Raw genomic sequence first — 53,185 nt, 5'->3', positions numbered from 1 at the left:
TTGATTTTGAAGCAATGTACTATGATAAAATTAACCAGTTAGGTCAGGTGGCCTAACTTAAATAAAAAGTCTCCGACAAACCCGGTACGGTTCACTTGACCGCTATACCGACCGTGCAATTCAAACCACACGTAAAGTGTTTGCTTTTCTAGGCAAGCCTGTGGGTATTACACAAGAGATGGTGGATTTAACAGCAACCACCGCGCTGGAACATTTTACTGCAACTATTGCCTCTCAGTTGTTGGTTAATAACCACATTCAAGAGCTGATGAGCGATGAAACCATGAAAACCATGTGGTTATGGCATGCTATTGAAGAAAATGAGCACAAAGCTGTGGCTTATGATGTATTTGAAGGAGTTTTTGGAAAGGGAATCAAATCCTATCTACTACGAACGGGATCACTGGTTGCAGCCATGGCCATTTTATTCTGCGTGCAGTCGTATTTTGTATTTCGTTTATTAAAGCAAGATAAACAACTGAACAGGGCTGCGCTGAAGGATATTTATACCTATGCATATAGTCCATCAAAAGGAATTATTACAGGGATGGCACGTGAAATGATCATGTACTTTAAACCAGGTTTTCATCCTAATCATCACGACACCGACGCTTTACTTGAGAAGTGGAAGCTAAAATTAGGTTTTTAAGCAGTTTTGGCTCTTTGAGCGATGTAAATCGCTCTTTTTTTTGTTCGGTTTTTAGCACAAATTTTTTATACTGTGACCTCCACATTTTAGAAAGATAAACGAAGATGATTCGTTTAATGCAAGCTGCGGACTTAAGCCAAGTTGCGCAGATTGAAAATTTAGTTCAAACCCATCCTTGGAGCCTACAACAGTTCCAAGAGTCCATGCAGTCTTATCACAATACCGTGATTGAACAGGCAGGTCAGGTGGTAGGCTTTTGTATCCTCCAACCCGTTCTTGATGAAGCCAATTTATTGTTGATGGCCATTCATCCAAGCCAGCAAGGCAAAGGGCTGGGGTATCAGTTATTAGATGCCTCACTGGCACAACTTAAAAACAACCCGCTACAGGTGTTTTTAGAAGTCCGTGAGAGCAATCAAGCCGCCATTGCCTTGTATGAAAAGTCAGGTTTTCATCAAATTGATTTGCGTAAAAACTATTATCCTAAACCAGATGGTGGTCGTGAGCATGCCATTATTATGGTGAAATCGTGTAGTGATGACTTTTCCGAGTTGTTTAAATGAGAGAACAGTTAAGCTTCTGTATGGCGCCATTATTTAATAATGGCGTTATTCCACCCCGAAGGTAGGGTGGTCATTAAGGAGTTTCCCAGTTGCTGCACTTCCTCGCTGCTCAGGCTATGATTGAGTCTGCGCCACTGACCATCAATCAGTAACTCTAGCGGTAAATACTGCGATTTGTAGTTCATTTTTTCTGAGTGTGGTACCCAATAGCCCAAATACACAAACTGCAAAGCGCGTGCTTTTGCTAGCTCGATTTGTTTTAAAATGGCGAAAGTGCCGAGTGAGCGTTTGTTTTCATCGGGATCAAAAAAAGTATAAACCGCAGATAAGCCATCATCTAAAGGGTCGCAGGTCGAAACACAGATGAGTTGGTCTTCTTTCCACAGCTCTAAGAAAAAGCTCTCGGTACAGCTATGCACGAGGAATTTATCAAACTGATCGCGGCTAGGTGGGAACATGTCGCCATCGGCATGGCGTTTAAAAATATAACGCTCATATAAGTCATAATGTTTTTTGGTGGCATCCGCAGTGCGGGTAATTTTTAAAGTCAGATCTTGATTGCGTTTCCATGCTTTTTTTTGACTGCTGTTCATTTTAAATTCGCGCACTGGTACGCGGCTAGATAGGCACTGTCGACACAGATGACACTCTGGACGGTAGACAAAATCGCCACTTCGGCGAAAACCTACACGTGAAAGTTCGGACAGTGTAACCACATCAATACGATGCGCTGGATCGAGAAATACCATCCGAGCTGACTTTTTTTCTAGATAGCTACAGTCATGCGGTGGCGTGATGTAATACTGTAAATCATTCAGTAGGGACTTCGGGTGATACGAATTCATGATAAATCCCTCTATTATTCTTTATTCAGTCAGTCGCGCATTTTGCGCTATTGTTTTACTTGAAAATACACCGTCCTGATACATTTTCCAATCGATAGCGGGTTGATTTACAACATCTTGTAACGATTTTAAGTAGGTTTGCCGAGAAAGTGTACAAGCACCAAGGCTTAAAAGATGATCATTGACCAATTGGCAGTCGATCCAAGGCAGCTTATTTTCACGTCCAATCAACATCAGCGTATAAAATGCCATTTTTGAGACATCAGTTTCGGTACTGAACATGGACTCCCCAAAACAGCCGTGTCCAATGCTAATACCGTATAGTCCGCCGACCAAGCGCGTTTGATCCCAAACTTCAATACTATAGCCATAACCAGCATCAAACATTGCGCAGTAGCCATCAATAATGTCTTCGCTGATCCACGTGTCATCAGCGTAGCTACGTGGTAGTGAGCAGGCACGGATCACTCGTTCAAAAGCCTGATTGATAGTGATGCGATAATCTTGCTTTTTCATGCTCCGAATGAGGGTTTTACTGGGCTGATAATCCTGCGGGCGTATGATGCAACGTGGCTCGGGGCACCACCAGCAAATGGGCTCGCCTGTTGAGAACCATGGAAATAAACCATGAGTGTAGGCTTCAAACAGGGTAGAAGGGGAGAGGTCTGCACCGATACAAATCAAGCCTTCACCCTCGGGGTCAACTTCAAGCGGATCGGGAAAGATATACTCAGAAGGCGGTAACTGCTGCATAGTGATGTGTATACATGATAAAAAATGACTTTAAGATCATACATAAAAAAACCGCCTATGGAAGGCGGTCTTTTTCAAGGCTTAGATTATTCGCCTAAAGCATCCAAATACTTTTCCGCATCTAGCGCAGCCATACAGCCAGAACCCGCTGAAGTGATCGCTTGACGATAAACGCTATCAGCAATGTCGCCTGCTGCGAATACACCAGCGACGGAAGCAGCTGTGGCATTACCAGATGTACCGCTTTGAACCTGGATATAGCCATCACGTAAGTTCAATTGACCATCAAACATTGCGCTGTTTGGTTTGTGGCCAATGGCAACAAACAAACCTTGAACATCAATATCTTGTGTAGATTCGTCTTGAGTCGATTTTAAGCGAACTGCGGTTACACCCGTGTTGTCACCTAAAACTTCATCCACTTGGTGATTCCAAATGATGCTGATTTTGCCTTCTTTTTCTTTCTCAAATAAATGATCTTGAAGAATTTTTTCAGAACGTAATGAGTCACGACGGTGAACCAAAGTCACATGCGATGCAATGTTAGACAAATATAGTGCTTCTTCAACGGCAGTATTACCGCCACCGACAACCATGACTTTTTGGTTTTTATAGAAGAAACCATCACAGGTTGCACATGCGCTCACGCCTTGGCCCATAAAAGCAGCTTCAGACTCAAGACCTAAGTACTGAGCGGTCGCACCTGTGGCAATAATCAGTGCATCACAAGTGAACTCATCCATGTCACCTTTGAGTACAAATGGACGTACAGAAAGATCGACTTCATTGATATGATCGTAGATGATTTCGGTACCAAAGCGTTCAGCATGCGCTTGCATACGTTCCATCAGTGCAGGACCTGTTAAGCCTTCAGGGTCACCTGGCCAGTTATCCACTTCAGTCGTTGTCGTTAGCTGACCACCGAGTTGGATACCCGCAATCAATGTCGGCTTTAAGTTGGCACGCGCAGCATATACCGCAGCGCTGTAACCCGCAGGGCCTGAACCGAGAATAATCAAACGTGAGTGACGAGCGCTCATACGTAGAATCCTTTTTTTATTTAGAAATTTGTGGAATTATACGTGAAACTCTATAACAGTTGTGTGAGTTCAATGTCGATATTATTGATCAATCAAATCGATTTGAGCTATATAGAAGAAATATGCGGTGTAGAGCGGGAAAAAGTGGAAAAATCATCTGCTCGCTATACATAAAGCATTTAAGAATAGTGCATCTTTTTATAAAGAAGAGGTGCATAATATGACGTTTATTGTGAAACTTTTGCTTTAGGTTTCGAACAAAAACATTAATGAAGAATTTGTTACAGGACAGTATATGACTGAGGTGTCGGGTGCTTATGCACAGCGCTTATTAATGACATTATTTTTAGTCTCGTTTGGCATTTATTTGTTCCTTGCTACCGTGACCTATACCCCATTTGATCCGGGCTGGATGCATATATCAAGTGATACTTTGCAAGTCTCGAATGCCAGTGGCGTTGCAGGGGCGTGGATTGCTGACTTACTGTTCGGTTTTTTAGGCTGGGCAAGTCTACTTATTCCTGTGTTTTTGTTCATTGAAGCCATTCAAGTCTGGTGGCCGCATAGTTTTTTAAACCGTCCATTTCGTTATGCTGCGCAATTCTTTATTTTGCTTGCAACCGCCAGCTTACTGTTCTTGTTTTGGAAAGTTCCAGCGGACACTTTAGACAATGCCTCTGGCGGCATTATTGGTTATGAACTGGGACAAAGTTTGTCGCAGATTTTAACCATTTACGGCGCAACCTTATTTTTGGTCGTGTTTACCGTGGTCTTATTGACCTTGGCTTTCGGTATCAAATGGAACCGTACTTTCGCGACCCTCAAAGCAACTCCTGCGTATTTACAAGATTTATTTTACCGTAACGTACCTGAAAGCGAGTCTGCCTTTGATCGTACGACGCCAAGCGTCAAAAAAGAAGTGATTGCAACGGCACCGAAAAAGGGTATTGAAGCAACGGAGTTGGTCGAGGCGCCAGTAGCCGTGCAAGAGGCATCAGTTAAAGCACCTCAGCGTGACTATTCAGCAGAGCATTTGTTTAATGACATGGTGGCCAAAGAGCAACGTGTTCAAGAACAACAGGTGGATGTGGATGATGAAGTAGAGCTTGAGCGGACGATAGAAAAAGCGCACCAATTAGAACAAGACAGTCAGCGCGTGGTAGCGACAGGGGAAGTGTGGCGTGCATTAAACTCAGGTGAAGATCAACGTCATAAAAATGATATTGATGCTTTACTTCGTGCTGCCGAAGAAGATCGCCCATTTAGCCCAGAACAACATTTTCAAGCAGTGGTTCAAGATCATACAACCCCAATTGCTGATCCTCATTATTTCCAAGACGATGCCCCTGCACAGAAGAAAAATGTCGATTGGGATGATGATGAAATCTTTGACGAGCTGCTTGCTGCCGTACCCAATGGCAAAACAGCAACGGATGTTCACAGCCCATTCAATACGCCTGAACCGGTGTCTCATTTACATGTGGTTGAAGATCCAATTGCGGTAGCCGAGGTTGCAACCTTGAGTGTTGCTGCAAGTCCCGTTGCGTTACAACCAGCGCCGAGTGGAATTGCAAAAGCACAGCTTGATGAGTTGGATGATTTAGACGAATTCCTTGCTGAAGATTGGTCGGAGCAGAAAGTAGCTGCTTCAGATGTACGCTCCAGCAGTAGCTATGCGCAGTCATCAGCTTTTGTACAAGCACCCATTCAGCATCATAATATCGTAAGCACAAGTGCTACAGCGGCTGTAGCCAAAGAAGTTTTGTCCAAAGAAGCGTTTATTGAAGCATGGCAGGACACTGCTGGAAAACCGCAAGATGAAGAAGAGTTTGACTTTGATGCGCCATTGACGGATGCATCAGGCCGTCCAATGTCTTTGTCCATGCAAGTAGCAGAGCGTCGTCGTGATTTATCACCGCTGCCAGGACTGGATTTACTGGATGAAGTTGACCTGAATAAAAAAGTCAATTTCACTGCTGAACAGTTGGCGCGTTTATCTGAATTGCTTGAAATTAAACTACAAGAGTTCAATGTCAAAGCCAAAGTGGTCGAAGCGCAGCCAGGGCCTGTAGTAACTCGTTTTGAGTTGGATTTAGCACCGGGCGTGAAAGCCTCTAAAGTGACCAATATTTCCCGTGACCTTGCGCGTTCAATGTCCATGGCATCTGTACGTGTGGTTGAAGTTATTCCGGGTAAACCGTATATCGGGATTGAAGTGCCGAACAGCACACGTGAAATGGTGCGTTTAATCGAGTTGTTGACCATTCCTGCTTTTACCGATCCGAATAGCATTCTTTCGATGGCAATGGGTAAAGATATTTCGGGTAATCCAGTGATTGCTGACTTAGGTAAGGCGCCGCATATGTTGGTTGCAGGCACCACAGGTTCAGGTAAATCGGTGGCAGTGAACTCGATGATTTTATCGATGTTGTTGAAATATACGCCGAATGAGTTACGTTTAATTTTGATTGACCCGAAACAGTTAGAACTTGCTAACTATAACGATATTCCACATTTGCTTACCCCTGTGGTCACGGACATGAAAGATGCAGTCAGTGCCTTGAACTGGTGTGTGAATGAAATGGAACGTCGCTATAAGCTGATGTCTTTCTTAAAAATTCGTAAGCTAGCGGACTATAACCGTAAAGTGGAAGAAGCGATTGCCAATGGCGAAGAGCTGATTGATCCGACCTGGAAAGCCAGTGATTCGGTTGTCGGTGAGCGTGCACCACGTTTGACCCCATTACCATCGATTGTGATTGTGGCGGATGAGTTTGCCGATATGATTATGCAGGTCGGTAAGAAAGCTGAAGAAATGATTACGCGTTTGGCACAAAAGTCACGTGCCGCAGGCATTCATTTGTTACTTGCAACGCAGCGTCCATCGGTCGATGTAATTACGGGTCTGATTAAAGCCAATATCCCAACACGTGTGGCTTTACGCGTGAACTCAAAAATTGACTCACGCACGATTTTAGATGCTGGTGGGGCGGAAGACTTACTGGGTCATGGTGATATGTTGTTCTTAGGGCCGGGTAAAATTGAACCTGAACGTGTACATGGTGCCTTTATTGCCGATGATGAAGTGAACCGCATCTGTGATGCGTGGCGTGAACGTGGCTCGCCAAATTATGTTGATGAAATCCTAACGCCATTTGATGAAGAGCCAAGTTCTCGTGGCTTTGAAGATGGTGATGGCGATCCAAACCGTGATGCACTTTATGACCAGTGCGTATCCTTTGTATTGGAAACACGCAAGGTTTCGGTGTCCTCGCTACAACGTAAGTTTAGTTTAGGCTATAACCGCGCCGCACGAATTGTCGACCAAATGGAAGAAAATGGGATCGTGAGTGCGCAAGGTGCGAACGGTAAGCGAGAAATTTTAGTTTAAAAAAGAAAGCCTGCGGATTGCAGGCTTTTTCTTAATCATTCAGTTTAGGCATCCAGTCATGCAAATTATTGATGCATTAATTCCATTGGTAGTACTCATTGCCATGGGGTATGTATTAAAGCGGTATCGCTTTTTAACGGTGGAATTTTGGCAAGGTGCTGAAAGACTGAATTATTGGATTTTATTTCCTGTTTTGCTGTTCAGTAGTCTAGCCACCGTTCATTTTAATGTCGGGCAAGTCCTGCCAGCGCTTGCTGTGGTCTTTACTGTGACCTTGCTGATGAGTGTGGTGCTGTGGGTATTAAAAGCGCTGTATAGTACGCCTGTGACGCAATTTGGCGTCTATTTACAGAGTCATATTCGTTTTAATACTTATATTGGTTTGACCAGTATGGCTTTGATTTTTGGCGCTGAGGGGATGCAAGTCTTTGCCATGATTATTGCCTTTGTCATTCCTTTGGTGAATGTACTGTCCGTACTTGGTTTTTCTCAAGGGCAGGGACTGTCTTATAAAAATATTGCGTGGTCGGTTGCGAAAAATCCGCTGATTCTGGCTTGTCTGGTCGGGATCATTTTTAATTTTTCAGGTATGCATTTGTCCGAGAGCATTAACCAATCTTTAAAGCTAGTAGCAGGGATGAGCCTCCCGCTTGGGCTCTTGTGTGTGGGCGCAGCACTCCAGTTTGATGCGTTAAAATATGCTGGCCGAGCGCTAATTTTAAACACTTTGGGACGTTTAATCTTGGTGCCTATTTTGGCCTATGTAGGCTGTCTTTTATTTGGTTTAGCAACATTTGAAACCATGATTGTGGTGGTTTTCTTCTCACTGCCGACGGCATCGGCTGCCTATGTCCTGACCAAATATTTTCAAGGGGACAGTCAACTCATGGCAGCAATCATTAGTTTGCAAACTTTGTGTTTCGGTTTGACTTTTCCACTTTGGATGTGGTTTTTACAGTCATAAAAAATGCCAGTCTCCTAGGAATGAACTGGCATCTGTAGATCATGCGCATTAAGCAGATCTAGGTTTAGGCGAATTTAGCCAAAACCTCTAAGAAGGGAGCTGCTTGACGTGGATAAGCGGCAATCACGTCATGGATACGCTGACCTTCTGGATTGGTGGCATTAATGTCGCGACCATCCGTTTTAAATTGGGTGAGCAGTCGCTCATAATCACTTGGGCGCATGTGTTTAAAGGCATGGTACAACACATGAAAATCGCCATTCACACCTTCAGGAGGAAGCTGAGTTAAGTAGGCAAATACACGCTCATCTGACCATTCTTCATTGAACGTTGCTGGCTGAGATAATGCCATAGCAATCTCCTTGCTGGTTTAATCATTAAAAAAGGCAAAATATGGGAGACAAAGAAAATACCTTCTTGTGTCTGCGCATATTCTGCCTTGATTCAATTTACTTGACTAATCAAAAATCAGATTAACGTTCTTCAGGCAAATTGATATTCATTTCAAGCATTTCAATATTCGCTTCAGAACGTACAGCCATTTGAATGTGCTGTTCATCTACACCGCGAACATAGCGATTCACCACTTGCATGATTTCTTTCTTCATTTGGTCGATTTTGTCTTGGCTAAGACGTTTACCTAAACCACTTTCAGACGCTACGATGACTTTCAAACGATCTTTTGCTGTTTGAGCACTAGACGGTTTTTCATCATTACTAAAAAGCTTACTCCAAAATCCTGCCATGTCTACGCTCCAAATAATCGTGCTAACCAGCCTTTAGGCTTCACCGTAATATGACGGTAAGGACGTTCTTCACCTAAGAAACGTGCCACAAGGTCATCATAGGCCTGGCCTGCTGATTCTTCAGTAAAGAGAATCACTGGTTTACCTTCGTTCGATGCTTGTAAAACGCTCTTACATTCAGGAATCACTCCCAAAGTTGGCACACGTAAAATATCTTTAGAAATGTCGTCAATGGTTAACATTTCTTGTTTATCGGCACGTTCAGGGTTGAAGCGTGTGATACACAAGTGTTTACGAATACGACCTTCATTCATTTCAACTTTTTTGGTTTTGCTGTCGAGCATACCAATAATACGGTCAGAGTCACGTACAGATGAAATTTCAGGGTTGGTCACAATAATCGCTTCATCGGCATGGTACATTGCTAAAATTGCACCGCGTTCGATACCTGCAGGTGAGTCACAAATAATGTAGTCAAACTCTTGTGACAACTCATCCATGACACGTGCTACGCCTTCATCAGTTAAGGCATCTTTATCACGGGTTTGCGACGCAGGTAAAATATATAAATTCTCGATATCTTTATCGCGGATAAGCGCTTGTTGTAATCGAGCTTCGTTATTTAATACATTGACAAAATCATACACAACGCGGCGTTCACAACCCATGATCAAATCAAGGTTACGTAAACCTACGTCAAAATCGATCACAACAGTTTTGTGACCACGTAGGGCTAAACCTGTTGCAAAAGATGCGCTTGTCGTAGTTTTGCCTACGCCACCTTTGCCTGATGTTACGACAACAATTTTCGCCACCGAATCCACTCCTGTTATGGTTTAAATCCCCTTATTTATCATTTGGGGCTTTTGGTGTTTATTTATACATTAAAATTCAAGCGCTTCAAATACAAGCTCTTGTCGATCATTTAAGTAAATATGTGTTGGGCGTTTTAAATGCTGCGCTGGAATATCATCTGCAACACAATAGGTCCCTGCAATTGAAACCAATTCGGCTTCTAAAGCATGGCAGAAGATGCGTGCAGCGCTGTTTCCGCCCGCGCCGGCAATGACTCTACCACGAGCACTGCCATAAATATGTATATTTCCTGAAGCAATCACTTCCGAACCACTGTTAATACCTGCGGTAATAATGATATCGCCTTGATTTTGAACCAAGCACTGACCAGTACGTAAAATTTCGTCATGGTATGAAGTTGCATGGCGAATGACAGGTGCTACCGCAACTGGTGCATTGGTAGAAGCTGTCGCAGCAGGAGCTGGGGCTTCAACCACTTGCTCTTTGGTTGCTTTCACTTCTTGAAGTTGCGAGCTAATACCATGTCCTTGCGCGGGAATCACAGGGAACTGAATGGCACGGGCTTGTTCAGCCAAAATTCCTTCTTGTACTGCCATCGGCTGTACATCCAGATCCAGCAATAATTGAATCAAGGAAATTAACTCTTGCTCAACGCTACTTTCTAGAACAACTAACGCCCCAGCAGTCGATGCATTTTGTAATGTTTTACTTAATTGCTGTCGGATTGCATCATGATCATTGGTGTCAAGGGTAATGCGAATCGCATTGACCATTCTGCCAGTTATCCGGATATCAGCCATAATTTTTCCTTAAGACTTCTCAGATTTATTTTTTACTAAAGAAGTGATGTTGTAAATAGAGCAAATCCTAGAACAAAATGAAGGATTGCACTAGCTGCGTTTGTAATATTTTTACCTTAATGCTTATTCTTTGGCTTGATCATCTTTTTCAAGCTCTTCTAACCACTGTTTCACCTTAACTTGCTTGCGAATGGCATCTAAGCTTTCATAGACAACAGACTCAACCAACTGTTCCAAAGACTGATTATCGATTTTTAAATCACTGACTTTTTCAGCTATCAAGCGATAGGTGGCATTGGGCTGTGCTGGATTTCCCACAACCATTGGTTCCAGTAAACCTTGTGTGATGTTTTCACCAAGTCTTTGTCCGATACTTTGAATTTGTTGCTCAATTCTTCCACCCACAATTGGAATCAAACGCAGTAATTGGGTCAGTTCAGGGGTATCTTCAATCGCACGATTCACAATCAGACCGACATTTTGGGCAATGAAATATTGACGTTGTTTCAGTTCGGTGGCGAGAGATTCTTGTAAAATTTCAGCCAATGCTTGTGCAAATAAAGTCCGATGATGATCGACGAGGTCATGAATAATTTTTTTATGGGTCGAGCTGGTATTTAATTCGTGCTTCACCCCATCCAATACAGTAATAACCACACGGTCAGACAGTTCTTCCATCACTACGCGATAGTAAAATTTGCCCTTCGCTTGTACCGATGGAGGAATGACGTTATAGCCTAATTCATGCAGTCGAAAAGCAATCACTCCCGCGCGGAATAATCTTAAAAAGCGTAAATGAGGGATAATTGCTAAAATTTCGTACCAATGAATAAAGGGAAAGAAAAACCAGCGACGATGGTGTCGATACACGATGGCAATGCCCCAACGCACCAATAATTCAGTAATCAAGAACAGAATAAACCAAGCTTCTGTGGTGATGACCCACGGATGCAAATGCTCACGATAGAAGCTTAAGACACTTTCTAGGTGAATGGCATGGAAAAACCATCCACCGATATTGCTCATGATAAAAAAATTAGCACACAAACAAAACAAGTTAAAAATGATGAGAAACACCATAAAAATGTCATAGATCAAAAACAGTTTGAAATACAAACTTTGTGGATCAACCTGATGATATTTAGACTTTTTGACTTGGTTATTCTGCATCATGCATAGACCCTTACTCGGTTAAATTGGAGGTTGAGTATTTGGCTTTCATTTTTTCAATCAACTGGTCTTTTTCAGTCCAAAGTTGATCGACCCACTGTTGGAATTGTTCACGAAAGTCTGCATCGTCTTCATAGTTTCCAGCGAGTACCCATGCAGGAATATCAATTTTACGTAAATTGACCGCAATCCGTGGGACTTCCCCGAGCCAAAATTCGCTATAGCCAGGTGCGCCGTCGGGATAGACAATGGTCATATCTACCAAGGCATCAATGTCATTACCTAAAATACTTAAGGCTAAGGCCAAGCCACCCGCTTTCGGTTTAAGTAAATTTTGGTAAGGCGACTGCTGCTGTGCATGTTTTTCTTGTGTAAAACGCGTGCCTTCCAAATAATTTAACAGGGTGAATGGTTGGCTAAGCAGTTGTTCACAAGACTTACGTGCCTCTTCCATATCGCGTGTTTTCAACGCAGGGTTTTTCGCAATTTGTTCTTTACTATGCCGCTTCATCATCGGGAAGCCTAGAATTTTAAAGGCTTGGCCGACAAATGGAATAAAAATAAGTTCCCACTTGGTAAAGAAGCGGGTAAGGGGCATACGGGTTAAACCAAAATATTGGTTAACCGTGGTGTCGACCCAACTTTGATGGTTGCAAGTCATCAGGTAACGACCCTGCATACTCAGCTCAAGATCATCATCGACAGAAATGTCCCATTTCGTGTTGGGTAGGACATGATCGATTAAATAATTGTTCACAGCAAGCCAGCTGTTGGTGATTTGAATATTGGTCTCATCCACTTTTTTTGATTTTTTAAACAGTTTGGTCAGGCCAAGCGCGAGCACTGGCGGGCCATGAAAAAAAGTACTGCCTGTAATGACTGAACCAACAGTTAGACCACGGGTGATTTTTTTTAATAAAGGTTGTTTTTGGTTTGGCGATGACATAAAAATAAATCCTAAAATATAATGCGTTTCGCAACTCGTTCTATTTTCTAAAGGTCAATATAGTACGGGATGATCAAATAGAAAAGCACCAAACATTAACTGTGTAGAAATTGTGACGAAGAAAGTCTTGAAAAGGAAATTTTTTATTACATATTGTAAATAAAGGCTTTATTATTAACAAAAAATCAATGGTCTAGATCATCGTTTTACGACAATATTCGTTCTATAAACAAAACACACAAAGAAGGAGGCATGCGATGCGTGCACTAGCAATTTCCGCAGTCGTTGGGGCAATGGTTCTTACAGGTTGTCAAAGCACTGGTAATAACATTGGTGGTGTAGAATACGATAAAGCTGCATTAGGAACCTTAATTGGTGCTGCTGCTGGTTATGGTATTTCTAAAGGAAACGCAAACACGAGCCGTCAAAACAACCGTGCTGCAGCGATTGGCGCAGTTGTCGGTGGTGCAACGGGTGTTTACCTTGACAACAAAGAGAAGAAACTTCGCCAACAAATGGCGGGTACTGGTGTAGAAGTTAACCGTAATCCAGATGGCTCTGTAGGTTTGGTTCTGCCGGGTAACATTACCTTTGATACCAATAAATCAAACATCAAGCCGAACTTTTATTCAACTTTAAACAAAGTTGCACAAACCTTAACTGAAGATAACAAGAGCGGTATTCTTGTAACAGGTTATACAGACAGCACAGGTAATGATTCAATCAACATTCCTCTGTCTCAAGCGCGTGCGCAATCTGTAGCAAGCTACTTGGCATCTCAAGGTGTTTCTACAACACGTATTAATGCACAAGGTCAAGGTTCAGCAAACCCAATCGCGTCTAACGCGACTGCTGAAGGCCGTGAGCAAAACCGTCGTGTAGAAATCAGCATCTACGCAATTCAATAATTTTTATTGAAGACTGAAAAACCACCTTCGGGTGGTTTTTTTTATGACTGTTAAAATATGAATTTGCATTATGCATCTGTAGCGGAGATGACTATAATCGAGCTCGGAATGAAATAGAGGAAAGACTATGTCACTGGCAAGTCAGTTAAACGACAAGCAACTTGAAGCCATGAAATATACTCAAGGACCCTTGTTAGTACTTGCAGGGGCTGGTTCAGGTAAAACTTCGGTGATTACCCGTAAGATTGCCTACTTGGTGAAACACTGCGGCATTCCTGCTTATCGTATTACCGCGATGACGTTTACCAACAAAGCAGCACGTGAAATGAAAGAACGTGTTACCAAGTTGCTGTCACGTGAAGAGGCAAAGGGGCTTTCAGTCTCGACCTTCCACACCTTTGGCCTAAACATGCTGCGTTTAGAACTGAAACACACACCATTAAAAAATAATTTTTCTATTTTAGATGCGGACGACTGTAAGCGTATTTTGATGGACTTGATGCACCGTGACAATTTATCCGGTGCGGAAAGTAAAGAGCTGATTGCCAAAGCCATGAAGATGATTTCAGATTGGAAAAATGATCTGATTCCGCCTGAGCAAGCACACACCACCTGTGAAACAGCAGAAGATGTTCAGTTTGCGCACTTGTATCAACTGTATGAGCGTAATTTACGTGCCTATAATGCGGTCGATTTTGATGATCTGATTGTGATGCCGACGCGTCTTTTACAAGAAAATGCTGAAGTACGTGAGCGCTGGCAAAACCGTATTCGCTATTTATTGGTCGATGAGTATCAAGACACTAACACCGCACAGTATATTTTGGTGAAATTGCTGGTGGGAGTGATGGGTCAGTTCACTGCGGTGGGTGATGATGACCAATCGATCTACGCATGGCGTGGTGCCAAGCCTGAAAACATGGCTTTGCTGAATGAAGATTTTCACAATTTAAAAGTGATTAAACTCGAACAGAACTATCGTTCGACCAGTCGTATTTTGAAAGCGGCCAATACCGTGATTGGTAACAATCCGCATATTTTTGATAAAAAACTGTGGTCAGATAAAGGCCATGGTGAAGTGATTCGAGTGATTACGTGCCGCAATGATGACGATGAGTCGGAACGCGTGGTGAAAGACTTAATTACCCATAAACTGATGAATGGTAAAAATTGGAAGGATTACGCCATTTTGTATCGGGGTAATTTCCAAGCACGTGCACTGGAAACACAACTGCGTCAAATGCAGATTCCGTATAAATTATCGGGTGGTCAGTCATTCTTCGGACGAGCTGAAATCAAAGACGTGATGAGCTATTTGCGCGTCATTATTAACCCTGAAGATGACAGTGCATTTTTACGGATTATCAATACACCTAAACGTGCCATTGGGCCTGTGACTTTAGAAAAGCTGGGTCTGTTTGCACAAGAAAATCATTTGTCGTTGCTCTCTGCAGCGGGTGATCAGCGTCTCACCATGGTGATTCCTAAAAAAGCCACCACGCAGTTGGCGGAGTTTGCAGACTTCATTACCACCTTTACCCGTGAGTTGCTTGAGGATGATGAACCTGTACCGATTATTCGCAAGATGATGGTTGAAGCGGGTTATATCGACTATGTCAAAGAGTCTGCGGCGACGCCTGCGCAAGAAAAAACCAAGCTGGATAATATTGAAGTGCTGTATAGCAGTATTCAAAGTTTGATTAACCGTGCTGAAGATGTTGATGAGAAAAACATTGAAAGCGTAATTCGTAAAATGGTGTTGCTGGATATGTTAGAGCAGCAGCAAGAAGAAGAAGACACTGACAAAGTAAACCTGCTCACGCTGCATGCATCCAAAGGGCTTGAGTTTCCATATGTCTATCTGATTGGTCTTGAGGAAGAGTTACTGCCGCATAAAAACTCGATTGCCGCAGATACAGTTGAGGAAGAGCGTCGCTTGATGTACGTGGGCATCACCCGTGCGCGTCAGGGTTTAACCATCACGCTTGCAGAACAACGTAAGGCGGGTGGTCAAATGAAGCAAATGACACCAAGTCGTTTCTTGGATGAGTTACCGCAAGACGAGTTGGAATGGCTGGGGCGTAAAAAGAAACTGGCGGGCAATGTCGATCCGAAATTACAAGCGCAGCATTATTTAGATAATTTACGTGCGTTGATTAAGCGCTAAATATTTTTTTGTTTTAGAAATTTATTGTACTAGGAAAAAGAGAATGAAAGTTCAGGTTAAAGTGTTGGATTCACGTTTAGGCAATGAATGGCCAATGCCAACCTATGCGACAACGGGTTCAGCAGGCTTAGACCTTCGTGCATGTGTCGATGCTGCGACCGTCATTGAACCAGGACAAACTGTTTTGGTCAAAACAGGTTTATCTATTTATATTGAAGACCCACACTTTGCTGGTTTAATTTTACCGCGTTCAGGCCTAGGTCATAAGCACGGCATTGTTTTGGGTAACTTGGTGGGTTTAATTGATTCGGACTATCAAGGTGAATTGATGGTGTCGGTTTGGAACCGTAGCCAAACAGCTTTCAGTTTAGAGCCAGGTGAACGTCTTGCGCAGTATGTACTCGTACCTGTGATTCAAGCACAGTTCGATATTGTGAATGAATTTGAAGCGACAGAACGTGGTGCAGGTGGTTTCGGACATACTGGTCAAAACTAATCTCTCAGTGATAAAGTAAAACAACAAAGCCTCTCCTTGAAAGAGGCTTTGTTGTTTTAATGCTGAATGATCATTTTTAGTTCATAAAAAGTTACAACTCTTTTTTGAATCCTTAGTAAAATTAAACCCAGCGTTAAGCATAACAACAAGGACAGCTGAAAGAGCTGTTGATCTGAATAAATTAGAAGTTAGACCTATGGATTTTCAGCCAAAATTTCCTGCACATATATTTCGTGCCTATGACATCCGTGGCAAATTGGATGTCATGAGTGCTGAGCTGATTCGTGCCATTGCACAAGCGCTTGCAACTCAATATTTAAAGACTGGGCAGACACGTTTAGCCATTGGTTATGATGCTAGACAAAGCAGTCCTGCTTTTGCAGAAATTATTTACAAAGAATGTCTTAAACAGGGCTTAGATGCGAAAATTATCGGATGCTGTGCTAGCCCTGTGTTGTATTACACGGCACGTCAGTTTGATGGCAACGGCATTATGGTGACAGCCAGCCACAATCCGAAGTCGGATAATGGGATCAAATGGATTATGCAGGGTGAGCCCCCTTTACCTGAGGCAATCCAACAGGTGGCACGCGATGCAAATGAATATTTTGACAGCCATGCAAAGATGAACTGGCAAACGTTGCCACATCAGATCTTGCCTGAATATTGTCTGGCATATCAGGCGGCATTGCTCAATGATATACAGCTTATGCCTCAACCGCGACCCTATAAAGTTGTGGTGGATGGTTTATACGGTTCAGCGGGGCGTTGTGCCGTTTTGGTCTTAAAGAAACTCGGCTGTGAGGTGCATGCTTTACGCTGTGAGGCCAATGGTGAATTTCCTGAACATGCCCCCGATCCCTCTCAAGCCAAACATTTAGATCTGTTGCGTAACGCCGTGCAACAGCAGCATGCCGATATCGGTATTGCCTTTGATGGTGATGGTGACCGTGTTGTATTGATTGATGAAAAGGGCGTAATCATTTCAGCAGACCGTTTATTGTCCTTGTTTGCGCACATGTGTTTGGCCGATCATCCAGCACATGAAGTGGTTTTTGATGTGAAATGTTCCACCATGGTTCGAAATACAGTACTGGCCCATCAGGGTATTCCAAAAATGATTCGTACAGGCAGTTCTTTTTTGCGGAAATATTTGGCGCAATCAGAAGGGCATGCAGTATTTGGCGGTGAATATGCAGGGCATTATGTGTTTAATGATGGTCGTGGTTTGGGTTATGACGATGGTTTATATGCCGCACTACGTGTGCTGGAATACTTAAGCTTGAAGCAATGCACTTTGTCGGAAGCACTGGCAGACTACCCAGAACGTGCCAGTACAGAGGATATTTATATCAGCACCCATCAGATTTCACCCGCGCTGGTTTTAGCGAATGTGGAAAAACAAAGTCAGCACTTTCAAGCGGAAATGAGTAAAATTGATGGCGTAAGACTTGATTTTGAGGATGGATTTGGCATTATTCGAGCATCGAATACAGGTGAGTATTTTACCGTACGTTTCGACGCGGACAGTGATCAGCGGCTCCATCAAATTCGCCATAACTTTGTGCACATGCTGACGGCAGATTATCCGCAGATTGCACAAGACCTATTAGACGCCCATTAAGGAGAGGCACATGCCACATCAACATACTGGCCTCGACAAAGCACAAGTCCTGACTGAAGCTTTGCCGTATATTCAACGTTTTGCTGGAAAAACGCTAGTAGTGAAATATGGTGGCAATGCAATGACCGATCCTGAGCTTGAGAGCTCGTTTGCACGTGACATCGTTTTGTTAAAAACCGTCGGTTTAAATCCAATCGTGGTGCATGGCGGCGGTCCACAAGTGGATTCGTTTTTAAAGCAATTGGGGCGTGAGTCTGACCGTATTGATGGCATGCGAGTGACCGATCCTGCGACCATGGAAGTGGTTGAAATGGTGTTGGGCGGTAGTGTGAATAAATCTATCGTGAATTTGATTAACCAACATGGTGGTCGTGCCATTGGTCTAACGGGTAAAGATGGTAACTTACTGCGTGCACAAAAGTTACTGATGGAAAAAACTGCGGAAGATGGCACGGTACAAAAAATTGATCTAGGCCTAGTGGGCGAAGTGACCAGTGTTAAAACCGATGTATTGGAAATGTTTACCAGTGGTGATTTTATTCCTGTGATTGCACCTTTAGGTGTGGATGAAGAGGGCAACACCTATAACATCAACGCGGATTTGGTGGCTGGAAAAGTGGCTGAAGCTTTAGGTGCTGAAAAGCTGATTTTGTTGACCAATATTTTAGGTGTTTTAGATGAAAATAAAAACCTGCTCACGGGTCTAACCACCCAAGAAGTTGACCGTCTCATTGAAACGGGCGTGATTTACGGCGGGATGATTCCGAAAGTGGGTTGTGCTCTAGATGCGGTGAAAGGTGGTGTGGTAAGCGCGCATATTGTGGATGGTCGTGTGCCACATGCAACGTTGTTGGAGATTTTCACCGATCATGGTGTCGGTACATTGATTACCAATCGCACTAATAAACACTAGGGCTTGTTGAGAATTAACAAAGGCTACTGATTAATTTATAATAGTACTATGGATAGATACATACTTACTGATGCCCAATGGGCAAAAATGGAACCTTTTTGCCTAGGTAAAGTGACCGATCGAGGTCGTAGTGGAAAAGATAATCGATTATTTTTAGAAGCAGTCCTATGGATTGCCCGTACAGGCAGTCCATGGCGTGATCTACCTCCTCATTTTGGTAAATGGAATACCGTCTTTAAAAGATACCGTGATTGGGTGAAAGCTGGTGTATTTGAAAATATTTTTGCATCTGTAAATGAAGATGTTGATTTGGAATACGCCATGATTGATGGAACGATTGTTAAAGTTCATCGACATGGGCAAGGTGCAAAAGGGGGACTTTCAAACAGTCTATAGGTAAATCTCGAGGTGGAATGACCTGTAAAATTCTTGCCTTAGTGGATAGTCTAGGCAACCTTATTAAGTTTCGATTAATGCCTGGTCAATATCACGATTTAGTAGAAACCAAACCTTTAATTGAAGATGTTGATTTTCAAGCATTACTGGCTGATAAAGCATTTGATGCAGATTGGCTCATCCAAGAACTCAATGAACGTAAAGTGAAAGTGGTGATCCCACCTAAATCTAATCGAAAAGTAATGAGAGGATTTGATACGATTATGTATAAATGGCGTCATCTCATTGAAAACTATTTCTGTAAGTTAAAAGAATTTAAACGTATAGCGATGCGTAGTTGTAAAACAGATACGAGTTTTGAAGCCATGATTCAACTGTGCGCGAGTTTAATTAACTCTCGGTAATTCTCAACAGACCCTAGTTGTTTAGTCCCAGATTTTAATGGTGCAATATTCTCAGATAAATGGAAGGAAGCACTATGGGACAAGTTCTACACAGCAGCGCCACAACGACACAGGCAGTGCGTCGAGCAATACAAAATAGTCAAGAGAGCTTAAGAACGCTAGCCAAGCGTTACGGCATCAATCAAAAGACCGTCGCAAAATGGAAGAAACGTACTTCAGTAGATGATCTTACAACCGGCCCAAAGAATTCTCGCTCAAGCGTGTTATCGCCTGAAGATGAGGCGGCAATTGTTGCTTTTCGAAAACGCACTTTGTTGCCGCTAGACGATTGCCTTTATGCATTGCAGCCGAGTATTCCTTATCTGACACGCTCGTCGTTACACCGCTGCTTACAGCGGCATGGTATTTCACGACTGCCTGAGGTACAAGGTGATCGCCCTGTCAGGAAGCGCTTCAAGAGCTACCCCATTGGTTACTTTCATATCGACATCGCTGAGATGCAAACAGCACAGGGTAAGCTTTATCTCTTCGTTGCCATTGATCGCACTTCCAAGTTTGCGTTCACTGAATTGCATACTAAAGCCAGTAAGATGGCAGCCGCGGAGTTCATGCGCAATCTGGTTAAGGCTGTGCCCTATAGAATCCATACGGTGCTAACAGATAACGGCATCCAGTTCACGAACCGCACCTGTGATCGCTACGCCTCTGAGCACATCTTTGATCGGGTTTGTACTGAATGTGGCATTGAACATCGTCTTACCAAGGTTAAGCATCCATGGACCAATGGACAGGTCGAGAGGATGAACCGAACGATTAAAGAAGCTACTGTCAAACGGTTCCATTACGACGATCACACTCAGCTATGCATTCACCTTGCTGATTTTATTGCTGCATACAACTTCGGCCGCAGACTCAAAACACTCAGGGGCCTGACTCCCTACGAATTCATCTGCAAACAGTGGACAGATGAACCTGAACTTTTTAAAATTGATCCGATCCATCAAATGCCGGGACTAAACACCTAGTATTTTAAAAAGCCTTCTCGGAGGCTTTTTTTAGGCCTATGCAATTTATAAAAATGGTTTTATGCGTGAATGTGTGTGGGTTTATGAAGCATTGTGAATTGCAAGCCAGTCAGGACTCATGCACAATAAAACCATCATAAATAAATATGTTTAAATAAGATCAAGATTATGTGCCAACTGCTCGGAATGAACTGTGCAACGCCGACTGATATTACCTTTTCATTTCGAGGCTTTTCACAGCGCGCGGGGATTACTTCAGACCACTGTGACGGTTTCGGGATAGCTTTTTTTGAGGATAAAGCCTGCCGTTTATTCGTTGACAATCAATCTGCAGTTGAGTCGCCGATTGCTGAATTAATTCGTAATTATCCAATCAAATCACGCAATGTGATTGCACATATCCGCAAAGCGACACAGGGAAAAATTAACTTAGAAAACTCACATCCATTTAGCCGTGAGTTATGGGGACGACAGTGGATTTTTGCCCATAATGGCGATTTGCATGACTTTGATCCTGTACTTTCAGGACGCTTTACCCCAGTGGGCAATACCGACAGTGAACGTGCATTTTGCTATTTACTGGACCAACTGGTGAATAAATTTGGCTATACCGAGCCAAGTCTAGATCAAGTTTTTGATTTATTAACGGATGTTTCTCCACGGATTGCGGAGCATGGCACGTTCAATTTCTGTTTATCAAATGGGCAGGCCCTGTTTAGTTATGCCATTACCAAACTGCATTGGTTGGTGCGTGAGTACCCATTTAAACCTGCGCAGCTGATCGACATTGATGTTGAAGTCGATTTTAGCCAAATCACTACTGTAGACGATCGCGTGGCCGTGATTACTACCGAACCGTTGACTCAAAATGAAGCGTGGACAGCCTTTGCACCCGGTGAAATGATTTTATTTCAATATGGTAAAGCGATCCGCCACCAAATGACCCATGTGGAACGTTTAATCCGAGAAGCCAAAGATCCGTCTTTAAAACGCGTTACTAAAGCAGATCAATATTAATTTATTTCAAAATGATTAGAATATAAAAGCATGTTGATAATAAAATAAAACATGCTTTTATTTTGGCACATACTTATAAAATAATAAAATCGATTAAATAATAACTGATTCTTTTGGTCGGGTTTAAATTTATTTACTTATTTAAAATAAATACTTAAGTTTAATTTTGTGAAAATAGTATAAAACCAACCAATTTGATTCACTTTTATTTTTAATTATAGTCGATATGATTAATTCATGTAATTAATCTATTAATTTTTATTGGGTGGTCGGAATGATAATGAAGTGGGTTCCAGAATATAATACTGGTATCGATGTGATTGACGATCAACACCGTCGTATTCTCGATTATATCAATGAAATTGATGCGATTGATGTCAATACTGACCGTGAACGCGTGAAACAGATTTTAGAAAATATTATTGATTACACACAGTCTCACTTCACTTTTGAAGAGTCTCTCCAAGAAGAGGCGGGTTATAAATATCGTGTACCCCACAAACGTGTACATGATTTATTTATTAAAAAAATTGAATCTTATCGTGACCGTTTTGAGCTGGGTCATTCAATCGAAGCTGAGCTGCATGAAGTGTTGTCGAAATGGCTGATTAATCATATCCAGCATGATGATGCAGATTATGTCGGTGCCGTAAAAGAAAACATGATGGGCATTATTAAAGAAAAAGAAAAGAAAAAAGGGAAAAACTGGTTTGCTCGTTTCTTTTCATAAGTGAGCCAAACGAGGGATAAAAACAATAAATTTTAATTATATTTAGCGCAGCAAATCATCAGTTTTGATGGTTTGCTTTTTGTTTTTGATTTTCATAAGCGAGCAAGGCAAAATAGCGCAAGACTTATTAAAGGAACGCATCATGCAAGACAATGCTCTGTCACGATGGTTATCGCCGCTGATGGCATTTTGTTTATCATTTATTATCATTGCCACACTTGCACCCTTGGTGGGAGTTCAGGTTGAACGTCAGCTCGACTTTTGGTTACTTTGGTTAGTGACCATGGTGATCTTGGCTTTACCTGTGTGTTACTTAGAGATTGCCTTAGCCAAGCGTTCAAAAACCACGGCATTAAATGCTTTGTCAAGTTTGACACGTGATGCCGATGCTTCACAGACGTGGCGTCTTGTGGGATGGCTTGCTGTCGTTTTTATTCCTTTTTTAGCGGGCGGCATGTTGTCTAATGCTGCGCAATTATTAAATCAATATGCACTGGCCGATATGACATCGTCCGTGATCTTTATTACTTTGGCCGTGATTGCCATCGTGTTGTCTTTTGCCCCACGTCTGTTGACCTTAGCGTTAACGGCGGTCGGTGTGCTGATCTCCTTAGTGCTTGCAAACCTTTTTGGTACAGGAACCGCTGAGTGGCAAGTGACACCTGTTGAATTTTCAGAATGGGGCAGTGCAACGGTATTGGCTTTGGTGGCAAGCGGTTTAGGACTCGGCCTGTACTGGCAGAACAGTTTGGCACAAGTTCAACAGCAAGATACTGCAACCAAGACTGTTTTACCGATTTGGATTGCACAAATTTTGGCGGTGGTTGCTTTTGCATTTTTTGCAGTCCAAGCGGCATTACCTGCGTATGCGATTGCCTTAACTGCGGTTGCAGCGGCGGCCGTGTTGTTACAGATGGCACGTGAGCAGTTGGCACAGCGCCAGTTGAATATTGTGGTTCAGTGGCTCGTGCTGCTGGTTGCAACGTTGGTGTGGTTAATTCCAGCCACTGGCCCGATTTTTAACATCTTACTGATGCTGTGGGGCTTAGTGATTTGTTTGATTTATGCCATTTTTGCTGGTTGGATTATGAAAATTAGCCATTTACGTAAGTCGATGAACTTTAGTAATGAAGCTTTTTATAATATTTGGCGCATCGCTGTGCGTGTGGTATTACCTGTTTCTATTGTATTGGCAATTGTAGCCGTACTTGGAAAATTGATTTAATGCGTATGCTTCAACAAGTCTGGGTTGCCTACGCAACAGCAGACCAGCAGTTTCATATCAGTGTGCCATTTTCTGAAGGAATGACGGCGCAGGATGCGATTCAGCTGAGTGGCATAGGTTCGCAGGTCGAATTGCCTGAGCCTTTACAATTGGGCATCTTTGGTGTCCGATTGAAAGACCTTCAACAGGTTTTACAGGCAGGGGATCGTGTTGAAATTTACCGAGCTTTGAGCATTAATCCTAAAGATATTCGAAGGATACGTGCACAAAATAATCCTGTGGGTCGCTTTGCAAAAGGCAATCGCTTAAAACAATCGAAATGATATGAAAAACCCCTCAGTTGAGGGGTTTCTTTTTTAGAATAAGGCTTTATAGTGGGGGCGCGTTTAGAATCGCTTCTTTCGATGCTGGTAAGCCCGGCTGAGATGCAGGAATGGTTTCTAAGCCTTCAATTTTTTGGACAATACCGTTTGGGTCGAAATAGACTTTCAGGTGTTGACCTTGTGCAGCAGGAATCTTGGCTTTTTTAGCATACGTTCCTGGGGTATAATTGTAGATGTAGTCCCAACGTAGCGGATTCATTGGATCTGAAACTGTCGGGCTGCCAAGCAAAAAGCGAACTTGTTGATGGCTCATGCCAACTTGTATTTTTGACGCTTGTGCTTGAGTTAATGGCGTACCTTGAGGAATATCAACTTTATAAACGCCCAAGGTCGAACAGCCTGCGAGCAGTGAAGTGACGAATAACGCCAACATGATTTTTTGCATTTTGCTACACTATCCCAAATTAATTATGATGCAATTGAGCCACGGATAGATCATACTGCATCTACACTTTGTTGCATATTCTAACTTTAAATTTGTTGAGAGACCTTTTTACATGCCAATTTCAAATCAAGATCTACGCAAAGCTGGACTTAAAGTTACACTTCCACGAATTAAAATATTAGAACTACTAGAAAATTCAAAGCAACACCATTTAAGTGCGGAAGATATTTATAAGACTTTACTTGAACAAGGTGAAGATGTCGGTTTAGCAACTGTTTACCGCGTGTTAACGCAGTTTGAAGCAGCGGGTATTATTCAGCGCCATCACTTTGAAAATAACCATTCTGTTTTCGAAATCATGCAAGACGATCATCATGATCATATCGTTTGTCAAAACTGCAACAAAGTGGTTGAGTTTAGCAACGAAGTAATTGAGCATGAGCAGCACGAAGTTGCTGAAAAGCATGGCTTTACTTTAACAGGTCACTCACTCAACCTATATGGTTACTGTGATGCTGCTGAGTGCCAAGAAGCACTGCGTAAAAAGTAATAATTTAGATCTAAAAAAGGGCTTCATGAGAAGCCCTTTTTTATTGTTTAAAGAAATGCTTAAGCTTGTCCGTCAAACGTGATGTTTGCACTGGCATGCAATAGACGATCACCGCCTTCTTCAGACAACTTGATTTGTAAACGTAAGTCGTTCGGAGAGTCGGCATGTTTCAGCGCATCTTTATAGGTAATCTGCTTAGCTTTGTACAAATCGAATAAGGCTTGGTCAAAAGTTTGCATACCGAGTTCACGAGAACGCTTCATCAGGTCTTTAATTTCGTGGATTTCACCTTTACGGATCAAATCGGAAATTAACGGTGAGTTAATCAAAATCTCAATTGCAGCACGACGAGAATTACCGTCTGGTGTTGGAATCAACTGCTGAGCAACCATCGCTTTAAGGTTTAAAGACAAGTCCATAAACAATTGGCTATGACGGTCTGCTTCAAAGAAGTGAATAATACGGTCGATGGCTTGGTTGGCGTTGTTGGCGTGCAGCGTTGCAAATACCAAGTGACCTGTTTCAGCAAAGGCAATCGCATAATCCATGGTTTCACGGGAACGAATCTCACCAATCAGGATCACATCGGGGGCCTGACGTAAGGTGTTTTTCAGCGCGATTTCAAAAGAGTCCGTATCAATGCCCACTTCGCGCTGGGTAATGATACAGCCTGCATGCTCATGAATAAATTCAATTGGGTCTTCAATGGTAATGATATGACCTTTCGAGTTTTGGTTACGGTAACCAATGATCGAAGCCAAAGAAGTCGATTTACCCGTACCTGTTGCTCCCACAAAGATGATGATGCCACGTTTGGTCATGGCCAACTCTTTGAGCACAGGCGGGAGTTTTAACTCGTCCATGGTTGGAATTTGCGTCTCAATCCGACGCAAAACCATACCTGGCATATCACGCTGTTGAAAGGCACTGACACGAAAACGTGCCGTTTTATCCCGATTCATAATCGCGAAGTTGCACTCATGTGTATCTGCAAATTCTTTACGCTGCTTTTCACTCATAATCGAGTTGAGCAGTTGCCCCGCGACATCACCCGTCAGCTTGCCCTTAGCCACAGGCACAATTTGACCGTTAATTTTCATGGAGGGTTCAACATCAGCGGTGATAAATAAATCCGACGCTTTTTGTTGAATCATATAATTGAGTAAGTCGTTAAAATCCATATCTATACCCCAAATCCATTGTTTTCTTATAAGAAGGTTTCAGGTTGCTTGGCAGCTGTACGTGCGGTCTGCGGACTGATCACTCCTTTGGTGACCAAGTTTTTCAGACTTTGATCCAGTGTGGTCATACCGTAGTTTGCACCAGTCTGAATAGCAGAATACATCTGTGCCACTTTGTTTTCACGAATTAAGTTACGAATGGCAGGAATACCAATCATGATTTCATGCGCGGCAACACGGCCACCGCCATTTTTCTTGAGTAAGGTTTGAGAAATCACGGCTTGTAGCGATTCAGATAACATGGCACGAACCATGTCTTTTTCTTCAGCAGGGAATACATCAATCACACGGTCAATGGTTTTTGCCGCAGAGGTGGTATGTAGTGTACCGAAGACCAAGTGACCCGTTTCAGCGGCAGTGAGCGCCAAACGAATGGTTTCAAGGTCACGCATCTCACCCACGAGGATAATATCGGGGTCTTCACGTAGTGCAGAACGCAACGCTTCGTTAAAACCATGTGTATCACGGTGTACTTCACGTTGGTTGATCAAGCATTTTTTTGACTGGTGTACAAATTCGATTGGGTCTTCAACCGTTAAGATGTGGTCATAGCGGTTATCGTTAATATAATCGATCATTGCAGCCAACGTGGTAGATTTACCAGAACCAGTAGGCCCCGTCACTAAAACTAAACCACGTGGCAATTCACACAACTCTTTAAAGGTTTGTCCTAAACCTAAGTCTTCCATGGTCAGGACTTTAGACGGAATGGTACGGAATACTGCACCTGCACCGCGGTTTTGGTTGAATGCGTTCACACGAAAACGAGCAATGCTTGGAACTTCAAAGGAAAAGTCTGTTTCTAGTTTTTCTTCGAAATCACGACGTTGTTTGTCATTCATGATGTCATAGACCAGTTTATGCACTTCTTTGTGTTCTAAAGCTGGTAAATTGATACGACGAACTTCACCATCGACACGAATCATCGGTGGCATACCCGCAGATAAGTGTAAATCTGATGCCCCGTTCTTAGCCGAAAAGGCTAGTAATTCTGTGATATCCATTATTTCCCCGAGTTCATTTAAATGCTAATTATTTTGATAGAATAATAAGGCTTTCAATCAACTTAACCAACAGTTTGTTGAAAGGCAAAGCAAAAAAGATGACCGAAATGAGACCCTCGTCAATGAATATCTTGCAAAATTCACGTCAACACGTGTTATCCCAAATTCAACAGGCCTGCGAAATTTCAGGTCGTGACGTGGAGTCTGTAGAACTTTTGGCGGTTTCTAAAACACATCCGAGTGAAGTGTTACGAGACATGTACGCTTGTGGTCAACGCGCCTTTGGTGAGAACTACTTACAAGAGGCTTTGCAGAAGATAGAGGCGCTACAAGATTTAGAGATCGAATGGCATTTTATTGGGCATGTACAACGCAATAAAACCAAACATTTGGCTGAACAGTTTGCATGGGTGCATGGAGTTGATCGTTTAATTATTGCAGAGCGTTTATCGGCGCAGCGTCTGATAACACAACCACCATTAAATCTTTGTCTACAGGTCAATATCGATGGTCAAGACAGCAAAGATGGTTGCCAACCTAGCGAGGTTGCTGAGTTGGTAAAAATTATCAGTCAGTTGCCTCACATCAAGCTGCGTGGTTTGATGGTGATTCCTGCACCGAACAATACTCAAGCCTTTAAGGCCGCGAAAGTGTTATTTGACCAAGTGAAAGAGCTGCATGTACATCCTGAAGACTGGGATACCTTAAGCATGGGCATGTCAGGCGATATGGTCGATGCGATTGCAGCTGGGTCGACTATGGTTCGCGTTGGAACCGCCTTGTTTGGGGCGAGAGATTATTCGCAGCATTAAGTCTAAACAGGGTTTCTTGAGGTTAAAGGCAGCGAGAAGCGCTTAACTTACAATTATATAAAATTAATGGGCTGCTGAAAAAATAGGCTTAATTTAAAATCATGAATTGAATCGTCTACAGATTAACCATGAAAAATGATTTCCTGACAACGATAAAAATTGTATTTAGGATGAAGCCAAAATGAAAAAACTCTATTTATTTATCTCCCTGCTTTTGAGCTTATTTGTAGTAGCGTGTAGTAGTACAAATACCAAAATGAGTGAGATGAGTGCGGAAGCTACGGTTCAGAATGCTCAGGTCGCTAAAAGTGAAAAATTAGGCACCAAGTGGGGCGATGAGATTAGTTCAAACGTCACGGAAGTCAATTTAAAACGGTTATCCAGCAGTCCAATTGCTGAATCACAAGTTCGCTATGCCAGTAAAAAATACGTGGGGAAAGCCGTGAACAGTCTGTCATTGGCCGCTGGAAAAATTAGCTTTTCCATTGTAGATGATGCACAGCGTCCACTGCCTTTATTTCGAGATGGTCAGCAGTATTATTTATCTGGCAAAGATGGACAAAGCTATCAACTCAAATATACAAACCATAGCAATAGCAAGTTTGAAGTGGTTGCCAGTGTCGATGGTTTAGATGTTATTGATGGACGTGCAGCATCACGTAGCAATTCAGGTTATGTGCTTCGTCCACAGGGGGAGTTGATTGTTGAAGGCTTCCGTAAGAGTGACTCTGCGGTGGCATCTTTTACCTTTAGTCGACCGGAAGATGCCTATGCTGCAAACTCAGATCATGGTTCCATCCAAAATACAGGTGTGATTGGTACTGTGATTTACCCGCTACAGTCTGTGGCGACTACAGACAAAGCAGTAGATGCATCTAAATATGCGCCTCCACCAAAAGCATTCCCAGCGGATTAAAGCATTCGTTTGGATCTCACAGGGAGCACTTACATTAAGTAAGATGCTCCCTTTATTTTTAACTGAGAGGTGGTGTCTTAAAACAGATCAAACTTTGACTTTCAAAAATCTAAAATTATCCCACTACCTCAATGGTACTGGCACCTGCGCCCAAAGCTTTGACTTGGATTTGCACAGGAATACGTTCATGCATTTCTTGGATGTGTGAAATCAGCACCACCTTACGTCCTTGGTTTTGCAGTTGATCGAGAGCATTCATGACCATGTGCAGGGACGATGCATCTAAAGTCCCAAAGCCTTCATCAATAAATAGAGATTCGATTTTCATTGAGCCTGAGGCCATATTGGCAATGGCAAGAGATAGGGCAAGGGCAGTCAGGAACGACTCGCCCCCAGAGAGTGATGCAACAGAGCGGGTTTCTCCATCCATGTCATGATCAATAATGGCCAGACTCAGCGAATGTTCTAAACGTTTTAAGGTATAACGCTGTGAGAGTTGGTTGAGCTGTTGGTTTGCATGTTCCAGTAAAATATCGAGATTATATTGCTGCGCATAATCACGGAATTTTTTGCCTGTGGCATCTCCCATGAGGCCTGAAATTTTCCCCCAACGGTGTTCTTCCTGTTGTATGGCTTGAATCTGATCTGCAAATTGCTTTTGTTTTGCGACATTTTGCTGATGCAACTCGAGTTTGAGTTTGAGCTGATCGCGTATTTCAAGTTGTGTTTGTAGTGCCGCTTGATGCTCCTGCATTTGCTGTTGTAACTGTGCTGGGTCAATCTCAGGTTGATGGCCCAGATGTTCACTCAACTGCTCTTGCATAGTTTTCAATGCAGCATGTGCTTCATTTACTAGGCGTTCTGCATGCTGTAATTTCTGACGAATGTGCTGTTCCTGAGCCGAGTTAATTTGAGCCAGCGCATCTAAATCAGGCTTATGAAAATCAGGGTGCGCATTGAGCCAGTGTTGAAGGGTATTTTCTACTTGGCTGGCACTGGTCTGATTCTGCTGTAACTGGGCTTTGAGCTGTTCTAGCTGATTTTTTTCCTGTTCGAATTGATGGCGCAATTGCTCAAAATGTTGTTTCAGCTGTTGATAATGGCTTTGCATCTGCTGGCGATGTTGATCGTGCTGAATGAGCCATTCATTGGCTTTGATGTCAGTTAAGCCTGTCATTTGTTGGATTAATTGATTGGCTATTTCTGTATTTTGCTGTCCTCTTTGTTTGATCTCACTGAGCTGCTTGTTAGTTTCAGCGATGTGCCTACTGGTATTTTCGATATTCAGTTGATTGGTCTTGAACTGTTGTGTGGTTTGTTCGCATTGCTGACGCCATTGTTCCAACTGTTCCAGTTGTTGTGAACGGGTATTTAGACGTATCAAGATTTGCTGAGCGGTTTGGGTGGTCTGCTGTTGCCAAGCTGTTTTTTCAGCTTCAGATAAACACTGCACGATATGCTGAACTTGGTTGTGCAAACCGTTCGCTGTTTGTAGTAAATGTTCAATCTGTTGAATGTTTTGGATGCATTGTTGCTGGATTTTAATATTGTGTTGCAACAACTCAGATTGTTGTTTGAGTTGTTGCAAATTCAACTGATATTGCTGAGCCATTTGCATGAACTGAGTCTTCAATTCTGATGCTGTTAGGGTGAAGTCGAGTGCCATATTTGCTGTTTGACTGTGTGCGATTAACACGTGTTGCAAAGTACTAATTTTTTCAGAAAGTTGCTGAATTAAAGTTTGGCGTTGTTCTATTGCAGTATTCAGTTTAGTCAGCTGCTGCTGCGCTTGTTGCCAGCCATCAAAGCAATTTTGTTCTTTCAGTGTTGCCTGTTGTTCCTGCTGCTGTTGAAGCTCAAACAGGGCCTTGGAGAGCGCAGTATCTTCCACTTTATAAGGATGTGAGGTACTGCCACAGACTAAACAGGGTTCGCTGTCTTGGAGTGCTGAGCGTAAATCTGCGATATTTTCAGCATGTAAAAGTCGCTGCTGTTGCAAAACCTGTTGCAGTTGGATGCGTTCACTTTTGGCAGCCTGAAAGGCTTGTTCTGCTTGTTGGCTATTGTGTTGCACGGCTTTAAGCTGTGTTTTGGCATTGTCGAGTTGTACTTGCTGTTCTGTAGACTCAGCCTGCAAGTCAAAAAACTGCTGAATTTTTTGCTGAATCAGCTCGAATTGACTGAGTTGATTGATTTTTAACTCGCGTTGCTGCTGTGTCTGCTCAACTTTGATTTCAAGCTGTTCGATCGTCCCGAACTGTTGAATCGACTGCTGTAATTGTTGTTTTTCTGATGCTAGCCGATGTTCAGCCTGAGTACGTGGCCCGAGTTGATGTTCAATTTTTTGATATTGATGAATGAACTGTTCTAGCTGTTGAGTATGGGCGCTGAGACCTTTGTCTAGGTTTACAAACTGTTGTGAGCTTTCCAGTTGCTGCTTACACTCGGTTTGCTGTCGCTCAATGTGTTGAATCTGCTCTTCAAGCTTTTGTTGTTGCTGGCTTAGGGGCAGCTTAGACTGCTCTAAAGCCTGCAATTTTTCCTGAACTTTCTTAAACTCAGCCCCAATAAAATCACGTTCTTGAATACATTTACGCACCTCATTTAATGCAGCATGATGGGTACTTTCAAACTGTTGTAGTTTATTGACTGCCATTTCAGCTTGCGTAAATTGGACTTTTTCACTTTCAAATTTAAGTTGTAAATGATCGAACAGTTGTTGCTGTTGTTGAATACGGGGCGTCAGTTGCTGCACAGTTTGCTGTAACTGTTGTTGTTGGAATACCACAGCACGAATTTCTGAAAAGATCTCCAAACGAGCCAAATGTTCGCGCTCAGGAGTTAAATCTTGTTGTAACTTGCTTTGTGTATCGAAGAGTTGTTGTTTGCTAATGATTTCACTGTCGAGTTTATGTTTGCGCTCAAACCATTGTTGTTGTTTTTCCAGTTGCGACTTTTGAGCTTCAAGCTGTTTATAATCCCTGTCACACTGCTGAAACTGTGTCGATAATGCAGTGACTTGATCATCGGTCAACAGTTCAATATGACCCAGTACATTTTCCAGTTCTTTGCGCTGTGTGGCGACGGATTTGGTTTTCTCATAAGCCAGTTGACCAATTTTCCCAAAAATAGCGGAATTGGTTAGATATTCCAGCAACTCACCGCGTTCATTGTCCCGTGCTTTTAAAAAAACGGTGACCTCAGATTGGGCCAATAAAACGGCACGAGTAAATTGTTCAAAACTGAGCTGTGTGATGCGTTTGATATTTTCATCGACGGCTTTGGCTTTATCCGCAACCACAACACCATCGGTGACACATTTTAAAGAGCGCTGCACACTTTGCAGTTTTCCGTCTGCTTTTTCCCGTGAACGTTTTAATTCCCAACGCGCGATATAGCGCTTTTGGTCTTGTGCAATAAAGCATAGCTCGGCATAGCCATGTGCAGTGCCACGACGCAGTACGGTCAAGGGGGAGTTGGTAAGTAGCTCTGAGCCATCGACATCTTGAAGTTTGCCATCACTGTCTTTTAGCCGTGGAATACGGTTAAACAGTGCCAAACACATAGCATCTAAAATGGTGGATTTACCTGCGCCTGTTTTCCCTACAATGGCAATCAGGCCGGCACTGGCAAGGGGATCGCTTTCAAAATCAATCAGATGTTCGCCAGAAAGTGAAGCAAGGTTCTTAATTCGAATCGATAAAATATTCATACTAAACCTTTAAGCCTCTTGTTCATCTGCAAGGGATTGTTCTGCTTCACGCATTAAGCTCATGAAATCGTTTAACACTTCTGCATCATTGTGATAACCCTGTTTTTCCCAAATTTGCTGAAACAGTTTTTCTGGTGTAGGTGGCTCTAAACTCACTTTAGTGGGTGCATTGGGGTCTTGCTCAGTCGCTAAATATTGACGTGAAATACGGACTAAACGATAACGGTCTTTGGGTAGAGCCTCTTCGAATTGTTGTCTTAAATTGGGCTGCGGTGGAACAGCAGTATGGTATTCAATATCAACATATTCACGTTGATCAAGGTCTTGGATAGCGCCTTGAGGCAATGCTTGCAGTTTCTCCAATACCTCATTGAGTTCACCGCGTATTTTATGCAGTTGAATGCTTCGTGGTATCGCTAAAACATTCAACTGAAAACGGGAGGTATCATTTCGTGTGGGATCAAGTATCACTTCAACAACTTGATGTTTATAGTTAATTTCACTAAAGGACAGAGGGATCGGTGAACCACTATAGCGGATATGCTCTTCACCGACTTTTTGCGGTTTATGCAAATGCCCGAGTGCCACATAGTCAATGATTTCATCAAATAATGTCGTGGAGAGTGCTTCTTCATTCCCAATTATAATAGGACGCTCAGAGTCAGAGGTTTCGCCGCCTTGCATATGTGCATGAGACATTAAAATCAGGGCTTGATCCGTTGTTTTTCGAGCTTTAGCCTCGGCGATCAATTGTTGATGCAAATAGGCAATCGCGTTTTTGCTATTGGTGGTGTGTTCATTAAAGCCTGTAATTTCAGCAGGACGTAAAAAGGGCAGGCTCAGACACCATGCCACAGTATTTTGTTGCTCATCTAAAATTGGCACCAATAAGTGCTCAAGATCGATCTGCTGTTGACTATTTTTATGAATCACTCCCACCGCTTTGGCATTGTATTTGGCCAATAACGGTTCAACTTGTTCAATGCGGTAGCCTGAGTCGTGGTTGCCTGCAATCATCAGGGTTTGCATATGCGGTGCACGTGCATGCGCATCTGCTAAGAACTGATAGAGTTGCTTTTGTGCGGACGATGCAGGGTTGATGACATCGAAAATGTCTCCTGCAATCAAAAGCGCATTTGGCTGTCTTGCACTGATTTGTTCCAGTAACCATGCTAAAAACTGTTCATGTTCATACTGACGGGAATGGTTATAAAAAAACTGTCCCAAATGCCAATCAGATGTATGAAAAAAACGAACAGCCATAGATACCCCAAGCTCAAAGCGCAATAGAGCTATAAGCTAACATAAATCAAAATTATGCGATGGATAATTGTCGCTACGACGACAATCTTTGACCTGATAGTTGAGTGCCTATTTTTAAGTTGAATTGCACAGAAAAACTATTGAGCGATTATGTGAAAAAGAATGTGATGGGTTTATTTGATTAACACCATAGTAAAAAGATAAATTTTGATTAAAAAATGTTCTTTTAATGGGGTATTATGTAATTCTGTGAAATTGTATATCGTGTCGAAGTCGTAAATGAAATGTGAACATCGATCACGGATTCAATTTTGAGACTTTATAAGAATGATTTATGCAGAATGTCTAAAAAATAAGTTATGCCTTGAATAGGACAGGGTATAAGGAGAACATAACTATGTCTGATTCTATTTTCAGTTCGCCTCGTATTGTTAATGATCTGGTGTATAAGACGCTGATTGAATCAACACTTGCTATTCCTTGGAGTATTGATTGGGGTACCAAAAAGTTTAGTTATATTGGCCCACAAATTGAAAAAGTGCTGGGTTGGAAGCAAGACTCGTGGAGAACAGTCGAAGATTGGGCGATGCGAATGCATGAAAATGATCGTGCATGGGTGGTTGATTTTTGTGTGGCGCAGTCGATTTCTGGGGTTGATCATGAGGCGGATTATCGCGCACTGACCATAAATGGAGAATATATTTGGATTCGCGATGTGGTGCATGTAGTGCGCAAACCCAATGGGGAAGTCGATAGTTTGGTTGGATTTATGTTCGATATTTCAGAGCGTAAAAAACAGGAACAAGAGTTAGAAATACTGAAAAAACAACTGGAAGAATATTCGTATCAAGACGGTCTGACGGGGATTGCCAACCGTCGCTTCTTTGAAGATAGCTACCAACGTGAGTGGCTCAATGCCCAGCGTGAACAGCAACCTTTGACCCTCATGTTATTGGATATCGATTATTTTAAACAATACAACGATCATAATGGTCATCTTCTCGGTGATGCTTGTCTGAAACAAATTGCACAAATACTGAAAAAAAGTGTCTCACGACCACGTGATTTGGTCGCACGTTTTGGCGGGGAAGAGTTTGTTTTGATATTGCCTGATACAACACAAGCGTCTGCAATTGAAGTGGTGGAGCGTATTTTACAGAGTATCCGTACCGCTGATATTTGCCATAGTACATCACCATTGGATCAGCGTTTATCGGTCAGTTTAGGGGTGAAGACCATTATCCCAACCCAGAAAAATGACAAAATGGCCTTTTTAAAAGAGGTCGATCAGAATCTGTATTTGGCCAAAGAGCGGGGACGTAATGGTTATGTCATTCAGGATGCAGAAGACGTCCAGCACTTAAACTCATATTAACTTTTAAGGGCTTCTTGATCTATTGAGGTGGGGGAGCACTGAAAAATCAGTCCTCAAAAAAATAAAGACCGACGATTCGAGTGATGATGAAATCGTCGGTCAAAGAAAACTGCTTCACGCTTAAATGTCGGCTGCTGACAACATTTAAATTTGGAGCCAATCTTATTGCTCTAGGAAAGGTCACCGTACGTATTGTGGATGCCGGTACAATGTTGACGGTTGCTGCGACCTTGTATCCTATTTAACGCACATCAACTTCGATTGGTTGACATGAAAATGAAAAAAAACTGAATTTTTTTTATAATGATTTTTTGGTTGGGTTTAAAGTAGCGCTATGATTTCGCTAACACGATATTTTCTCTGGTTTTTTTTCATATGTTTTGTCTTTAGTTGTGTCTGTGGTGTACTCGCTGCTCTACTTCCGACAGGGATGGGAGCAGTATTAACGGCTGTACCTTATTTGGTGGCCATGATTTGGGTTTTACTTAAATTTATTAAGCAGCAGCGCCGTGCGCCAACCCAAGCAGAGCGGAAGAAATTCACTTTAGGTTTTAGTCTGATTTTTTGGAGCTATAACTTTGCCTTTCTCATGTTAGGTTTATTTATCTTTGCGCAGGGAGATGCTGAAGTTTGGCAAAACTTTATGCTCTACGTCCAACAACCGCAATTTATCAGTATGGTGGTGATTCTGATTTTATTGATCGCGATTCCGCTGTATGTGCTGACGTACTGGTTTTATGGCAAACAAGCAGAGCGTATGGCAGCAAAAATAATCGATTAATCGTAAAGCTTTCTTCTAAATGCTATAGTTTGATCAAAAGCATCATTTGAGATCACGCTATGCAAAAAGAACGTGTATTGGTGACAGGAGCAAGTGGTTTTATTGGTTCAAACTTGCTCGATTATTTATTAGAAAAAGATTATGAAGTGATCGGCTTAAGCCGACAGAAAAATTTGCCTAAAATTCACCCACATTTGACTTGGATTCGAGCTTTAGAAGAACTCATGCATGATCGCATTGATTATGTGGTGAATTTGGCTGGGGAAAGTATTGCTCAGGGGCGTTGGACAGATGCCCGCAAACAAAAGCTGATTGCCAGTCGTGTTGAAACCACGACAATGCTCTATCAATATCTCGCTATAAGAAAGATTCAACCGAAATGTATTATTTCAGGTTCAGCGGTGGGTTATTACGGTATTGATTCGACTGAACAATGGTCAGAGTGTTGTAATGAGCAGTCAGCGCCGCAGTCTATTTTTATGTCAGAGTTGTGTCAAAAATGGGAACAATCTGCACGGCAAGACACGTCGCAAAATACCAAAATTATTCGTTTAGGCGTAGTCTTTGGACGTGGGGCTGGCATTTTGCCGCAAATGTTGTTTCCGATCAAAATGAACTTATGTGGGCGTATCGGTTCGGGGCGGCAACCTGTGGTCTGGGTGCATATTCAAGACGTGCTGCGAGCGATTGAGTTTTTAATGTTGCATGAAACGACTGAGCAAGTTTTTAATGTCGTCAGTCCAGAAAAAGTTACCCAGTCAGCATTTGCACAAACTGCAGCGCAAATTCTAAAACGTAGACCTGTACTTTCTTTACCAGCTTTTGTGCTGAAGTTACTTTTAGGCGAGCAGTCTCAACTGGTGCTGAATGGTCAATTTGTTCGCCCCGAAGCATTGAAAGCACAGGGGTTTGAGTTTAAATATCCCACTTTAAAAGAAGCCTTGATCCACATTATTCAACCGCAAAATTTAGCCAAGTAGCGTTTGATCAAGCAAAGCTTACCAAACGCTCAGGACTATAGGCACTGGCGTTAACCGTTAAGCTTTGAGCCAACATCAATTCGCGTAGCAGTCGAGCAGATGCAGGCCCCATACATAGACCATTTCTATAGTGACCGAAATTTGCCCAGAGATTGGCTATTTCAGGGAAGGGGCCGATATAAGGAACACCCGTTGGTGAACTTGGGCGTAGACCTGCCCAATGTTTCACAATTGGGAAATCGGCCAGTTCAGGCACCATGTCCAAACAGGCTTTATAAATATTTTGCTGGGTCTGTAGAGAAGGACGTTGGTCAAAACCGACATCCGCCATGCTTGAACCACAAACGATATGACCATCCAAACGTGGAATCAGATACATAACCTGATTCATACACATGGTTGGTAGCCAATTTTCAGGGGTTTTAAATAGTAACATTTGCCCTTGTACGGGGTTCACTGGAATGCGGCATTGGAGTTGTTCGGACCAGTGCTGTGACCATGCGCCTGTTGCAATCACCACATGATCTGCATGGTAGCTTTGTCCATCAGCAGTTTTTATCCCTTGAACTTGCTGATTGAACATGTCAAAGGTATGTACCCACGCTTGCTCATGAAAGGTGACTTGTGGCTGCCGTTTGAGGTATTCCACAATTGACTTGAGCAGTCGCGGATTACGGACATTGGCCAATTGTGGAAAATGGATGGCTTGTTGAAAGCGCGTCGAAATGCGGGAATTGACCTGTTCCAGTTGTTCGCGTTGCAAAAGCTCACAATGTTGCATCGGTTCTTGATGTTGATCTTTATAATTTAGGCCAATGTCAAAATCAGCTTCATCAAAAATCAGCATACCTGTTTCATGGATTTCAAAATCTATCCCCGAAATAGGGCTGATTTTTTCATTCCACGCTTGATACATGCTTTTGCCATATTTGGCGAGGTCATTGACACTTTGTGGATAGCGCCACGGGTACATCGGGGAAAGAATCCCTCCACCTGCCCATGAAGCCGCTTGTCCCGCTTGCTGTTGGTCAAAAATCTCAACAGAACAACCGTGTTCAATCAGCTCAAGCGCTGTCAGTAAACCACTGATTCCCGCGCCAACGATGGCAATATGCATTGCAACTCAATCCTTCTAAACGCGCTGTTATTTCATATCTTTTAGTTTTAGTGCAGCTTCTTCTGCAAAATAGGTCCAGATGCCATCTGCACCCGCGCGGCGGCAGCTCATCAGTGATTCAATAATCACGCTGTCCGATAACCAGCCGTTTTGGATGGCCGCTGCGAGCATGGCATATTCGCCACTGACTTGGTAAACGAAAGTCGGCACACCGAAGTTGTCTTTGACTTCACGGACAATGTCCAAATACGGCATACCCGGTTTCACAATCACCATGTCAGCCCCTTCTTGAATATCAAGGGCAATTTCATGTAATGCTTCTGCGCGGTTGCCGACATCCATTTGATAGTTGTATTTATTGCCGCCTTTGAGATTGCTGGATGAACCGACCGCATCACGGAAAGGGCCATAGAAGCTCGATGCATATTTTGCTGAATAGGCCATGATTGAGGTGTAGATATGACCATTGGCTTCAAAGGCTTGGCGAATCGCACCGATACGTCCATCCATCATGTCACTTGGTGCAAAGACATCTGCTCCAGCTTCAGCGTGGCTTAACCCTTGTTTGATCAGTGCTTCAACGGTTTCGTCATTGAGTACATAACCTGTTTCATCAATGATGCCGTCTTGACCATGCGTGGTATACGGGTCAAGTGCCCCATCGGTAATCAGTACCATTTCAGGTAATTCTTTTTTGAGCAGACGTAGCGTGTTTTGAACCACACCATCTTCACGCCATGCCGCTTCGGCACTTAAGCTTTTATCTTCTTGAGGAGTCACTGGAAATAGCGCCAGTTTCGATACACCAAGTTCAAGTAAACGTTCCGCTTTTTTTAAGAGTAAGTCCGCAGATAGGCGCTGCACCTTCGGCATACTAGGAATGTCTTGCGTCTGGTTCTGTCCCGGCAGGACAAAGACTGGATAGATAAGATGATCTGTCGTTAAATGGGTCTCGCGAACCATAGAGCGCAGATGTTCATTTTTACGAATACGGCGCATGCGAGTAGCGGGGAAGGCGGGACGATTGAACGTATAGGTCATACAAATCTCGATAATCGGTATTAAACTAGGTCAGTATTGTAGACCTATCTTATGGCTTTGGGCACATATTGACGGGTTTTTATTGTTTTAAGAGTGAAGCAGATTGTTATGAGTAGTGGTGAAAAAAGCTGGACGGGCAGCATACACTTAGGAGCAAAAGTGGATATTGATGTGGTTTTTGAGCAGTTGGTTAAGGCTTTTAATGCGTCGCCATTTTTTAAGCACAACACCATGACTATGCGAGTCGTTGACGGGCAAATTGAAGCCTATATCGATATGCAAGATTACTTAATTGGCAATGTTGCGTTCCAAATTCTACACGGAGGCGTGGCTGCAACGGTTTTGGACAGTATTGGTGGCATTGTGGCGATGGGAGAGCTGTATAAAAAAGCGGAACCTGACACGATTGCGGACACCATTAAAAAAGTATCCCGTTTAGCTACAGTCGATATGCGGGTCGATTATCTCGCGCCGGGACGTGGAAAATATTTTATTGCCCGTGCTGAAACCCTAAGATTAGGGCGAAAAGGCTGCACCATGCGCATGACCATGGTCAATGATGAAGGCAAATCGATTGCCACAGCGATTGCTTCTTATGCTTATTAGTTTTAAATTAATTAAGTCTTTAATATTCAAGTGAAATTTATAGCATCCAATAGGAAGTTGGATGCTGAAAACTAAAATAGACTGAGCAGTTACAATTTATTTTCTCAAAATGTGATTATTTGCTCTTAGAATGCATCAAATTTTATTGTGACTTTCTCATCGACACCAATGCAGACAATACTTGTCTGATGTCCCTTTCGTAGGGATGATGCCGGCTGACCAAGTCTGTTAGATTTAGGAAAAATCAATGACAGATGCCCCAAATACACTGCCAGATACTGATCCAGCCGATCAAATCAATGATCAAGCACTGAAAGCTAAACGTAAGAAAGGCTTAGGTTTCGTGGCTGTGATCCTGATCATTGCTGCCATTTTATTTTTGATTTGGAAACTGTTCTTTAACCATTCGGTTTCAACTGATAACGCTTATGTGGGCGCGGAAACGGCCTCGATTACCTCTATGGTGACAGGCCAAGTTGAAAAAGTGTTGGTCAGTGACACGCAAACTGTAAAGCAAGGCGATGTGTTGGTTTTGGTCGATCATCGTGATGCCGAAATTGCTGTAGCCCAAGCTCAGGCCGAATTACTTAAAGCACAGCGCCAGTATAAACAAAGTGCGGCCAACAGCAGCTCTCTAAACTCGCAAGTCTTTGTGAGTGATGACGCCATTCATAGTGCTGAAGCACAAGTGGCTAAAGCCAAAGCGGAGTTAGATAAAGCGCAAGATGACTTGAATCGTCGTCAGCAGTTGAGTGCGACAGGCGCGATTTCTAAAGAAGAATTAAGCACGGCACAAGCTGCTTTAAATAATGCGCAAGCAGGCTATAACTTAGCGCAAGCGGGTTGGGCGCAGGCTAAATCCAGTCAGAAAGCTGCGCAAAGTAACTTGGCTGCAAATGAAGCTTTAATTCAAGGCAGTAATGAAAATTCGACCCCCGATGTTTTAGTTGCTCAAGCAAAACTGAAACAAGCTTTACTTGATTTAGAACGTACTGAAATTAAAGCACCATTTGATGGGGTGGTGACGAGCCGAAAAATTCAAGTTGGACAGCGTGTGGCGCCGGGTTCGGTGCTTATGGTGGTGGTTCCAATTTCACAGTTATATGTGGACGCGAACTTTAAAGAAAGCCAGCTTGAAAACGTACGCCCAGGTCAAAAGGCAGTTTTAACCTCAGACTTGTATGGCGAATCGGTTGAGTTCCATGGCACGGTCTTGGGCTTTTCTGGTGGAACAGGTTCTGCCTTCGCGCTGATTCCTGCACAAAATGCCACAGGCAATTGGATTAAAGTGGTACAGCGTTTGCCTGTGCGTATTCAACTCGACCCGAAAGAATTGGCTGAACATCCTTTACGTGTTGGCTTGTCGATGGAAGCTCAAATCGATTTGAAATCGAAGTAGTTGCGCATGAATAGCTACGTTCCCTATGGTGACTTAAAGGGTGGTCGCCTGATGCTGGCGGCTTTCGTCCTCGCTTTGGCCAACTTTATGGTCGTGCTGGACATGACCATTGCCAATGTTTCTGTGCCTCATATTACGGGAAGCCTTGCAGTATCGAGTTCGCAAGGAACATGGGTGATTACCTCTTATGCCGTGGCTGAAGCGATTTGTGTCCCCTTAACAGGCTGGCTCGCAGGTCGTTTTGGCGGCGTGAGAGTTTTTACCTTAAGTCTGATTGGCTTCACCATATTTTCGGTATTTTGTGGTTTATCGACAAGTTTAGAAATGTTGGTTTTCTGCAGAATTGGCCAAGGTTTATTTGGTGGCCCGATCATGCCGCTCAGTCAGATGTTACTGATGCGGATTTTTCCTCCAGAAAAGCAATCCCAAGCGATGGGCATGTGGGCAATGACGACAGTGGTTGGCCCAATTCTTGGTCCAATTTTAGGGGGAACCATCAGTGACAACATGTCTTGGCATTGGATTTTCTTTATTAATATTCCTGTTGGGATCGCATGTGCTTTTGCAGCGATGCGTCTGCTTAAACCTGCGGAAACCGCAACGGCCAAACTCAAAATTGATCGCGGTGGATTGATCCTCCTGATTTTATGGATTGGGGCATTACAGCTCATGCTCGATCTGGGGCATGAACGTGATTGGTTTAATAGCCCTGCGATCGTGGTACTGGCTTTAACGGCTGTGATTGGCTTGGTGATTTTTACCATTTGGGAGCTGACCGAACGGCATCCAGTGGTGAATATCCAAATCTTTAGATACCGTAGTTTCACGATTTCTGTCTTGGCACTGGCCTTTGGCTTTGGCGCATTTTTTGGCAGTATTGTACTGATTCCGCAGTGGTTACAGATCAATTTGGGTTATACCGCAACTTGGGCTGGTTATTTAACCGCAACCATGGGTTTTGGTAGTTTAGCCATGTCACCCATTGTGGCGAAATTGGCAACCAAATATGACCAACGTGCACTGGCCAGTTTTGGTTTGAGCATCTTGGGCGGGGTGACTTTGATGCGTTCGTTCTGGACCACAGATGCTGACTTTTTTGCATTGGCACTTCCGCAAATCTTGCAGGGCTTTGCTGTACCATTTTTCTTTATCCCATTATCAAACATGGCACTGTCATCGGTATTACCACATGAAATGGCATCTGCCGCAGGTTTAATGAACTTCTTAAGAACCATGGCAGGGGCGATAGGCGCATCTATTGCTGTCACTATTTGGGACGACCATACTAAAGTTGCACGTAGTGAAATGGTCGGCAGTTTGCATGCAGATCAAACTCAGTCGGTGTTGATGCAGCAGGGAATGAGCGCGGAAGGTGCATTAGGCTATATTTCTAGTTTGGTGGATAAAGAAGCGTTGACCTTGTCGGCAAACTATATTTTCCTGATCTTGGCTTTGGTGTTTCTATTTGCAGCATCCATTATTTGGCTCTGCCCTAAGCCTAAAATAGGGGCAGGCGGTGGTGGACATGCGCATTAGGGTAATAAAAAACCGCTTTTAGAAGCGGTTTTTTATTCTACATGTTATGCAGTTTTATGATGTTTTTGATATTTCAAAATAATAGAGATATTTAAATAATCAAAGTTCTGACTTTGCGCGCTTTAAGGCAGATTGCCATTGTTGCAAATGAAACTCACGTTGATCTGGACTCATTTTCGGTTCAAAGGCACGTTCAAGCTGCCAAGACTGGGCAATTTCGTCCAAACTTGAAAATACGCCAGACCTTAAGCCTGCCATGGCCGCCGCGCCCCATGCGGTCGACTCCTGCATCTTAGGGCGTAGTACAGGCACATTTAAAATATCGGCTTGAAACTGCATGAGCATGTCATTTTGACTGGCGCCACCATCGACGCGGAGCTCTTTCAGCGGCTGCTGAATATCGGCTTGCATGGCAGTCAGTACATCCGAGACTTGAAAGGCAATGGATTCTAAGGCTGCACGGGCGATATGAGCCTTATTGGTGCCGCGTGACATTCCACATAAGAGGGCACGCGCTTCACTGTCCCAGTGTGGCGCACCGAGTCCAGTAAAGGCAGGAACCAGCATGACGCCATCGGTATCTTTAACTGTACAAGCTAATTTTTCAACATCGCTACTTTTTTGAATAATGCCTAAATTATCCCGTAGCCACTGAACAATCGCACCTGCCATAAATACACTGCCTTCTAGGGCATAAGTGGTGTGATTTTGCGTTTTCCAACCCAGTGTCGAAAGCAGTTTGTTTTTACTGTATTGAACGGTCTCGCCTGTATTGAACAGCATAAAACAACCTGTGCCATAGGTGTTTTTTGCAGTTCCAATGTCAAAACAGGACTGTCCAAACAGTGCAGACTGCTGGTCGCCTAATATGCCTGTGATCGGAATATTGGCACCGAGCAAGCCTGCCGCGGTATCTGCGACGTAGGTATCTGAGTTGATGATTTTTGGCAGTAATGCAGGTGGAATATTAAATAGATCTAAGAGCTCTTCATCCCACTGCTGCGTACTTAAGTTCATGAGCATGGTGCGAGAGGCATTGCTGACTTCGATGACATGTTGAGCACCTTGGGTAAGATTCCAAATCAGCCAACTATCAATCGTGCCAAAGGCCACATGCCCCTGTTCAGCCAGTGTGCGTAGACCATTGACATGCTCAAGTAACCAGACCAATTTTCCTGTACTAAAGTAAGGGTCAATTCGGAGTCCGGTTTTGGATTGAATCTTATCTTTTAAGTTTTGCTGTAGGAGCTGATTGCACCATTCAAATGCGCGACGGTCTTGCCAGATAATGGCTGGTGCAAGCGGCTGTCCTGTACGTTTATCCCATACGACAGTCGTTTCTCTTTGGTTAGTAAGACCAATGGCTTTGATGTCTTTGGCTAAAATACGAGCAGAAGCCAGAGCCTGCTGTACAACAGCAATTTGTGAGCTCCAAATCTCTTGGGCATCTTGTTCTACCCAGCCTGATTGGGGGGTATGTATACGTGTTTCGCGTTGCGCCGTTGCCTGAACTTGACCTTGTTCATTGAAAATAATGGCACGACTCGAAGTGGTTCCTTGGTCGAGTGCAAGTAAGTAGCTCATAAATTATTTTATTGTTGGACTTGAAAACCAAAATATTAGCGCAATTATGTAATTAAGCGCATCAATATGTGTGTTTGTTTAGAAAATAGATCGTATTTTCTAGCAACTATGCTATGATTGCCGCTACTTTGGGGGTGTTTCTGGCTTCGACGCTGGTGATGAAACTCATAGATGCATGTCGAGAGCGCATTTTCTCTCGTAAATCAAATTTGCATTTTTTAGTCGCAAACGACGAATCATACGCTCTAGCTGCCTAAGGGCAGCTTGTCCGCCTCTCCGAATACTTGTGGTTAGAGAGTCCGACTGAAGCGCACGCACACAAGTCCGTATAAAACCAAGCCTCGGGGTTTTGTACTAAATTAAGAGGATCGCGATTTGTACCCTGTTCGTCGGGTCACAAAGAGTTAAAACAATAGACGATATCTAAGCATGTAGTATTCTCGAGCGTAGTGCTGGCGGACGCGGGTTCAACTCCCGCCACCTCCACCAAAATTCAATTCAGAGCTGTTCGACTGAATGTAAAAAAGCCTTTAAACTCAATGTTTAAAGGCTTTTTTATTGGCTGTATTGTCCGATACTGTCCTAAGCGATTTGACCCTATTTTTGCTTTGTGTGGGTCAATATTGGGACAATTTGACCCACTAAATAAGTTTAATTAAGTGGGACAAAGATATGTCACTAACTGATGTGATGTGTAAAAAAGTGCAGCCTCAAGAAAAACAGTATCGCCTTTCTGATACTAACGGTCTCTCTTTGCGAATCGATCCGATTGGGAAAAAATATTGGTCTATTCGATATACCGAAAATGGGCAAAGGAAGTCAAAAGCATTAGGTGTATATCCCGAGCTGAGCCTAAAACGTGCAAGAGAGATAGCGCTTGATCTAAGGTATAAACTCAAAAATACGGTTGAGGCCGAAGTGATGCAGCCTCATTTTCAAGAGGTTGCAGAAGATTGGTTTAATAATCAAAAAGAAACATGGTCATCTAAACACATTAGCAATGTTCTTATATTGGGGAAAACGCTTAGAGCCGCTGGTGGCGGAATACTACAGTATGCATACCCAGTACAAAGTGCGTCGCGTCAATGCAGTACTCCAACATCCAGATCCAGACAAACATTTCATGCTGGCTAATTTGGATTATTCAGTGGTGGGTAATGCAGATGTGCAAATTCTGGAATGTAAAACCGCAGGTGAACATGGTGCCAAACTTTGGCGAGATGGTATCCCGCTGTATGTACTTTGTCAGGTACAGCATCAGCTGGCGGTGACTGGAAAAAAGGCAGCACATGTTTGTGTACTGATCTGTGGGCATGAAACACGTATCTTTAAAGTCACCCGTAGTGAATCGGTGATTCAACATATTGTAAATGCAGAACGTTACTTCTGGGACTGTGTTGAAAAGGATATTCCACCTGATGCCGATGCCAGTGAATCCGCAGCCAAAGCATTGCAACTACTATATCCAGCACATGTGCCACTTAGTGTTGAAGATTTAAGTCATGACCCACATGCCAATCAGTTGTTTGACCAGCTCATCAAAATGAAAGCCGATCTTCAAGATCAGCAAGAACACTTTGATCAACTGAAACATCAAATCCAAATGCTAATGAAAGACAACGAACGTGCGGTGTTTAGCAGAGGTTCGGTGGTCTGGAAAAAAGCAAAAGATACGATCAGTCTCAATACCAAAACATTGATCGAACATCAACCTGAGCTAATACAGCAATATCCACTGCACAAGCAGGGCAGTCGTCGATTCAATATCTTTACTGATGCTGAATCTTGATCTAAGCGCCTGCATAAAAAAATCGGCAAAGCAGCCCCTTCGCCCCTCCTTCAAAGAAGAAAGGGCATTGGACAGCTTTGCCAGATCGATTGACCGATGCACAACAGACTCCTGTAGTCATTGCTTGATGTGTCTTGCTTGACGCTATCAAAGAATGACGTAAGAGCAGGTGCTTCAATACATTCGGCTGATCAGTATAAAAATGAATAGAAGGAATATCCCCATGATTAAAGGTTTAGTGATTACACCGCCGGTACTCGGACGAATCAGTATCGGAAAAATTGTAGAAAAGAACGGCAAGCGTCTACCTGAAAAGGATGACCAATTCACCATCACCAGCCAAATCCAGAACAAGGAGGGTTGGGTGAAACATCCTTTAGATGAGCAACTTCGAGTTAAAGCCCCTAGCCAAAAACTCAGAACCATTCCAGTACGGATGATCTTTAATGATCCCGAACTGAACTTACGTGCGGAATACAGCTTATTTGATCGGCAGACGGGGCGACCTGTTTGCATGGGCAATGGTGAAACCTGTCAACGCTTAACCAATCAAGGCGTAGAGCAACATCCATGTCCATCTCCAGATTTATGCGCTTTGGCACAAGGCGGATTGTGTAAGCCCTATGGTCGTCTGTATGTAAATTTGGATGAATCGGATGAGTTTGGCAGCTTTGTTTTTAGGACCACAGGCTTTAATAGTATCCGAACTTTGGCAGCACGGTTGCGGTATTACCATGCTGCATCGAATGGCTTGCTGTCATGCCTGCCGTTGCAATTGACCCTTCGAGGCAAATCCACGACACAAAGCTATCGTACCCCTGTGTACTACGTGGACTTAACCCTACGTGAGGGGATTCACTTACAAGAGGCGATTCAAATGGCTAAGGAGATAGATCAGAAAAGTAAGTTGGCTGGATTTAATCAAAATGCTTTAGATCAGATTGCTTTACAGGGTTATGGGAATTCGCAGTTTGAGGTGGATAGTGAGGATGGCATGAATGTCGTTGAGGAGTTTTATCAAGGAGAGGAAGGTCAGCCAACAGATGAGAACAGAGTGTTTAATATCCAGCAGGGATTGCAAGGATCAGTCACGGCGTTGAATTGAACTGGGTAAAACCTTACAGGAATCCCGTATCTCATGAGCGAGTTGCTCGTCACCATGAGATAGGAGTACATATCATGAATGCATTTGTTGGCCAAACTTTTCAAATAAATCAGCTGATCAATATACATCAAGTAGTAGAAATAGTAGGTGTAGCACGTTCGACAGTTTATGCAATGATGGATGAATATTCACCGTATTATGATCCAACTTTTCCAAAGAAAGTAAAGATCACCCAAAACCGTATCGGCTGGTCAGCTTTTGAGATCCATCAATGGATTGAAAGTAAGTTGGCGAGTCGTGAATAATTGGGGAGCTACTGCTCCCTTATTTTTTCATTCAGGAATGACGATACATTCCTTGAAAATTTGAACTAATCCGTCTAAGTGTCCATAGAACCCTTCAACATTAGCTTGAATCCAACGTTCCTGAGATTCTATTTGAGACCAATCAACACCATAACCACAATAGGCGAGAAGATGTTCAAAGAAAATGCGCTGAGTGCGTCCATTACCTTCGCGGAAGGGATGAATGACATTAAGTTCACAATAAAAATCGGCAAGCTGCATAATAAGCTTTTGCTTTTCAATATGTTGAAAATAGTTTTGAGATTGAAGTTGTTTAAAAAGCTTATTAGCTTCAACTTCAATACGACTAAAAGTACAAAAGCGTGTATCACCTTTTGAAATATCAACTTGCCTAAGTTCACCAGCCCATTCATAAAGGTCTGAAAATAAGGAGTAGTGTATGTTTTTTAGGTATTGGAGATCGTAAGGTGGTTCAGTATATTCAATGTGTAAACTGGCATATTCAGATAGCTCTAATTCGGCCTGCTCCAAAATTTTTTCATCTTGGATATGTAATTTGTTTTTGAGAATACTAGAGTTTGGATAACAGTAAAGACTGTCTCCCATTTCACCATATTTATCCATCAAATCACCAAATTATGATTCTGAAAGCTTTTTATACTTTTGTAGGATTTGGTCTTTGCTTAAAGTTGAAGTAGTTGTTGAAGGAGAAAGACCTTCAAGTTTTAGGCTAGCCCGATAATTCTGTAAGCGTGTTGCTTGAATATATTTTTTTTTCTGTTCAATTGTCTTAAGCACGTTGAGGCTCCTTAAGTCCAAAAATTTTAATCAGTATATCAGATTTGACTTATATCAAATGGCGGCAGTCAAAAAATAAAAATGTTGTTGTGGTTAAATTTAATTGCGACAATTCATGTCCTTTTCCACCTTTTTACTGCTGCATGTTTTAGAATTTTAGGTAAAATCATTTTATTAATGATTTACTTATTTGGAATTCTATAACAATGACCCAGGTGCAACTGCAACAGCTACAAAAACAACTCTGGAATATTGCCAATACGTTACGTGGCACGATGGGTGCAGATGAATTCCGTGATTACATCCTCGGCTTTATTTTCTTTAAATATTTATCGGAAAAGTCGGTTAATTTTGCTAATGAATTGCTGGATGGCGAAGACATCAGCTTTTTAGAGCTGGATGAAAACAATCCTGAGCATGTGCCTTATATCGAAGAAATCAAAAAGAATGCCATTGCAGAAGTCGGTTATGCACTCACGCCAAAACAACTATTCCATACCTTAGCTGAGCGTGGCCGTCAGGGCGAATTCATTCTGGATGATTTAACTGCAACCTTAAAATCGATTGAGCAAAGTACCTTAGGTACCGATTCTGCCGATGACTTTGCCAATCTGTTTGAAGATCTGGATCTGAATTCGACCAAGCTCGGCAACAATGCCAGCGACCGTAATGCACTGGTGGCGAAAGTCCTGAGTCATCTGGATGATATTGATTTTGATATTAGTAATACCGAAGCCGATGTACTGGGGGATGCTTACGAATACCTGATTGGTGAATTTGCCTCAGGCGCGGGCAAAAAAGCGGGGGAATTCTATACGCCACAAACGGTATCGACTTTACTGGCGAAGATTGTCACCCAAGGCAAAGACCGTTTACGTTCAGTCTATGACCCGACTTGTGGTTCAGGTTCATTATTGCTTCGGGTAAAACGTGAAGTGAAAGATGTCGATATGATTTACGGTCAGGAAATGAACCGTACCACTTACAACCTGGCACGCATGAACATGATTCTGTCAACGGCATTCTAAAATTGACCCCTTTTACCTTTCAAATGGCAAAGTAAAATTGACCCCTTTGATCGCGTATTAAGTTTCAACCTGGGGCTGAATCCCAATTCTTTTTTTATCCTTCAAACGATAACTCTCACCCGATATCTGTACCACATGACAGTGATGTAATAGCCGATCTAACATCGCAGCGGTCAACGTAACATCATCCGCAAATGACTTAGACCATTGGCTAAAGGGTAAGTTACTCGTCAATATCGTACTGCCTTTTTCATAACGCTTGGCAATCACATTAAAGAACAAATTCGCTTTTTCACGTCCAAACGGTAAATAACCAATTTCATCGATAATCAGTAACTTTGGTCCCAGTACCGCACGCTGCATATAGGTTTTCAATTTACCTTGCTGATAGGCTGTACTCAGTTGCAGCATTAAATCCGCTGCGGTAATGAACTTGATCTTAATGTTGTTCATGATGGCCTTATAGCCTAATGCCATAGATAAATGCGTTTTTCCTACTCCGCTAGCCCCGAGAAATACCACATTTTCTGCTCTAGCAATAAAGCTCAGATTGAACAGTTCAATCACCTGTGATTTAGGGGCCCCTAGGGCATAATTAAAATCATAGTCTTCCAGGGTTTTGACTTGAGGTAGGCCTGAGAGTTTCATCAGTACCTGCTGACTGCGCTGTTGCCTGGCAGCATATTCATGCGTCAAGATCGCTTCAACAAAGTCGGCATAACTTCCATCCTGACCTAATGTTTGTTGTGCATGATGTGACCATTGTGATGCGATGGCAGGCAGATTGAGCTTTTGGCAAAGTTGCTCTATACGGTCGTATTGCAGATTCATCAGGAAACTCCCAGCAACTGGTCATATACCGATAAGGGATGCTGCAAACTCTCGTAGGGCATGACATGCTCTGCTGCTGCAACAGGTACAGTGCTGGAACCTGTATCTGATTGCGGTAATGGCGTAAATTTTTGCTGCTCCTGTTGCAGTCGAACAGCCGGTTTTTCTTGCGTGGTGGCATGAATCCGCTGATTGGCGGTTTCATGCAGCCACCGGCCAATGTGGGCATTGGCGACATCAACATCTAACAGTAAACCCGAAGTCTTCAGGCTTGCTTTCAATGGCACAATAAAGCTTGATTTGAGGTATCCATTAAAGCGTTCAACTTTGCCTTTGGTCTGTGCACGGTAGGGCTTACATACGCGGGGACGAAAGCTGTATTTCTTGGCGCAGTCGAGCAGTTTGGGGTTCCATTTATGCTGCCCCTCCTGATAGGCATCCCGTTCAATCATGATCGTTTTAGCGTTATCAAACAGGATTTCCTGAGGTACTCCTGCAAAGAACTGAAATGCATTTTCTAGACCATCGATCCATGCATCGGTACGTTCATGATCATAAAATTTCACGAAAGTCGCTCTGGAATACCCTAATGTTGCGACAAAGGCTTTTAAAGTCGTGTTGTTGCGTCGAATTGTCGTGAAATCTACCTGCATTTGTTGGCCAGGTTGGGTTTCAAAACGAATGATCGGTTCCGGTTTGGCAACTGGTTTTAATGTTGCAAGATATTCCCTCAAGATCCTGATCTTTCCTGGATATCCCAACCTTAAAATTTCCTGGTAGAGCACGACAGCAGGAATCCATTCAGGATGAGCTGCATTTACACGATGGAGTAAATAGGGTTTATATGGGTCAAGGATACTTATTCTAGGCTGTATACGCTGATACTGAGGTGTGGTGTTTTGCCGTAAATATTTACGTACGGTATTTCTGGACACCCCCAGTTCACGACTAATGGCTTTAATAGATTTACATTGTTGATGAAGTATTTGGATTGTCACTGCTTGCTCCAAAGTTAACATGTTGAGCAGTCCAAAATGACCGCTATATTAACCAAGGGGGTCAGTTTTTAAATGCCATTAGGGGGTCATTTTTACACTGCCGCTAACAATTCTGCATGATGTGCATTTTGCCAAATTCGACATCAAGCAGGAAAACACCTTAACCCGTCCGCAGCATCTGGATAAAAAATTTGATGCAGTAGTGGCCAATCCACCATTTTCAGCCAACTGGTCAGCCGATCCATTATTTTTACAGGATGAACGCTTTGCTGCTTATGGCAAACTGGCGCCAAGTTCTAAAGCCGATATGGCTTTTGTACAGCACATGCTGTATCAACTGGATGATAACGGCACCATGGCGGTGGTGTTGCCGCATGGCGTGTTATTCCGTGGATCCAGTGAGGGCGTGATTCGTCAGTATCTGATTGAGCAGATGAATGTGGTGGATACGATTATTGGTCTGCCGGCCAATATTTTCTATGGCACTTCGATTCCGACCTGTATTCTGGTACTGAAGAAAAACCGTGAGCATAGCGGCAATATTCTGTTTATTGATGCCAGCAACGAGTTTGAAAAGCAGAAGAATCAAAACAAGCTGTTGCCAGAGCATCTGGAAAATATTATTGCAGCGGTTGAAAACCGTCAGGATATTGAAAAATACGCTCATGTAGCAACTTTACAGGAAGTCAAAGACAACGATTACAACCTGAATATTCCGCGTTATGTGGATACCTTTGAAGCGGAAGCCGAGATTGATCTGGATGCGATTGCCCAACAGCTTCAAGCTTTGGAACACGACAGCCAAAAAACCGATGCCATCATTTCAGATTTTTGCAAAGAGCTAGGTATTGCTTCACCATTTGTGGAGGTGAAGTAATGGCTGTGCCAAAGTTAAGATTTAAAGAGTTTGATGGTGATTGGACGAGTAAGCAATTAGGAAAAATTATTGGAATTTCCTCAGCATCTCGTGTTTTTAAAGAACAATGGCAGGATTCTGGCGTTCCATTCTTTCGTACTAGTGATGTAGTTTCTATTTTCAAGAATAAAGAAAATGAAAAAGCATACATTTCTTTAGAGTTATTTGAAGAACTAGCTAAAAAATCAGGAAAAATTAAGCAAGGTGATTTATTGGTTACTGGCGGAGGGAGTATTGGTATTCCTTACCTAGTTCCAAATGATCAGCCTCTTTATTTTAAAGATGCCGATTTACTTTGGATGAAATCGTCAGGAATTGTTGAAGGATCTTTCCTTTATAATTTTTTTATTAGTCCTAAATTTAGAGAGTATTTAAAAAGTATTTCTCATACTGGAACAATTTCTCATTTTACGATTGAGCAAGCTAAAGCTACACCTTTTGGTTTCCCATCCAAAGAAGAACAAACCAAAATCGCCTCTTTCCTTTCCGCAGTCGATGAAAAGATTAGCCAACTCACGCAAAAACATGCGCTACTCAGCCAATATAAACAAGGCATGATGCAAAAGCTGTTTAGCCAGCAGATTCGTTTTAAAGCGGATGATGGAAGTGAGTTTGGGGAGTGGGAGGAAGTTAGACTTGGAAATTTAGTTGATTTAACTTCTGGTTTTGCATTCAAAAGTGATTTTTTCTCGGAAGATGGAAATAAATTAATTACTCCAAAAAATTTTACGACAACAGGTAAGGCTAATTTTACCGATACAAATACAAAATGGACTACTGAAATATCTGATAAGAAGTATATTTGTAGACCAAATGATTTATTGGTTTTGCTAACTGATTTAACTCAGTCATGTGAGCTTTTAGGGAAGCCGATTTTATTAAGTCAAGACGATGGAAATGTACTTTTAAATCAGCGAATCGTTAAAATCATTCCTAATAGAAAACTAGAGAAACCATTTTTACTTTATTTGTTACTTACGGACGATTTCCACGAGTTAATTGTTTCTACAGCTTGAACCGTACCGGGTTTGTCGGAGACTTTTTATTTAAGTTAGGCCACCTGACCTAACTGGTTAATTTTATCATAGTACATTGCTTCAAAATCAAAAGGTGATACATAATCTAGCGCACTATGTACACGT

Annotated in this window: 47 protein-coding genes, 1 other RNA gene and 5 pseudogenes; 32 read left to right on the top strand and 21 right to left on the bottom strand. The window is 42.7% G+C overall.

Annotated features, from left to right (window positions below; genetic code table 11):
- Positions 1 to 91 precede the first annotated feature (91 nt).
- Both F986_RS10750 and rimI read left to right on the top strand, forming a co-directional pair.
- Positions 92 to 649: pseudogene (locus F986_RS10750) on the top strand (metal-dependent hydrolase); the annotation flags it as partial.
- Positions 650 to 753: 104 nt separating this feature from the next.
- Positions 754 to 1,212 (top strand): ribosomal protein S18-alanine N-acetyltransferase, encoded by a 459-nt coding sequence (gene rimI, locus F986_RS10745; protein WP_004694918.1) that lies wholly within the window; start codon positions 754 to 756, stop codon positions 1,210 to 1,212.
- 29 nt (positions 1,213 to 1,241) lie between these two features.
- On the opposite strand, the gene F986_RS10740 is transcribed toward rimI, so the two are convergent.
- The 3 genes from F986_RS10740 to trxB all read right to left on the bottom strand — a co-directional run bounded on the left by F986_RS10740 (position 1,242) and on the right by trxB (position 3,850).
- The gene (locus tag F986_RS10740; protein ID WP_004694916.1) at positions 1,242 to 2,057 is read right to left on the bottom strand and encodes an arginyltransferase; all 816 of its coding nucleotides are present in this window, start codon (positions 2,055 to 2,057) and stop codon (positions 1,242 to 1,244) included.
- 21 nt (positions 2,058 to 2,078) lie between these two features.
- On the bottom strand, positions 2,079 to 2,810 hold the full coding sequence (gene aat, locus F986_RS10735) for a leucyl/phenylalanyl-tRNA--protein transferase (RefSeq protein WP_004694914.1): 732 nt from the start codon (positions 2,808 to 2,810) through the stop codon (positions 2,079 to 2,081).
- Positions 2,811 to 2,896: 86 nt separating this feature from the next.
- A complete protein-coding gene (gene trxB, locus F986_RS10730; RefSeq protein ID WP_004694912.1) occupies positions 2,897 to 3,850 on the bottom strand; it encodes a thioredoxin-disulfide reductase in 954 nt (317 codons plus the stop codon).
- A 295-nt stretch (positions 3,851 to 4,145) separates the two neighbouring features.
- Here trxB and F986_RS10725 point away from each other — a divergent pair, with 295 nt between their 5' ends.
- Both F986_RS10725 and F986_RS10720 read left to right on the top strand, forming a co-directional pair.
- A complete protein-coding gene (locus tag F986_RS10725) occupies positions 4,146 to 7,241 on the top strand; it encodes a DNA translocase FtsK (RefSeq protein WP_004694911.1) in 3,096 nt (1,031 codons plus the stop codon).
- A 58-nt stretch (positions 7,242 to 7,299) separates the two neighbouring features.
- Positions 7,300 to 8,205, top strand: coding sequence for an AEC family transporter (locus tag F986_RS10720; RefSeq protein WP_004694909.1), 906 nt, complete (start codon positions 7,300 to 7,302; stop codon positions 8,203 to 8,205).
- 64 nt (positions 8,206 to 8,269) lie between these two features.
- On the opposite strand, the gene F986_RS10715 is transcribed toward F986_RS10720, so the two are convergent.
- From F986_RS10715 to F986_RS10690, 6 genes are all read right to left on the bottom strand, one after another.
- Positions 8,270 to 8,557, bottom strand: coding sequence for a PA4642 family protein (locus F986_RS10715; RefSeq protein WP_004694907.1), 288 nt, complete (start codon positions 8,555 to 8,557; stop codon positions 8,270 to 8,272).
- A 121-nt stretch (positions 8,558 to 8,678) separates the two neighbouring features.
- Positions 8,679 to 8,951: a cell division topological specificity factor MinE gene (minE, locus tag F986_RS10710; RefSeq protein ID WP_004694905.1), complete on the bottom strand. Its 273-nt coding sequence runs from the start codon at positions 8,949 to 8,951 to the stop codon at positions 8,679 to 8,681.
- 2 nt (positions 8,952 to 8,953) lie between these two features.
- Complete coding sequence (minD, locus tag F986_RS10705; RefSeq protein WP_004694902.1) at positions 8,954 to 9,766, bottom strand: septum site-determining protein MinD; 813 nt, start codon at positions 9,764 to 9,766, stop codon at positions 8,954 to 8,956.
- Between the two features lie 69 nt (positions 9,767 to 9,835).
- The gene (gene minC, locus F986_RS10700) at positions 9,836 to 10,567 is read right to left on the bottom strand and encodes a septum site-determining protein MinC (protein ID WP_004694900.1); all 732 of its coding nucleotides are present in this window, start codon (positions 10,565 to 10,567) and stop codon (positions 9,836 to 9,838) included.
- A 123-nt stretch (positions 10,568 to 10,690) separates the two neighbouring features.
- Positions 10,691 to 11,740 carry a hypothetical protein gene (locus F986_RS10695; RefSeq protein ID WP_004694898.1) on the bottom strand — a complete coding sequence of 350 codons (1,050 nt, stop codon included), beginning with the start codon at positions 11,738 to 11,740 and terminating at the stop codon, positions 10,691 to 10,693.
- A 10-nt stretch (positions 11,741 to 11,750) separates the two neighbouring features.
- The gene (locus tag F986_RS10690; protein ID WP_004694896.1) at positions 11,751 to 12,683 is read right to left on the bottom strand and encodes an acyltransferase; all 933 of its coding nucleotides are present in this window, start codon (positions 12,681 to 12,683) and stop codon (positions 11,751 to 11,753) included.
- A gap of 257 nt (positions 12,684 to 12,940) precedes the next feature.
- Between F986_RS10690 and F986_RS10685 the strand changes: the two genes are divergently transcribed.
- The 11 genes from F986_RS10685 (at position 12,941) to F986_RS10630 (ending at position 23,911) form a co-directional block, all read left to right on the top strand.
- On the top strand, positions 12,941 to 13,591 hold the full coding sequence (locus tag F986_RS10685; RefSeq protein WP_004694894.1) for a YiaD family glycine zipper/OmpA-like lipoprotein: 651 nt from the start codon (positions 12,941 to 12,943) through the stop codon (positions 13,589 to 13,591).
- Positions 13,592 to 13,718: 127 nt separating this feature from the next.
- Complete coding sequence (locus tag F986_RS10680) at positions 13,719 to 15,758, top strand: UvrD-helicase domain-containing protein (RefSeq protein ID WP_004694892.1); 2,040 nt, start codon at positions 13,719 to 13,721, stop codon at positions 15,756 to 15,758.
- Between the two features lie 43 nt (positions 15,759 to 15,801).
- Positions 15,802 to 16,254 (top strand): dUTP diphosphatase, encoded by a 453-nt coding sequence (dut, locus tag F986_RS10675; protein ID WP_004694889.1) that lies wholly within the window; start codon positions 15,802 to 15,804, stop codon positions 16,252 to 16,254.
- Between the two features lie 196 nt (positions 16,255 to 16,450).
- Positions 16,451 to 17,878, top strand: coding sequence for a phosphomannomutase/phosphoglucomutase (locus tag F986_RS10670; RefSeq protein ID WP_004694887.1), 1,428 nt, complete (start codon positions 16,451 to 16,453; stop codon positions 17,876 to 17,878).
- Positions 17,879 to 17,888: 10 nt separating this feature from the next.
- Entirely contained in the window at positions 17,889 to 18,791 is a 903-nt protein-coding gene (argB, locus tag F986_RS10665; protein ID WP_004694885.1) for an acetylglutamate kinase, read from the top strand.
- A 48-nt stretch (positions 18,792 to 18,839) separates the two neighbouring features.
- Positions 18,840 to 19,591 (top strand): IS5 family transposase gene (locus F986_RS17930; RefSeq protein WP_100222784.1). Its coding sequence is split into 2 segments (ribosomal slippage): positions 18,840 to 19,176 and positions 19,176 to 19,591, totalling 753 coding nucleotides; the frame shifts between segments, so codons are not numbered across the junction.
- Positions 19,592 to 19,665: 74 nt separating this feature from the next.
- Positions 19,666 to 20,616, top strand: coding sequence for an IS481 family transposase (locus tag F986_RS10650; RefSeq protein WP_004694879.1), 951 nt, complete (start codon positions 19,666 to 19,668; stop codon positions 20,614 to 20,616).
- A 168-nt stretch (positions 20,617 to 20,784) separates the two neighbouring features.
- The gene (locus tag F986_RS10645; RefSeq protein ID WP_004694877.1) at positions 20,785 to 21,633 is read left to right on the top strand and encodes a class II glutamine amidotransferase; all 849 of its coding nucleotides are present in this window, start codon (positions 20,785 to 20,787) and stop codon (positions 21,631 to 21,633) included.
- 274 nt (positions 21,634 to 21,907) lie between these two features.
- Positions 21,908 to 22,363: a bacteriohemerythrin gene (locus F986_RS10640; RefSeq protein ID WP_005400160.1), complete on the top strand. Its 456-nt coding sequence runs from the start codon at positions 21,908 to 21,910 to the stop codon at positions 22,361 to 22,363.
- 142 nt (positions 22,364 to 22,505) lie between these two features.
- Positions 22,506 to 23,588, top strand: a complete 1,083-nt coding sequence (locus F986_RS10635) for a hypothetical protein (protein WP_004694872.1) — start codon at positions 22,506 to 22,508, stop codon at positions 23,586 to 23,588.
- A complete protein-coding gene (locus F986_RS10630) occupies positions 23,588 to 23,911 on the top strand; it encodes an RnfH family protein (protein WP_004694870.1) in 324 nt (107 codons plus the stop codon). Before F986_RS10635 ends, F986_RS10630 begins: the two co-directional genes overlap by 1 nt.
- A gap of 46 nt (positions 23,912 to 23,957) precedes the next feature.
- Here F986_RS10630 and F986_RS10625 read toward each other — a convergent pair whose 3' ends face one another.
- A complete protein-coding gene (locus tag F986_RS10625; RefSeq protein ID WP_004694868.1) occupies positions 23,958 to 24,356 on the bottom strand; it encodes an outer membrane protein assembly factor BamE in 399 nt (132 codons plus the stop codon).
- Between the two features lie 112 nt (positions 24,357 to 24,468).
- On the opposite strand from F986_RS10625, the gene fur reads away from it, so the two are divergent.
- Positions 24,469 to 24,906, top strand: a complete 438-nt coding sequence (gene fur / locus F986_RS10620; RefSeq protein WP_004694866.1) for a ferric iron uptake transcriptional regulator — start codon at positions 24,469 to 24,471, stop codon at positions 24,904 to 24,906.
- 59 nt (positions 24,907 to 24,965) lie between these two features.
- Here fur and F986_RS10615 read toward each other — a convergent pair whose 3' ends face one another.
- Entirely contained in the window at positions 24,966 to 26,087 is a 1,122-nt protein-coding gene (locus F986_RS10615) for a PilT/PilU family type 4a pilus ATPase (RefSeq protein WP_004694864.1), read from the bottom strand.
- Between the two features lie 26 nt (positions 26,088 to 26,113).
- The gene (locus F986_RS10610) at positions 26,114 to 27,151 is read right to left on the bottom strand and encodes a type IV pilus twitching motility protein PilT (RefSeq protein WP_004694862.1); all 1,038 of its coding nucleotides are present in this window, start codon (positions 27,149 to 27,151) and stop codon (positions 26,114 to 26,116) included.
- A gap of 122 nt (positions 27,152 to 27,273) precedes the next feature.
- Between F986_RS10610 and F986_RS10605 the strand changes: the two genes are divergently transcribed.
- Both F986_RS10605 and F986_RS10600 read left to right on the top strand, forming a co-directional pair.
- Entirely contained in the window at positions 27,274 to 27,963 is a 690-nt protein-coding gene (locus tag F986_RS10605) for a YggS family pyridoxal phosphate-dependent enzyme (RefSeq protein WP_004694859.1), read from the top strand.
- Between the two features lie 181 nt (positions 27,964 to 28,144).
- Positions 28,145 to 28,879, top strand: a complete 735-nt coding sequence (locus F986_RS10600) for a hypothetical protein (protein WP_004694857.1) — start codon at positions 28,145 to 28,147, stop codon at positions 28,877 to 28,879.
- 115 nt (positions 28,880 to 28,994) lie between these two features.
- On the opposite strand, the gene F986_RS10595 is transcribed toward F986_RS10600, so the two are convergent.
- Positions 28,995 to 32,591 carry an AAA family ATPase gene (locus F986_RS10595; RefSeq protein ID WP_004694855.1) on the bottom strand — a complete coding sequence of 1,199 codons (3,597 nt, stop codon included), beginning with the start codon at positions 32,589 to 32,591 and terminating at the stop codon, positions 28,995 to 28,997.
- A 9-nt stretch (positions 32,592 to 32,600) separates the two neighbouring features.
- A complete protein-coding gene (locus F986_RS10590; protein ID WP_004694854.1) occupies positions 32,601 to 33,854 on the bottom strand; it encodes an exonuclease SbcCD subunit D in 1,254 nt (417 codons plus the stop codon).
- 397 nt (positions 33,855 to 34,251) lie between these two features.
- On the opposite strand from F986_RS10590, the gene F986_RS10585 reads away from it, so the two are divergent.
- From F986_RS10585 to F986_RS10575, 3 genes are all read left to right on the top strand, one after another.
- On the top strand, positions 34,252 to 35,229 hold the full coding sequence (locus F986_RS10585) for a GGDEF domain-containing protein (protein ID WP_004694852.1): 978 nt from the start codon (positions 34,252 to 34,254) through the stop codon (positions 35,227 to 35,229).
- Between the two features lie 334 nt (positions 35,230 to 35,563).
- Positions 35,564 to 36,010, top strand: coding sequence for an ABZJ_00895 family protein (locus F986_RS10580; RefSeq protein WP_004694849.1), 447 nt, complete (start codon positions 35,564 to 35,566; stop codon positions 36,008 to 36,010).
- Between the two features lie 59 nt (positions 36,011 to 36,069).
- Positions 36,070 to 36,990 (top strand): TIGR01777 family oxidoreductase, encoded by a 921-nt coding sequence (locus F986_RS10575; protein WP_004694847.1) that lies wholly within the window; start codon positions 36,070 to 36,072, stop codon positions 36,988 to 36,990.
- Between the two features lie 7 nt (positions 36,991 to 36,997).
- Here F986_RS10575 and thiO read toward each other — a convergent pair whose 3' ends face one another.
- Both thiO and hemB read right to left on the bottom strand, forming a co-directional pair.
- Positions 36,998 to 38,107, bottom strand: coding sequence for a glycine oxidase ThiO (thiO, locus tag F986_RS10570; RefSeq protein WP_004694846.1), 1,110 nt, complete (start codon positions 38,105 to 38,107; stop codon positions 36,998 to 37,000).
- A 27-nt stretch (positions 38,108 to 38,134) separates the two neighbouring features.
- A complete protein-coding gene (gene hemB, locus F986_RS10565; protein WP_004694843.1) occupies positions 38,135 to 39,148 on the bottom strand; it encodes a porphobilinogen synthase in 1,014 nt (337 codons plus the stop codon).
- 108 nt (positions 39,149 to 39,256) lie between these two features.
- On the opposite strand from hemB, the gene F986_RS10560 reads away from it, so the two are divergent.
- The 3 genes from F986_RS10560 to F986_RS10550 all read left to right on the top strand — a co-directional run bounded on the left by F986_RS10560 (position 39,257) and on the right by F986_RS10550 (position 42,689).
- Complete coding sequence (locus F986_RS10560; RefSeq protein ID WP_004694841.1) at positions 39,257 to 39,754, top strand: thioesterase family protein; 498 nt, start codon at positions 39,257 to 39,259, stop codon at positions 39,752 to 39,754.
- Positions 39,755 to 40,001: 247 nt separating this feature from the next.
- Complete coding sequence (locus F986_RS10555) at positions 40,002 to 41,153, top strand: HlyD family secretion protein (RefSeq protein ID WP_004694838.1); 1,152 nt, start codon at positions 40,002 to 40,004, stop codon at positions 41,151 to 41,153.
- A 6-nt stretch (positions 41,154 to 41,159) separates the two neighbouring features.
- Positions 41,160 to 42,689, top strand: coding sequence for a DHA2 family efflux MFS transporter permease subunit (locus tag F986_RS10550; RefSeq protein ID WP_004694836.1), 1,530 nt, complete (start codon positions 41,160 to 41,162; stop codon positions 42,687 to 42,689).
- A 99-nt stretch (positions 42,690 to 42,788) separates the two neighbouring features.
- Here F986_RS10550 and glpK read toward each other — a convergent pair whose 3' ends face one another.
- Positions 42,789 to 44,273, bottom strand: a complete 1,485-nt coding sequence (gene glpK / locus F986_RS10545; RefSeq protein ID WP_004694833.1) for a glycerol kinase GlpK — start codon at positions 44,271 to 44,273, stop codon at positions 42,789 to 42,791.
- A gap of 130 nt (positions 44,274 to 44,403) precedes the next feature.
- On the opposite strand from glpK, the gene ssrA reads away from it, so the two are divergent.
- From ssrA to F986_RS10525, 5 genes and pseudogenes are all read left to right on the top strand, one after another.
- Positions 44,404 to 44,762, top strand: a transfer-messenger RNA (tmRNA) gene (gene ssrA / locus F986_RS17925).
- Between the two features lie 183 nt (positions 44,763 to 44,945).
- Positions 44,946 to 45,278 (top strand): annotated as a pseudogene (locus F986_RS18720) (Arm DNA-binding domain-containing protein); the annotation flags it as partial.
- Position 45,279: 1 nt separating this feature from the next.
- A pseudogene (locus F986_RS10535) lies at positions 45,280 to 46,062 on the top strand (YqaJ viral recombinase family nuclease); the annotation flags it as partial.
- 223 nt (positions 46,063 to 46,285) lie between these two features.
- A complete protein-coding gene (locus F986_RS10530) occupies positions 46,286 to 47,167 on the top strand; it encodes a recombination directionality factor (RefSeq protein ID WP_004694830.1) in 882 nt (293 codons plus the stop codon).
- Positions 47,168 to 47,241: 74 nt separating this feature from the next.
- Positions 47,242 to 47,472 carry a helix-turn-helix transcriptional regulator gene (locus tag F986_RS10525; protein WP_004694829.1) on the top strand — a complete coding sequence of 77 codons (231 nt, stop codon included), beginning with the start codon at positions 47,242 to 47,244 and terminating at the stop codon, positions 47,470 to 47,472.
- Between the two features lie 27 nt (positions 47,473 to 47,499).
- On the opposite strand, the gene F986_RS10520 is transcribed toward F986_RS10525, so the two are convergent.
- The gene (locus F986_RS10520; protein ID WP_004694827.1) at positions 47,500 to 48,096 is read right to left on the bottom strand and encodes a putative adenosine monophosphate-protein transferase Fic; all 597 of its coding nucleotides are present in this window, start codon (positions 48,094 to 48,096) and stop codon (positions 47,500 to 47,502) included.
- A 12-nt stretch (positions 48,097 to 48,108) separates the two neighbouring features.
- Complete coding sequence (locus F986_RS17920; RefSeq protein ID WP_004694826.1) at positions 48,109 to 48,270, bottom strand: YhfG family protein; 162 nt, start codon at positions 48,268 to 48,270, stop codon at positions 48,109 to 48,111.
- A 206-nt stretch (positions 48,271 to 48,476) separates the two neighbouring features.
- Here F986_RS17920 and F986_RS10515 point away from each other — a divergent pair.
- Positions 48,477 to 49,283, top strand: a pseudogene (locus F986_RS10515) (N-6 DNA methylase); the annotation flags it as partial.
- A gap of 72 nt (positions 49,284 to 49,355) precedes the next feature.
- On the opposite strand, the gene istB reads toward F986_RS10515, so the two are convergent.
- Both istB and istA read right to left on the bottom strand, forming a co-directional pair.
- Positions 49,356 to 50,129, bottom strand: a complete 774-nt coding sequence (istB, locus tag F986_RS10510) for an IS21-like element ISAba8 family helper ATPase IstB (protein ID WP_004694823.1) — start codon at positions 50,127 to 50,129, stop codon at positions 49,356 to 49,358.
- Positions 50,129 to 51,148, bottom strand: coding sequence for an IS21-like element ISAba8 family transposase (gene istA, locus F986_RS10505; RefSeq protein WP_004694821.1), 1,020 nt, complete (start codon positions 51,146 to 51,148; stop codon positions 50,129 to 50,131). Before istA ends, istB begins: the two co-directional genes overlap by 1 nt.
- Before the next feature lie 88 nt (positions 51,149 to 51,236).
- On the opposite strand from istA, the pseudogene F986_RS10500 reads away from it, so the two are divergent.
- Positions 51,237 to 52,004, top strand: a pseudogene (locus F986_RS10500) (N-6 DNA methylase); the annotation flags it as partial.
- Complete coding sequence (locus F986_RS10495; protein ID WP_004694817.1) at positions 52,004 to 53,059, top strand: restriction endonuclease subunit S; 1,056 nt, start codon at positions 52,004 to 52,006, stop codon at positions 53,057 to 53,059. The pseudogene F986_RS10500 and the gene F986_RS10495, both read left to right, overlap by 1 nt.
- Positions 53,060 to 53,185: the final 126 nt, after the last annotated feature.

The sequence above is a fragment of the Acinetobacter johnsonii CIP 64.6 genome, from assembly GCF_000368045.1.
Classification (GTDB): domain Bacteria; phylum Pseudomonadota; class Gammaproteobacteria; order Pseudomonadales; family Moraxellaceae; genus Acinetobacter; species Acinetobacter johnsonii.
The sequence above is the reverse complement of the archived record's forward strand: the minus strand, read 5'-3'. Positions and strand labels throughout refer to the sequence as shown.

Excerpts from the sequence above, each read along its gene's own strand:
- rimI (WP_004694918.1), top strand. The coding sequence starts at position 754 with ATGATTCGTTTAATGCAAGCTGCGGACTTAAGCCAAGTTGCGCAGATT.
- F986_RS10740 (WP_004694916.1), bottom strand. The coding sequence starts at position 2,057 with ATGAATTCGTATCACCCGAAGTCCCTACTGAATGATTTACAGTATTAC.
- aat (WP_004694914.1), bottom strand. The coding sequence starts at position 2,810 with ATGCAGCAGTTACCGCCTTCTGAGTATATCTTTCCCGATCCGCTTGAA.
- trxB (WP_004694912.1), bottom strand. The coding sequence starts at position 3,850 with ATGAGCGCTCGTCACTCACGTTTGATTATTCTCGGTTCAGGCCCTGCG.
- F986_RS10725 (WP_004694911.1), top strand. The coding sequence starts at position 4,146 with ATGACTGAGGTGTCGGGTGCTTATGCACAGCGCTTATTAATGACATTA.
- F986_RS10720 (WP_004694909.1), top strand. The coding sequence starts at position 7,300 with ATGCAAATTATTGATGCATTAATTCCATTGGTAGTACTCATTGCCATG.
- F986_RS10715 (WP_004694907.1), bottom strand. The coding sequence starts at position 8,557 with ATGGCATTATCTCAGCCAGCAACGTTCAATGAAGAATGGTCAGATGAG.
- minE (WP_004694905.1), bottom strand. The coding sequence starts at position 8,951 with ATGGCAGGATTTTGGAGTAAGCTTTTTAGTAATGATGAAAAACCGTCT.
- minC (WP_004694900.1), bottom strand. The coding sequence starts at position 10,567 with ATGGCTGATATCCGGATAACTGGCAGAATGGTCAATGCGATTCGCATT.
- F986_RS10695 (WP_004694898.1), bottom strand. The coding sequence starts at position 11,740 with ATGATGCAGAATAACCAAGTCAAAAAGTCTAAATATCATCAGGTTGAT.
- F986_RS10690 (WP_004694896.1), bottom strand. The coding sequence starts at position 12,683 with ATGTCATCGCCAAACCAAAAACAACCTTTATTAAAAAAAATCACCCGT.
- F986_RS10685 (WP_004694894.1), top strand. The coding sequence starts at position 12,941 with ATGCGTGCACTAGCAATTTCCGCAGTCGTTGGGGCAATGGTTCTTACA.
- F986_RS10680 (WP_004694892.1), top strand. The coding sequence starts at position 13,719 with ATGTCACTGGCAAGTCAGTTAAACGACAAGCAACTTGAAGCCATGAAA.
- dut (WP_004694889.1), top strand. The coding sequence starts at position 15,802 with ATGAAAGTTCAGGTTAAAGTGTTGGATTCACGTTTAGGCAATGAATGG.
- F986_RS10670 (WP_004694887.1), top strand. The coding sequence starts at position 16,451 with ATGGATTTTCAGCCAAAATTTCCTGCACATATATTTCGTGCCTATGAC.
- argB (WP_004694885.1), top strand. The coding sequence starts at position 17,889 with ATGCCACATCAACATACTGGCCTCGACAAAGCACAAGTCCTGACTGAA.
- F986_RS10650 (WP_004694879.1), top strand. The coding sequence starts at position 19,666 with ATGGGACAAGTTCTACACAGCAGCGCCACAACGACACAGGCAGTGCGT.
- F986_RS10645 (WP_004694877.1), top strand. The coding sequence starts at position 20,785 with ATGTGCCAACTGCTCGGAATGAACTGTGCAACGCCGACTGATATTACC.
- F986_RS10640 (WP_005400160.1), top strand. The coding sequence starts at position 21,908 with ATGATAATGAAGTGGGTTCCAGAATATAATACTGGTATCGATGTGATT.
- F986_RS10635 (WP_004694872.1), top strand. The coding sequence starts at position 22,506 with ATGCAAGACAATGCTCTGTCACGATGGTTATCGCCGCTGATGGCATTT.
- F986_RS10630 (WP_004694870.1), top strand. The coding sequence starts at position 23,588 with ATGCGTATGCTTCAACAAGTCTGGGTTGCCTACGCAACAGCAGACCAG.
- F986_RS10625 (WP_004694868.1), bottom strand. The coding sequence starts at position 24,356 with ATGCAAAAAATCATGTTGGCGTTATTCGTCACTTCACTGCTCGCAGGC.
- fur (WP_004694866.1), top strand. The coding sequence starts at position 24,469 with ATGCCAATTTCAAATCAAGATCTACGCAAAGCTGGACTTAAAGTTACA.
- F986_RS10615 (WP_004694864.1), bottom strand. The coding sequence starts at position 26,087 with ATGGATTTTAACGACTTACTCAATTATATGATTCAACAAAAAGCGTCG.
- F986_RS10610 (WP_004694862.1), bottom strand. The coding sequence starts at position 27,151 with ATGGATATCACAGAATTACTAGCCTTTTCGGCTAAGAACGGGGCATCA.
- F986_RS10605 (WP_004694859.1), top strand. The coding sequence starts at position 27,274 with ATGAATATCTTGCAAAATTCACGTCAACACGTGTTATCCCAAATTCAA.
- F986_RS10600 (WP_004694857.1), top strand. The coding sequence starts at position 28,145 with ATGAAAAAACTCTATTTATTTATCTCCCTGCTTTTGAGCTTATTTGTA.
- F986_RS10595 (WP_004694855.1), bottom strand. The coding sequence starts at position 32,591 with ATGAATATTTTATCGATTCGAATTAAGAACCTTGCTTCACTTTCTGGC.
- F986_RS10590 (WP_004694854.1), bottom strand. The coding sequence starts at position 33,854 with ATGGCTGTTCGTTTTTTTCATACATCTGATTGGCATTTGGGACAGTTT.
- F986_RS10585 (WP_004694852.1), top strand. The coding sequence starts at position 34,252 with ATGTCTGATTCTATTTTCAGTTCGCCTCGTATTGTTAATGATCTGGTG.
- F986_RS10580 (WP_004694849.1), top strand. The coding sequence starts at position 35,564 with ATGATTTCGCTAACACGATATTTTCTCTGGTTTTTTTTCATATGTTTT.
- F986_RS10575 (WP_004694847.1), top strand. The coding sequence starts at position 36,070 with ATGCAAAAAGAACGTGTATTGGTGACAGGAGCAAGTGGTTTTATTGGT.
- thiO (WP_004694846.1), bottom strand. The coding sequence starts at position 38,107 with ATGCATATTGCCATCGTTGGCGCGGGAATCAGTGGTTTACTGACAGCG.
- hemB (WP_004694843.1), bottom strand. The coding sequence starts at position 39,148 with ATGACCTATACGTTCAATCGTCCCGCCTTCCCCGCTACTCGCATGCGC.
- F986_RS10560 (WP_004694841.1), top strand. The coding sequence starts at position 39,257 with ATGAGTAGTGGTGAAAAAAGCTGGACGGGCAGCATACACTTAGGAGCA.
- F986_RS10555 (WP_004694838.1), top strand. The coding sequence starts at position 40,002 with ATGACAGATGCCCCAAATACACTGCCAGATACTGATCCAGCCGATCAA.
- F986_RS10550 (WP_004694836.1), top strand. The coding sequence starts at position 41,160 with ATGAATAGCTACGTTCCCTATGGTGACTTAAAGGGTGGTCGCCTGATG.
- glpK (WP_004694833.1), bottom strand. The coding sequence starts at position 44,273 with ATGAGCTACTTACTTGCACTCGACCAAGGAACCACTTCGAGTCGTGCC.
- F986_RS10530 (WP_004694830.1), top strand. The coding sequence starts at position 46,286 with ATGATTAAAGGTTTAGTGATTACACCGCCGGTACTCGGACGAATCAGT.
- F986_RS10525 (WP_004694829.1), top strand. The coding sequence starts at position 47,242 with ATGAATGCATTTGTTGGCCAAACTTTTCAAATAAATCAGCTGATCAAT.
- F986_RS10520 (WP_004694827.1), bottom strand. The coding sequence starts at position 48,096 with ATGGATAAATATGGTGAAATGGGAGACAGTCTTTACTGTTATCCAAAC.
- istB (WP_004694823.1), bottom strand. The coding sequence starts at position 50,129 with ATGAATCTGCAATACGACCGTATAGAGCAACTTTGCCAAAAGCTCAAT.
- istA (WP_004694821.1), bottom strand. The coding sequence starts at position 51,148 with ATGTTAACTTTGGAGCAAGCAGTGACAATCCAAATACTTCATCAACAA.
- F986_RS10495 (WP_004694817.1), top strand. The coding sequence starts at position 52,004 with ATGGCTGTGCCAAAGTTAAGATTTAAAGAGTTTGATGGTGATTGGACG.